At 60.6% G+C, this 57,671-nt stretch carries 51 protein-coding genes and 1 pseudogene (2 of these 52 only partly in view); 32 read left to right on the forward strand and 20 right to left on the reverse strand.

Annotation, left to right across the window (positions count from 1 at the left end; genetic code table 11):
* From ytfQ to WI754_RS15385, 6 genes are all read left to right on the forward strand, one after another.
* Positions 1-898, forward strand: the 3' portion of a protein-coding gene (gene ytfQ, locus WI754_RS15360; RefSeq protein ID WP_349434333.1) for a galactofuranose ABC transporter, galactofuranose-binding protein YtfQ. 65 nt of this gene lie to the left of the window's left edge; only the last 898 of its 963 coding nucleotides appear in the window; its start codon lies off the left edge, out of view; its stop codon occupies positions 896-898.
* A 211-nt stretch (positions 899-1,109) separates the two neighbouring features.
* Positions 1,110-2,633, forward strand: a complete 1,524-nt coding sequence (ytfR, locus tag WI754_RS15365; RefSeq protein WP_349434334.1) for a galactofuranose ABC transporter, ATP-binding protein YtfR — start codon at positions 1,110-1,112, stop codon at positions 2,631-2,633.
* Complete coding sequence (locus WI754_RS15370; protein WP_349434335.1) at positions 2,630-3,628, forward strand: ABC transporter permease; 999 nt, start codon at positions 2,630-2,632, stop codon at positions 3,626-3,628. The genes ytfR and WI754_RS15370 overlap by 4 nt, the downstream gene beginning before the upstream one ends.
* Entirely contained in the window at positions 3,625-4,593 is a 969-nt protein-coding gene (gene yjfF / locus WI754_RS15375; protein WP_349434336.1) for a galactofuranose ABC transporter, permease protein YjfF, read from the forward strand. The genes WI754_RS15370 and yjfF overlap by 4 nt, the downstream gene beginning before the upstream one ends.
* 12 nt (positions 4,594-4,605) lie before the next feature.
* The gene (locus WI754_RS15380; RefSeq protein ID WP_349434337.1) at positions 4,606-5,370 is read left to right on the forward strand and encodes a FadR/GntR family transcriptional regulator; all 765 of its coding nucleotides are present in this window, start codon (positions 4,606-4,608) and stop codon (positions 5,368-5,370) included.
* 181 nt (positions 5,371-5,551) lie between these two features.
* Positions 5,552-6,826 carry a hemolysin family protein gene (locus WI754_RS15385; protein WP_349434338.1) on the forward strand — a complete coding sequence of 425 codons (1,275 nt, stop codon included), beginning with the start codon at positions 5,552-5,554 and terminating at the stop codon, positions 6,824-6,826.
* Positions 6,827-6,982: 156 nt separating this feature from the next.
* Here WI754_RS15385 and WI754_RS15390 read toward each other — a convergent pair whose 3' ends face one another.
* The 6 genes from WI754_RS15390 to WI754_RS15415 form a co-directional block, all read right to left on the reverse strand.
* On the reverse strand, positions 6,983-7,129 hold the full coding sequence (locus WI754_RS15390) for a hypothetical protein (RefSeq protein WP_349434340.1): 147 nt from the start codon (positions 7,127-7,129) through the stop codon (positions 6,983-6,985).
* Positions 7,130-7,221: 92 nt separating this feature from the next.
* Entirely contained in the window at positions 7,222-8,445 is a 1,224-nt protein-coding gene (gene glp / locus WI754_RS15395; RefSeq protein WP_349434341.1) for a gephyrin-like molybdotransferase Glp, read from the reverse strand.
* Positions 8,445-8,933: a cyclic pyranopterin monophosphate synthase MoaC gene (gene moaC, locus WI754_RS15400; RefSeq protein WP_349434343.1), complete on the reverse strand. Its 489-nt coding sequence runs from the start codon at positions 8,931-8,933 to the stop codon at positions 8,445-8,447. The genes glp and moaC overlap by 1 nt, the downstream gene beginning before the upstream one ends.
* Complete coding sequence (trpC, locus tag WI754_RS15405; protein ID WP_349434345.1) at positions 8,933-9,748, reverse strand: indole-3-glycerol phosphate synthase TrpC; 816 nt, start codon at positions 9,746-9,748, stop codon at positions 8,933-8,935. Before trpC ends, moaC begins: the two co-directional genes overlap by 1 nt.
* 11 nt (positions 9,749-9,759) lie before the next feature.
* Entirely contained in the window at positions 9,760-10,773 is a 1,014-nt protein-coding gene (gene trpD / locus WI754_RS15410) for an anthranilate phosphoribosyltransferase (RefSeq protein ID WP_349434346.1), read from the reverse strand.
* Positions 10,774-10,791: 18 nt separating this feature from the next.
* Positions 10,792-12,687: a SurA N-terminal domain-containing protein gene (locus WI754_RS15415; RefSeq protein ID WP_349434347.1), complete on the reverse strand. Its 1,896-nt coding sequence runs from the start codon at positions 12,685-12,687 to the stop codon at positions 10,792-10,794.
* Positions 12,688-13,055: 368 nt separating this feature from the next.
* Here WI754_RS15415 and WI754_RS15420 point away from each other — a divergent pair, with 368 nt between their 5' ends.
* Entirely contained in the window at positions 13,056-14,702 is a 1,647-nt protein-coding gene (locus tag WI754_RS15420) for a Na/Pi cotransporter family protein (protein ID WP_349434348.1), read from the forward strand.
* 3 nt (positions 14,703-14,705) lie between these two features.
* Here WI754_RS15420 and WI754_RS15425 read toward each other — a convergent pair whose 3' ends face one another.
* Positions 14,706-16,454, reverse strand: coding sequence for a hypothetical protein (locus WI754_RS15425; RefSeq protein WP_349434349.1), 1,749 nt, complete (start codon positions 16,452-16,454; stop codon positions 14,706-14,708).
* Between the two features lie 190 nt (positions 16,455-16,644).
* On the opposite strand from WI754_RS15425, the gene glmU reads away from it, so the two are divergent.
* The 4 genes from glmU to WI754_RS15445 all read left to right on the forward strand — a co-directional run bounded on the left by glmU (position 16,645) and on the right by WI754_RS15445 (position 21,220).
* A complete protein-coding gene (gene glmU, locus WI754_RS15430; protein ID WP_349434351.1) occupies positions 16,645-18,000 on the forward strand; it encodes a bifunctional UDP-N-acetylglucosamine diphosphorylase/glucosamine-1-phosphate N-acetyltransferase GlmU in 1,356 nt (451 codons plus the stop codon).
* Positions 18,001-18,163: 163 nt separating this feature from the next.
* Positions 18,164-19,990, forward strand: a complete 1,827-nt coding sequence (gene glmS / locus WI754_RS15435; RefSeq protein WP_349434353.1) for a glutamine--fructose-6-phosphate transaminase (isomerizing) — start codon at positions 18,164-18,166, stop codon at positions 19,988-19,990.
* On the forward strand, positions 19,987-20,493 hold the full coding sequence (locus WI754_RS15440; protein WP_349434354.1) for an N-acetyltransferase: 507 nt from the start codon (positions 19,987-19,989) through the stop codon (positions 20,491-20,493). The genes glmS and WI754_RS15440 overlap by 4 nt, the downstream gene beginning before the upstream one ends.
* 10 nt (positions 20,494-20,503) lie before the next feature.
* Positions 20,504-21,220 carry a DUF502 domain-containing protein gene (locus tag WI754_RS15445; RefSeq protein ID WP_349434355.1) on the forward strand — a complete coding sequence of 239 codons (717 nt, stop codon included), beginning with the start codon at positions 20,504-20,506 and terminating at the stop codon, positions 21,218-21,220.
* Here the strand turns inward: WI754_RS15445 and recG are convergent.
* Positions 21,207-23,309 (reverse strand): ATP-dependent DNA helicase RecG, encoded by a 2,103-nt coding sequence (gene recG / locus WI754_RS15450; protein ID WP_349434356.1) that lies wholly within the window; start codon positions 23,307-23,309, stop codon positions 21,207-21,209. The two genes, WI754_RS15445 and recG, sit on opposite strands and share 14 nt — an antisense overlap.
* A gap of 117 nt (positions 23,310-23,426) precedes the next feature.
* On the opposite strand from recG, the gene WI754_RS15455 reads away from it, so the two are divergent.
* Together WI754_RS15455 and mfd are read left to right on the forward strand one after the other, a co-directional pair.
* Complete coding sequence (locus WI754_RS15455) at positions 23,427-23,744, forward strand: succinate dehydrogenase assembly factor 2 (protein WP_349434357.1); 318 nt, start codon at positions 23,427-23,429, stop codon at positions 23,742-23,744.
* Positions 23,741-27,250, forward strand: a complete 3,510-nt coding sequence (mfd, locus tag WI754_RS15460; RefSeq protein ID WP_349434358.1) for a transcription-repair coupling factor — start codon at positions 23,741-23,743, stop codon at positions 27,248-27,250. The genes WI754_RS15455 and mfd overlap by 4 nt, the downstream gene beginning before the upstream one ends.
* Before the next feature lie 64 nt (positions 27,251-27,314).
* Here the strand turns inward: mfd and WI754_RS15465 are convergent, their stop codons facing one another.
* Complete coding sequence (locus tag WI754_RS15465) at positions 27,315-27,980, reverse strand: DsbA family oxidoreductase (RefSeq protein WP_349434359.1); 666 nt, start codon at positions 27,978-27,980, stop codon at positions 27,315-27,317.
* A 102-nt stretch (positions 27,981-28,082) separates the two neighbouring features.
* Positions 28,083-29,897, reverse strand: a complete 1,815-nt coding sequence (locus WI754_RS15470) for an extracellular solute-binding protein (protein ID WP_349434360.1) — start codon at positions 29,895-29,897, stop codon at positions 28,083-28,085.
* Between the two features lie 284 nt (positions 29,898-30,181).
* Here WI754_RS15470 and WI754_RS15475 point away from each other — a divergent pair, with 284 nt between their 5' ends.
* Positions 30,182-30,814: an invasion associated locus B family protein gene (locus WI754_RS15475; protein ID WP_113003845.1), complete on the forward strand. Its 633-nt coding sequence runs from the start codon at positions 30,182-30,184 to the stop codon at positions 30,812-30,814.
* Positions 30,815-30,897: 83 nt separating this feature from the next.
* On the opposite strand, the gene hspQ is transcribed toward WI754_RS15475, so the two are convergent.
* Positions 30,898-31,227 carry a heat shock protein HspQ gene (hspQ, locus tag WI754_RS15480; protein ID WP_349437828.1) on the reverse strand — a complete coding sequence of 110 codons (330 nt, stop codon included), beginning with the start codon at positions 31,225-31,227 and terminating at the stop codon, positions 30,898-30,900.
* Positions 31,228-31,414: 187 nt separating this feature from the next.
* Here hspQ and WI754_RS15485 point away from each other — a divergent pair, with 187 nt between their 5' ends.
* Together WI754_RS15485 and WI754_RS15490 are read left to right on the forward strand one after the other, a co-directional pair.
* Positions 31,415-32,455 (forward strand): hypothetical protein, encoded by a 1,041-nt coding sequence (locus WI754_RS15485; RefSeq protein WP_349434361.1) that lies wholly within the window; start codon positions 31,415-31,417, stop codon positions 32,453-32,455.
* Positions 32,456-32,504: 49 nt separating this feature from the next.
* A complete protein-coding gene (locus tag WI754_RS15490) occupies positions 32,505-33,539 on the forward strand; it encodes a TAXI family TRAP transporter solute-binding subunit (protein WP_349434363.1) in 1,035 nt (344 codons plus the stop codon).
* 89 nt (positions 33,540-33,628) lie between these two features.
* Here WI754_RS15490 and glnA read toward each other — a convergent pair whose 3' ends face one another.
* Positions 33,629-35,038, reverse strand: coding sequence for a type I glutamate--ammonia ligase (gene glnA, locus WI754_RS15495; protein ID WP_349434365.1), 1,410 nt, complete (start codon positions 35,036-35,038; stop codon positions 33,629-33,631).
* Positions 35,039-35,099: 61 nt separating this feature from the next.
* Complete coding sequence (locus WI754_RS15500) at positions 35,100-35,438, reverse strand: P-II family nitrogen regulator (protein ID WP_018324798.1); 339 nt, start codon at positions 35,436-35,438, stop codon at positions 35,100-35,102.
* A gap of 337 nt (positions 35,439-35,775) precedes the next feature.
* On the opposite strand from WI754_RS15500, the gene WI754_RS15505 reads away from it, so the two are divergent.
* Positions 35,776-37,254 (forward strand): NAD(P)H-hydrate dehydratase, encoded by a 1,479-nt coding sequence (locus WI754_RS15505; protein WP_349434366.1) that lies wholly within the window; start codon positions 35,776-35,778, stop codon positions 37,252-37,254.
* Here WI754_RS15505 and WI754_RS15510 read toward each other — a convergent pair whose 3' ends face one another.
* Together WI754_RS15510 and uvrA are read right to left on the reverse strand one after the other, a co-directional pair.
* Positions 37,255-38,058: a DUF72 domain-containing protein gene (locus WI754_RS15510; RefSeq protein ID WP_349434367.1), complete on the reverse strand. Its 804-nt coding sequence runs from the start codon at positions 38,056-38,058 to the stop codon at positions 37,255-37,257.
* A gap of 24 nt (positions 38,059-38,082) precedes the next feature.
* Complete coding sequence (gene uvrA / locus WI754_RS15515; RefSeq protein ID WP_349434369.1) at positions 38,083-41,004, reverse strand: excinuclease ABC subunit UvrA; 2,922 nt, start codon at positions 41,002-41,004, stop codon at positions 38,083-38,085.
* A 267-nt stretch (positions 41,005-41,271) separates the two neighbouring features.
* Here uvrA and WI754_RS15520 point away from each other — a divergent pair, with 267 nt between their 5' ends.
* Positions 41,272-41,805, forward strand: coding sequence for a single-stranded DNA-binding protein (locus WI754_RS15520; protein ID WP_349434370.1), 534 nt, complete (start codon positions 41,272-41,274; stop codon positions 41,803-41,805).
* 76 nt (positions 41,806-41,881) lie between these two features.
* Here the strand turns inward: WI754_RS15520 and WI754_RS15525 are convergent, their stop codons facing one another.
* A complete protein-coding gene (locus WI754_RS15525; protein WP_349434371.1) occupies positions 41,882-42,508 on the reverse strand; it encodes a MarC family protein in 627 nt (208 codons plus the stop codon).
* A gap of 233 nt (positions 42,509-42,741) precedes the next feature.
* Between WI754_RS15525 and gyrA the strand changes: the two genes are divergently transcribed.
* From gyrA to tgt, 12 genes are all read left to right on the forward strand, one after another.
* Entirely contained in the window at positions 42,742-45,522 is a 2,781-nt protein-coding gene (gene gyrA, locus WI754_RS15530; RefSeq protein ID WP_349434373.1) for a DNA gyrase subunit A, read from the forward strand.
* 150 nt (positions 45,523-45,672) lie between these two features.
* Positions 45,673-46,332 (forward strand): FAD-binding protein, encoded by a 660-nt coding sequence (locus WI754_RS15535; RefSeq protein WP_349434375.1) that lies wholly within the window; start codon positions 45,673-45,675, stop codon positions 46,330-46,332.
* Positions 46,266-47,165 carry a hypothetical protein gene (locus tag WI754_RS15540; RefSeq protein ID WP_349434376.1) on the forward strand — a complete coding sequence of 300 codons (900 nt, stop codon included), beginning with the start codon at positions 46,266-46,268 and terminating at the stop codon, positions 47,163-47,165. Before WI754_RS15535 ends, WI754_RS15540 begins: the two co-directional genes overlap by 67 nt.
* An 11-nt stretch (positions 47,166-47,176) precedes the next feature.
* Positions 47,177-47,587, forward strand: a complete 411-nt coding sequence (locus tag WI754_RS15545) for a hypothetical protein (RefSeq protein ID WP_349434378.1) — start codon at positions 47,177-47,179, stop codon at positions 47,585-47,587.
* Complete coding sequence (locus WI754_RS15550) at positions 47,587-48,663, forward strand: hypothetical protein (protein ID WP_349434380.1); 1,077 nt, start codon at positions 47,587-47,589, stop codon at positions 48,661-48,663. Before WI754_RS15545 ends, WI754_RS15550 begins: the two co-directional genes overlap by 1 nt.
* A gap of 55 nt (positions 48,664-48,718) precedes the next feature.
* Entirely contained in the window at positions 48,719-49,117 is a 399-nt protein-coding gene (locus tag WI754_RS15555) for a hypothetical protein (protein WP_349434382.1), read from the forward strand.
* A gap of 45 nt (positions 49,118-49,162) precedes the next feature.
* A complete protein-coding gene (locus WI754_RS15560; RefSeq protein WP_349434383.1) occupies positions 49,163-49,360 on the forward strand; it encodes a hypothetical protein in 198 nt (65 codons plus the stop codon).
* Between the two features lie 199 nt (positions 49,361-49,559).
* The gene (gene coaD / locus WI754_RS15565; RefSeq protein WP_349434384.1) at positions 49,560-50,054 is read left to right on the forward strand and encodes a pantetheine-phosphate adenylyltransferase; all 495 of its coding nucleotides are present in this window, start codon (positions 49,560-49,562) and stop codon (positions 50,052-50,054) included.
* Positions 50,055-50,083: 29 nt separating this feature from the next.
* Positions 50,084-50,653 carry a peptidylprolyl isomerase gene (locus tag WI754_RS15570; protein ID WP_349434385.1) on the forward strand — a complete coding sequence of 190 codons (570 nt, stop codon included), beginning with the start codon at positions 50,084-50,086 and terminating at the stop codon, positions 50,651-50,653.
* A gap of 26 nt (positions 50,654-50,679) precedes the next feature.
* Positions 50,680-51,189: a peptidylprolyl isomerase gene (locus tag WI754_RS15575; RefSeq protein WP_349434386.1), complete on the forward strand. Its 510-nt coding sequence runs from the start codon at positions 50,680-50,682 to the stop codon at positions 51,187-51,189.
* Positions 51,190-51,268: 79 nt separating this feature from the next.
* Positions 51,269-52,354 carry a tRNA preQ1(34) S-adenosylmethionine ribosyltransferase-isomerase QueA gene (queA, locus tag WI754_RS15580; protein ID WP_349434388.1) on the forward strand — a complete coding sequence of 362 codons (1,086 nt, stop codon included), beginning with the start codon at positions 51,269-51,271 and terminating at the stop codon, positions 52,352-52,354.
* Positions 52,351-53,490, forward strand: a complete 1,140-nt coding sequence (gene tgt, locus WI754_RS15585) for a tRNA guanosine(34) transglycosylase Tgt (RefSeq protein WP_349434389.1) — start codon at positions 52,351-52,353, stop codon at positions 53,488-53,490. The genes queA and tgt overlap by 4 nt, the downstream gene beginning before the upstream one ends.
* An 11-nt stretch (positions 53,491-53,501) precedes the next feature.
* On the opposite strand, the gene WI754_RS15590 is transcribed toward tgt, so the two are convergent.
* Positions 53,502-53,924 carry a DUF4864 domain-containing protein gene (locus tag WI754_RS15590; RefSeq protein WP_349434390.1) on the reverse strand — a complete coding sequence of 141 codons (423 nt, stop codon included), beginning with the start codon at positions 53,922-53,924 and terminating at the stop codon, positions 53,502-53,504.
* A gap of 188 nt (positions 53,925-54,112) precedes the next feature.
* Positions 54,113-55,408, reverse strand: coding sequence for an FAD-binding oxidoreductase (locus tag WI754_RS15595; protein WP_349434392.1), 1,296 nt, complete (start codon positions 55,406-55,408; stop codon positions 54,113-54,115).
* Between the two features lie 569 nt (positions 55,409-55,977).
* On the opposite strand from WI754_RS15595, the gene WI754_RS15600 reads away from it, so the two are divergent.
* Both WI754_RS15600 and WI754_RS15605 read left to right on the forward strand, forming a co-directional pair.
* Positions 55,978-56,274 (forward strand): type II toxin-antitoxin system RelE/ParE family toxin, encoded by a 297-nt coding sequence (locus WI754_RS15600; protein WP_037134103.1) that lies wholly within the window; start codon positions 55,978-55,980, stop codon positions 56,272-56,274.
* Between the two features lie 8 nt (positions 56,275-56,282).
* Positions 56,283-56,591, forward strand: a complete 309-nt coding sequence (locus tag WI754_RS15605) for a HigA family addiction module antitoxin (RefSeq protein WP_037134101.1) — start codon at positions 56,283-56,285, stop codon at positions 56,589-56,591.
* Positions 56,592-56,958: 367 nt separating this feature from the next.
* Here WI754_RS15605 and WI754_RS15610 read toward each other — a convergent pair whose 3' ends face one another.
* Together WI754_RS15610 and WI754_RS15615 are read right to left on the reverse strand one after the other, a co-directional pair.
* On the reverse strand, positions 56,959-57,204 hold the full coding sequence (locus WI754_RS15610) for a hypothetical protein (protein ID WP_349434393.1): 246 nt from the start codon (positions 57,202-57,204) through the stop codon (positions 56,959-56,961).
* A gap of 67 nt (positions 57,205-57,271) precedes the next feature.
* Positions 57,272-57,671, reverse strand: a pseudogene (locus tag WI754_RS15615) (IS30 family transposase) (it continues 606 nt past the right edge of the window).

Consider the following 57,671-nt stretch of genomic DNA (forward strand, 5'->3'; position numbering starts at 1 on the left):
TGCTGCCGATCTGACGATCGGTTTTTCGCAGATCGGCTCGGAATCCGGCTGGCGTGCCGCTGAAACCACGCTGACGAAACAGCAGGCAGAAAAGCGGGGCATCGACCTGAAATTCGCCGACGCACAGCAGAAGCAGGAAAACCAGATCAAGGCACTGCGTTCCTTCATCGCACAGGGCGTCAATGCCATCCTGATCGCCCCGGTTGTGGCGACCGGTTGGGATGAAGTGTTGACGGAAGCCAAGGACGCGGAAATTCCGGTGATCCTGCTCGACCGCACGGTCGATTCATCCGATGATCTTTACCTGACGGCAGTCACGTCCGATCTCGTTCACGAAGGCAATGTCGCCGGCAAGTGGCTGGTCGATACCGTCGCGGGAAAGCCGTGCAATGTCGTCGAGCTTCAGGGCACGACCGGTTCATCCCCGGCGATCGACCGCAAGAAGGGCTTCGAGGAAGCACTGAAGGGCCACGATAATCTGAAGATCGTTCGCAGCCAGACCGGTGACTTCACCCGCACCAAGGGCAAGGAAGTCATGGAAAGCTTCCTGAAGGCGGAAGACGGCGGCAAGAACATCTGCGCGCTCTACGCTCACAATGACGACATGGCCGTCGGCGCGATCCAGGCGATCAAGGAAGCCGGCCTGAAGCCGGGCACGGACATCCTCGTCGTTTCGATCGACGCCGTTCCGGATATCTTCCAGGCCATGGCCGCGGGCGAAGCGAATGCCACCGTCGAACTGACCCCGAACATGGCGGGCCCGGCACTCGACGCGCTCGACGCCTTCCTGAAGGATGGTACCAAGCCGGCGAAGTGGATCCAGACGGAATCGAAGCTCTACACCCAGGCCGACGATCCCCAGAAGGTCTACGAGGAGAAGAAGGGCCTCGGCTATTAATTAGCCGCCGGCCGTCGCAAGACCGTGATGCTTCCTGTCTCACCGACAGGAAGCATTGGCCGAAAAGCGGTGCTGGTCAAATCGTCGTCAATGCCGTCAAATCTCGGCAGATGGGCGCTTGGCATTGGATGTCCACGACACTGGGCGGTGGCGCCATTTGCTGCAATCCGTAAGTTACGGGTAACCTACGTTTTTTAGGACGCTGGTTTTTATGCATAACAATAGCAACGATATTCTCACCGCCGTCGGGATCGTGAAAACCTTTCCGGGTGCCGTCGCGCTCGACAAAGTCGATTTCTCGCTCCGTCGCGGTGAAGTACACGCGCTTCTCGGCGAGAACGGCGCAGGCAAATCCACACTGATCAAATGCATGACCGGCGCCTACCGCCGCGATGCCGGGACGTTGACACTCGACGGCACAGAGATCGATCCGCACGACACGCTCGACGCACAGAAGCTCGGCATTGGCACCGTCTACCAGGAAGTCAATCTGCTCGGAAATCTGAGCGTCGCCGAAAATCTCTTTCTCGGTCGCCAACCGCGCCGCTTCGGTCTCGTCAACACGGGCGAAATGAAGAATCGCGCCAAGGCGCTGCTTGCACAGTATGGCATAGACATCAACGTCTCCGCAGCGCTTGAAAGCTATTCGGTCGCGATCCAGCAGGTCGTGGCGATCGCACGGGCTGTCGATCTTTCTGGCAAGGTGTTGATCCTCGACGAGCCGACCGCCAGTCTCGACGCGCAGGAGGTGGAGTTGCTCTTTCGCATCGTCCGCGGCCTGAAGGCGAGGGGCCTCGGCATCGTCTTCATCACCCATTTCCTCGAACAGGTTTACGATCTCTCGGACCGCATAACCGTGTTGCGCAATGGCCAGCTGGTCGGCACACGCGAGACCGCGTCTTTGCCGCGTCGGGAGCTTGTGACGATGATGCTGGGCCATGAGCTTCAGTCCGCGGAAAAGGCGGTAGCGGCAGCCGAAACATCGAGCGGGCCGGTTCAGTTTCGTTTTTCCAGCTATGGCAAGGCAGGCACAATCAAGCCTTTCAATCTCGAGGTTCGCAAAGGCGAGGTCGTTGGTATTGCCGGTCTGCTCGGCTCGGGGCGCACCGAAACCGCGGAGTTGCTGTTCGGCGTTCACAAAGCCGACTGTGGTACGGCGGAAATCGGCGGCAAGCCGGTCAATCTCACGTCGCCGCGGGCCGCGATCGCCCAGCGTTTTGGCTTCTGCCCCGAGGATCGCAAAGTAGATGGCATTATCGGCGAACTATCCGTGCGCGAAAACATCGCCCTGGCTTTGCAGGCGCGGCGCGGCTGGGCGCGTCCACTGTCTGCAGCTGAACAGAACGCCCTTGCAGACCGCTACATCAAGGCGCTCGATATCCGCACCAGCGACCGCGAGAAGCCGATCAGGCTTCTGTCCGGCGGCAACCAGCAGAAGGCCATCCTGGCGCGCTGGCTGGCGACGAACCCGGAATTTCTCATTCTCGACGAACCGACGCGCGGCATCGATGTCGGCGCCCATGCCGAGATCATTCGGCTGATTGGCGAACTCTGCGGCCAAGGCATGTCGCTGATCGTCATTTCGTCGGAGCTCGAGGAGCTCGTGGCTTACAGCTCGCGCGTCATCGTGCTCAGGGACCGCGCCCATGTGGCGGAACTGACCGGCAGCGAGATCACCACGGAACATATCGTCAATGCCATCGCCGCCGCGCCCGGCGCGGGAGAACATATATGATTGAAAGTGCAACACGTCTCAGCCAGCGGCTGCTCCCTCAACTCATAGCGTTGACGGTTATCCTTGTGCTGATCTGGCTCGTCTTTCCGGGTTTCTTTTCGATGGAGATCCAGAACGGCCGGCTCTACGGCAGCCTGATCGACATTCTCAATCGCGGCGCGCCCGTCGCCCTTCTTGCGGTCGGCATGACGGTTGTCATCGCCACCAAGGGTATCGACCTGTCGGTCGGCGCCGTCATGGCCATCTGCGGCGCCGTTGCCGCCGCCTCCAGCGTGCGGGGGGATCCGCTGATCGTCACGCTGTTGCTGGCGATTGGCACAGGCCTCATTTGCGGCGTCTGGAATGGCTTTCTTGTGTCCATCCTCAATATCCAGCCCATCATCGCCACGCTGGTCCTGATGGTCGCAGGACGCGGCATCGCGCAACTGGTGACCGAGGGCGCAATCCTGACCTTCAATGATCCCGGTCTGATCTTCATCGGGAGCGGCGCTTTCGCGGGCCTGCCAATGCCTGTTGTCATATGGCTGGTATTCGGCATCGCGGTTGCGCTTCTGGTGCGGCGAACAGCGCTCGGCATGCTGATCGAGGCCGTTGGGATCAACCGCCGCGCCAGCACGCTTTCGGGCATTCAGACGCCGCTGCTGCTGATGGCGGCCTATATGCTTTCCGGCCTTTGCGCAGCCATCGCCGGCCTGATCGTCACCGCCGACATCAAGGGCGCGGACGCCAACAATGCCGGCTTGTGGCTGGAACTGGATGCCATCCTTGCGGTCGTCGTCGGGGGCACCTCGCTGCTCGGCGGCCGTTTCAGCATCATCGCTTCCCTGGCAGGCGCGATGATCATTCAGGCTGTGAACACCGGTATCCTTCTGTCCGGCTTCCCGCCGGAATTCAACCTGATCATCAAGGCCGCCATCATCGTCATCATCCTCGTCATCCAGTCGCCGCGCGTGCAGGCCGGAGTGACCTTTCTCAGCCGAAAATCCATCCGATGAACCAGAAATACCTTCCGCTGATTGCGACCATCATCATCTTCATCGTTTCCTATGCCGCCTGCGCGGTGCAGTATCCGAACATCCTGTCCACGCGCGTGATCGGCAATCTTCTGACCGACAACGCCTTTCTTGGCATCGCCGCCGTCGGCATGACCTTCGTTATCCTGTCTGGCGGCATCGACCTGTCGATCGGCTCGGTCATTGCCTTCACCGGCATTTTCCTCGCCGTCATGCTGGAGAGCACCAGCATCCACCCACTCGCAGCCTTCGTTCTGGTCCTTGTCATCACCACGATGTTTGGCGCGATCATGGGCGCGATCATCCACTATCTGGAAATGCCGGCCTTCATCGTCACGCTCGCCGGCATGTTTCTGGCGCGCGGCATGGCCTTCGTGCTGTCGATCGATTCCATCCCGATCAAGCATCCGTTCTACGGCACGATGAAGAGCTTCTACTACAAACTGCCGGGCGGCGGCCGGATTACGTTGATCGGCGGATTGATGCTTCTGGTCTTTGCGATCGGCATACTGCTTGCCCAGCGGACGCGCTTCGGCACCAACGTTTACGCGCTCGGCGGTGGCGCGCAAACCTCGGCGCTGATGGGCGTTCCGGTCGGGCGCACGACGATTCTGATCTATGGCCTGTCCGGCTTTCTCGCCGGGCTTTCGGGAATCGTTTATTCCCTATACACATCAGCAGGTTATTCGCTCGCAACCGTTGGTGTCGAGTTGGACGCGATTGCTGCGGTGGTAATCGGTGGAACGCTTCTGACAGGGGGCGCCGGGTTTGTTGGAGGAACACTCGTCGGCGTTTTGATCCAGGGACTGATCCAGACCTACATCACCTTCGATGGCTCGCTGTCGAGTTGGTGGACGAAAATTCTGATCGGTGCTTTGCTGTTTGCATTCATTCTGATGCAAAAGGGGATACTGTTATTGTCGCGCCAGAACAAAAGGTATTCCTGAGGAGGGAGACACTTGCGTAAGGGGCTGCTCGAAACCGTCATTACCGGTGCCAACACGCGCACAAGCCACGCGCAGGTGGTGGACGAACTGGGCAAAGCCATTGTCTCGGGAGAGTTTCCCGTTGGCTCCATCCTGCCGGGAGATCCGGAGCTCGCGATGCGGTTCAAGGTTTCCCGCACTGTTTTGCGCGAAGCGATGAAGACCTTGGCAGCAAAGGGCCTGATTGTCCCGCGCGCCCGAATCGGCACACGGGTCACCGCCAAGAACCAGTGGAACCTGTTCGACAGCGATGTGCTGACCTGGCATTTCCACGGCGGCGTCGACGAAGATTTCCTCTATCACCTCAGCGAAATCCGGTTGGCGTTCGAGCCGCATGCGGCAGCCCTTGCGGCGGTCAACGCAACGGAAGCGGAGATCAGCGGCATGATGCGGCTGGCTGTGGCCATGGGTGACCCCGAGCACACGGCCGAGACGCTGGCGATGGCCGATCTGCGCTTTCATCTCGCCGTGGTCGAGGCTTCCGGCAACCCGTTCATGCGCACCGTCGGTAGTCTGATCGAGGCCGCACTCGTCGGCATCTTCAAGTTGAGTTCGCCCGCATCTGGCCGGGATCAGATCGATGATGTTGCGCGCACTCATATCCGCATCGTCGAGCAGATAAGCCGGCGCGACGAGGCCGGCGCCCGCGCCGCCATGGAGAATGTCATCCGCGTCGGGCGGGACCGCGTTCGCGTGGCACTACGGGAACTTGCTGAAGCGAAACCTCTCAGCCGATAAGACTGGCGTCCGGCGGCAAAACCCAGAGGTGTTCGTTCCGGCATTTGGAGCCCTTCGGCAAAAGAACGGCAATTCCACCGTTGCCGCCTTGCTGCCATTGCATCTTCCGCCTATTTGATAGGGCTACAGCTTGCGGCCGCATATCCGGCGCGCAGATCTCCATCAACGGTGTCCGAGGGTTATGTTCGAACTGATTGTCATTTTCGTGCTCTTATTGATCAATGCGTTTTTCGCGCTTTCGGAAATGGCAATTGTATCTGCAAGCCGGCCTCTGCTGCGGCAGATGGCAAAACAGGGCAACAGCCGCGCCGAACTGGCGCTGCGGCTTGCCGAAGATCCCGGCAAATTCCTCTCGACCGTCCAGGTCGGCATCACGCTGGTCGGCACGCTGGCCGGTACCTATGGCGGTGCCACCATCGCCGAAAAAATTGCGCCGGCGCTCAACGCCGTCAGCTGGATCAATCCCTATGGCAGCACGGTCGCGGTCGCAGTCGTCGTGACGCTCATCACCTACATGTCGGTGGTGATCGGGGAACTTATCCCGAAGCAACTGGCCCTGAGGAACTCGGAAGGCGTGGCGATGTTCGTCGCCGGACCGATGTTGTTCCTCTCTCGCCTGGCGGCACCCGTCGTCTATCTGTTCGAGACCTCGGCAGCGCTTTTCATAAGGATGTTCGGCGTATCGATCGACAGCGATCACGTGACGGAAGAAGAGGTGCAGGCGATAATGGCCGAGGGCGTCGAAAGCGGTGCGATCGAGAAATCGGAACATGAGATGCTTAGGCGGATCATTCGGCTCGGCGACCGCAACGTCAAATCGATCATGACGCATCGCACCGAAGTGAGCTTTATCGAAGTCACCGATTCTCTCGAAACGATCCGCGCCAAGATCGAACAATCCTCGCATTCTCGCTATCCGGTCATCGACGCCAATGATGAAGTGTTGGGCGCGGTCCTCGTCAAGGAGGTGCTGAACGCGCCGGGCAGGGGCTTCAATATTCGCAACTTCATCAAGGATATTCACACCTTGCCGGAAACGGCCTCCTGCTTGAAAGCGCTCGAGGCCTTCAAGTCGTCGCATATCAACATGGCGATGATCGTCGACGAATATGGCAGTATCGAAGGGATCATCACCACGGCTGATATTCTTGAGGCGATCGTCGGCGTGCTGCCGTCCAACTACGACGACATCGAGCATGCGTTGATTCGGCTTCGCGACGACGGTTCCTATCTGGTTGATGGACGCACTCCGATCGATGAAATCCATCTGACGATTGGCATCGATGAAATCGATTCGGACGGAAACTACGAAACGATCTCCGGTTTCCTCGTACAGCAGTTGCGCAAGAACCCGGAAGAGGGCGATGTCACGGAAGCCTTCGGATACCGTTTCGAGGTCATCGACATGGACGGGCGCCGCATCGACAAGATCCTGGTCTCGCGCGCCGCGCATTGAAGTGTCCTTGAAAAGCAAAAAGGCCGGGACTAACCCGACCTTTCCTCAATTCGCTTGCGTATGACCTGCTAGTCCATCCGTAGTCAGATCAACTGGACGAATTATTCGACTGCTTTGGTTAATAAAAGATTGCCGTGTCGATCTCGTGACGGATTTTTAGTTTTCCTGGATCGAAACGCCACCTTTGCCGATCTTCAATTCGATGCCGGCCGGCTGGGTTTCCTTATCATAAACATAAATCCCGAGGACCACGGCGAGGACGGCGAGACCCCCGATGATCATGTAGAGCGCATTGCGACTCACGGCGGTTCCTTCCCTGCGCGACCGTCATTTACTTGACAGTAGATAGGCGCACGCGGGCGTTCGGGAAGGGCGGAAAGTCGAGGAAGAAGCCGTTAGCGAGCCGGTTGCCGCAGGATCATGACATCGCAGATGGTGCCGGCTTCCGCTTCCGGCGCAAAAGGCGCCCGGATGATCAGGCAATCGGACTGGGCAAAGACCTGCATCATCGAGGAATCCTGACGCGAGAACGTCTCTGCCTGAAGTGTTCCGTCGCTGTCGCGCGACAGCCGCGCGCGAACATAGTCCTGGCGCTTGTCGTTGGCGGCAAGCGCGGTCACGGTCCTTGCCTTGCCGCCGCGGTCGCGCGCGGGCAGGGAGCCGAGATGGCGCAGCAGCGGTTCGAGGAACAAAAGGGCACAGACAAGACTCGACACCGGGTTTCCGGGCAGCCCGAGCACGGTCATGCCATCGAGGGTTCCGACCATCAGTGGCTTACCGGGGCGCATGGCGATCTGCCAGAAATCGAGCGTCATACCGCTTGCGACCAGCGTCGATTGGACGAGATCGTGATCTCCGACCGAAGCCCCCCCCAAAGTCACCAGCACATCGGCGCGCTTGGCGCGTGCTTCGGCGACGGCCGCCGCGATGGCGGCCCTGTCGTCGCGAACAATCCCGAGATCGATGACCTCGGCACCGTTGTCGCGCGCGATCGCTGCTACGCCGTATGTGTTCGACGCAATGATCTTGTCGGGGCCTGGAATGCTTCCGGGCGGCAGGAGTTCGTCGCCGGTTGCAAGGATCGCCACCTTTGGGCGAGCGAAAACCGGAAGCTCCGGATGGTTCATGCCCGCGGCGACGGTCAGCCGCCCCGCATCCAGCAGTTCGCCCTTCCGCAGCACGACGTCATCGGCACGAAAATCCTGACCCTTCGGGCGGATATGGCGGCCCTTTGCGGGAGCGAAGATGGTGCGGATGCGCTTGTCCGCGGTAATTTCAGCATCTTCCTGGATCAGCACAGTATCGGCGCCGGACGGAACGGGAGCGCCGGTGAAGATACGCACGACCTCGCCGGGGCCGATATGGCCTGTAAAGCCACGCCCGGCCGCCGATTGGCCGATGACGGTCAGCTCAGCGCCAATGGTTGCGAAGTCCTCTTGACGCCCGGCATAACCATCCATGGCAGAATTGTCGAAGGCCGGATGCGTCAGCCGTGCGGCGACATCCTCGGCCAGCACGCGCCCCGCGGCAGCGTGCAGCCCGATCATTTCAGAACGCCGTATCGGCGCTGCTCCACGGAGCAACCTGCCCAGGGCATCCGAAACAGGCAGCAAAGCCATCAGCCCTCCTTGCGGACAAAATCGCCCGAGCGCCCGCCGGACTTGCGAACAAGCCGGATGCCACCGATCTCCATCTCGCGATCGGCTGCCTTGGCCATGTCGTAGATCGTCAGACAGGCGACGCTTGCGGCAGTCAGCGCTTCCATTTCGACCCCGGTGCGGCCAGTGAGCTTGGCCATCGCCTCGATCCGCAGGCCGGGCAGGGCCTCGTCCGGCGTAATCTCCACAGAGACCTTGGAGAGCATGAGCGGATGGCAAAGCGGAATGAGATTGGCCGTCTGCTTGGCCGCCATGATGCCGGCAAGACGTGCGGTGGCGATCACGTCGCCCTTTTTGGCGTTACCCTTGAGAATGAGGTCGAGCGTTTCCGGCCGCATCCGGACATGCCCCTCGGCAACGGCGATGCGAACGGTCTCCTCCTTGTCGCCGACATCAACCATATCGGCCTCGCCGCCAGCACCGATATGGGTAAGGGAGGGCTTGGACATCACTCGGCGGCCAGGATGCCGGCGGAACCGGTGAGAAGCGCTCGCGTCGCCGTGGTCACATCGTCCTTGCGCATCAGGCTCTCGCCGACGAGGAAGGTGGAAATGCCGCTTTTTGCCAACCGGACGCAGTCCTCATGCGTGAAGATGCCGCTTTCGCCGACCAGCAGCCGATCGGCGGGAACCAGCGGCGCCAACTTCTCGGACAAGGCGATATCGACCTCGAAAGTCTTAAGGTTGCGATTGTTGATACCGACGAGCGGCGAGGCGAGCTTTAGCGCGCGCTCGAGTTCTTCCTCGTCATGGACCTCGACAAGCACGTCCATGCCCAGCGAAAACGCCTCGTCCTCCAGCCTTTGTGCATCGTTGTCGTTGAGCGATGCCATGATGAGCAGGATGCAGTCGGCACCCCACGCGCGGGCTTCATGAACCTGAAAGGTGTCGAACATGAAGTCCTTGCGCAGCGCTGGAAGCGAACAGGCGTTTCGCGCAGCCGTCAGGAACGCCGGCGCGCCTTGGAAGCTCGGACCGTCGGTCAGCACCGAAAGGCAGGCAGCGCCGCCAGCTTCATAGGCCTTCGCAAGAGCCGGCGGGTCGAAATCAGCACGAATGAGGCCCTTGGAGGGGCTTGCCTTCTTGATCTCGGCGATGAGTCCGAAGCCGCCTTGGGCTCGCTTCGCATCGAGAGCCTTGAAGAAACTGCGCGGCGCTTCCTGATCCGCGGCCAACGCCTTCAGGTCGGCAAGGCTAACGCTGGCCTTGGCTGCGGCGATTTCTTCGCGCTTGTAGATCTCGATCTTCTGCAGGATGTCGGCCATCGAGTTTCTCCTTACGCCGCGTTCGAGACGCGGATAAGCCGTTCCAGCGTTGCATTCGCAGCGCCGCTTGTCAGCGACTGACGGGCGAGATCCATGCCTTCGCTCAGGCTGGTCGCGCGTCCGGCAATCACCAGCGATGCGGCCGCATTGGCAAGCGAGATGTCACGGTAAGGCGTTGCATCGCCTTCGAGGACGCCCTTGAGCGCCACGGCATTATGTGCGCCGTCGCCGCCCTTGAGATCGGCAAGCAAAACCGTCTCGAGCCCGAAATCATCGGGCGTCAATTCGAAGGTGCGGATAGCGCCGTTCTCCAGCGCCGCGACCTGCGTCACGCCGGTTGTGGTGATTTCGTCCAGGCCCTCGCCATGCACGACCCAGACGCTTTTCGAACCGAGATCGCGCAGCACTTCGGCGACCGGAACAAGCCATTGCGGCGCAAAGACGCCGACAAGCTGCCGCGTAACGCCGGCCGGGTTCGACAGAGGCCCAAGCAGATTGAAGATCGTCCGCGTGCCGAGTTCGACGCGAGTCGGGCCGACATGGCGCATGGCCGAATGATGCTGTTGGGCGAACATGAAGCCGAGACCGGCTTCCGAGATGCAGCGCGAAATAGCCTCGGGGCCGATATCGAGCTTGACGCCGAGGCAGGACAGCGCGTCCGCCGTGCCGGACTTGGAACTCAGAGCGCGGTTGCCGTGCTTCGCCACTGGCACACCTGCGCCGGCAACGATCAGGGCCGCCAGCGTCGAGATATTGTAGGTCCCGGCACCGTCACCGCCGGTTCCAACGATATCGATCGCGTCTGCCGGTGCCTCTACGGTCAACATGCGTGCCCGCATGGCGCCAACCGCGCCGACGATCTCGTCCACCGTCTCGCCGCGCACGCGCAGCGCCATCAGGAAGCCGCCGATCTGCGAAGGCGTTGCTTCGCCCGACATGATGATCTCGAACGCGGCGCGCGCATCCTCGCGGTTCAGCGCCTCTCCCGCTGCGGCCTTGGCGACAAAAGGCTTCAAATCCGGCATGCAGGTATGTCCTTTGCTTTACCGCTGCTGCGACAGGGCGAGGTCTGCGAGCTGCTGATTGATCGTCACACCGTAGCCCTTCTGAAGCTCGCTGACCATCTGATCGAGAATATCGTCGCCGCTGGCCTGGGCGATGGCATTGATCTGCCGGTCGTCATTGTCGAGCGCGTCGCCGGGATTGCTGTCGTCCACTTCCGTGACCTTCAGCAGGATCTGACCCTCGCCACCGACGCCGGGAGCGTTGGCAGCCAGACCGTTTGCGCCACCGAAGGCGGCAGTGACTGCTGCCGGGCTGAGAGCCGCGTCTTCCGTGGAACGACGCAGTCCCGATTTGGTTTCGACGGCAATACCGAGCTCGGCGGCAATCGCTGCCAGCGTCTCGCCCTTCTCGACCCGGCCTTTCAGCTCGGCAGCCTTTGCCGCAAGCGCGTTGCGCTGCTGTTCCGCCGTCCAGTCGGCGACGACCTTTTCGCGAGCTTCATCGAGCGTCCGGTCGCGCGCCGGCGTGACCTCTTGGACGTCGAACCAGACATAACCGTCGCGGCCGAGATTGACCGGCAGGGTTTCCGCGCCGACCTCGGCCTTGAAGGCCTCTTCGAGCAAGGACTTCGCCTCGGGAATGCCGGCGATTTCCTCGCCTTCGGCATCGTTGCCGCGCGCGTCGACGGCGTTGAGGACGACCAGCTTGAGATTGGTCTGGTCGGCCGCTTCTTTCATCGACGCGCCGGAAACGCGAGCATCCTCGAACTTGTCATGGATCGCCATGATCTCGTTGCCGGCATTGGCAAGCGCCAACTCGTTGCGCAGCTCCTCCTTGACTTCGTCGAAGCTGCGAACGGTTTCCGGCTTGATGTTGGTGACGCGCAGGATAACCGGGCCGAAGGCGCCTTCGACGACGGGCGTGGTCTGGCCATCGGCCGTGACGGCGAACGCGGCATCGGCAAGCTTGGCGTCGGGCATGCGGTCGCGGCTAAAGTCGCCGAGCAGGACATCGCTGGCCGTCTTGCCAGCGGCCGTGACGAGTTCGTCAAAGCTTGTACCCAAAGCAAGCTTGCCTGCCGCAGCGTCAGCTTCCGTCCGTGACGGGAAGGAGAGCTGCTCGACGGTGCGCGTCGCCGGCGTCCGGAAGCTGTCCTTGCGCTTGTCGTATTCGGCGCGGATTTCCTCTTCGATCACAGAAGCAGGATCGGCGATGTCGGAGGGTTCCAGCTTCACATAGCTGATCTTGCGGAATTCCGGGGCGCGGTATTCTGCCTTGTGGCTTTCGTACCAGGGCTTCAACACGTCATCGGACGGGGCCTTGACCGGATCGATGTTGGCATTCGACAGCAGCAGGTAGTCGATCGTGCGTGTCTGGTTGCGGTATTGGCGCAGCGCGTCGCCCAGCACCTTCGGCGGGGTGTAGCCGTCCGACAGCGCTTCGACGATCTGCGAGCGGACGGCAACCTGGCTGCGATTGTTGATGTAGTCCTGTTCGCGCAGTCCGGCGTTACGCAGGACGCTCGAGAACGTCAGGCGGTCGAACTGGCCGTTGACGCCGCGAAATGCCGGGTCTTCGCTGATCAGCGTTGCCAGCCGGTCCTGTGACAAGCCGAGGTTCATATCATTGGAGAGCTGGTCGAGGGTCGCGCCCGCCACGAGCTGGGAATAGACCTGCGCTTCGACGCCGAAGGCCTTGGCCTGCTCGCGGCTCAGGCGGGTGCCGAACTGGCGGGAAAGCTGGGCGACCTGACGTTCGTAGGCGAGACGGAAATCGCTCGGCGACACTTTGACGTCGCCGACCGTCACCACCGCGTCGGAAGAGCCCGTAACGAGCGAAGTGGATACACCCCAGACACCGAAAGACACAACAAGAAGGGCCATAAGCCCTTTGACGACCCAGGTCTGGGCGCCTCTTCTCAGGAATTCAAGCATGGGACTGCATACCTCGTCGCAATTCAGGCCGCCGGACGGCAACCGGTTCCGTTCCTTAGAGCAATCCGATGCGGAATTGAAGGGTCGAAACACGCAAAAAATCGGGGAAACCGGGCGCCGGGCTGAGCGAATTGGAAGGAAGCCGGGGGGCTGCTCTGCGACGTCGCATCCATCGTCTCCCAGCCGATAGGCCGTCTGCCGTTGCGAGGCCTTTTCATGTCGGAATCATTAGCCGGCAATTGAAAAATATCTGTCACAATCCGCCATTGAACGCGTGATCACCTGCCTGAAACTGCTAATGTTCATCCACCAGTGTATGTCGACTCGCCTTGTCGCGACGCAGCTTGGTAGGAAGCCGGAGTGCCCGTATGGAATCTACCATTGTCATGATCAATCTGTTCGGTGCGGTGGCGCTGCTGCTCTTTGGCCTGTCCCAGGTCAAGGAGGGAGCGACACGCGCCTTCGGCATCAGACTGAGGACGGGGCTGGCGCAGGGCACAAACGGGCAGGCGCGTTCGTTTTTCGCAGGTTTCGCCGCGACGATTGTGCTGCAGAGCTCGACCGCGACAGCGCTGATGATTGCCTCTTTCGTGGAAAAAGGTCTGGTGCGGGCACGGATGGCACAAATCGTTCTGCTCGGCGCCAATGTCGGAACGGCGGTAACGGCCTGGATCGTCGCAACCGGCGTCGACTGGCTGTCCCCCTTGCTTATTCTGGCGGGCCTCATGCTTTACCGGGCCGGGCGGTCTAGCGCCAAGCAGGGAGCCGGCACGGCCCTTGTCGGTATCGGCCTGATGCTCCTGTCCCTGCATCTGCTTGGGTTGGCGACGGAGCCGATGCGGCAATCGCCGGCTCTCGCGGCGTTCCTTACCCTGCTCGACAGCGCCTGGCCGGTGGCTCTCATTTTCGCCGCTGTTCTCGCTTTCGTCTCGTCCTCCAGCCTCGCTGTGGTCGTCCTTATCCTCTCGCTCTCGGCTGCGGGCATTCTGTCGTCGGGTTTGACGATCGCGCTTGTGCTTGGCGCCAATCTCGGCGGCGCGATCCCACCCTTCGTCGCGACCCTGTCCGCCTCGGCATCGGCCCGTCGTGTGACGGGCGGCAATCTCGCCGTTCGCGCCATCGGCTGCCTCATAGCGTTGCCGCTGGCCGCGCCGGTGGCGGACTTCTTGCAGACGCTCTCTTTGTCTCCGGCAAAACTGCCGGTCGATATCCACCTGTTGTTCAACGTTGCGCTTGCCATTCTCGCCTGGCCATTCTCCTCGCTTTTGTCGGGCGTCATGCTTCGCCTCATTCCGGACGAGCCCAAAGCGGAGACGGGACCGCTCTACCTTGACGACGGCGCACTCACCACGCCGGTTATCGCGCTCTCCGGGGCGACCAGGGAGGTGTTGCGCGTCGGCGACCTGATCGAGACCATGTTGATCGCGACCATGAACGCCTTTGACCGCAATGACCTCGAAGAGCTCAGGGACGTTGGTAAGCTTGAGAAGCAGGTGGATATGCTGCAGCAGGAGGTCAAGCTCTACCTGTCCCGGCTTGGACGCGGCGGTTTGAATGATGAACACGGCCGACGGTCGATCGTGATCATCGACTATGCGATCAACCTTGAGCATATGGGCGATATCATCGAAAAAAGCCTGACCGAGCAGGTCAAGAAGAAGATCGACAACGGGCTGAAATTTTCAGATGAGGGCTATCAGGAGCTGGTGACGCTCTTCAATCTGACGATCGACAATCTGCGTATTGCCCAGACCATCTTCGTCACGCGGGATGCCGATCTCGCTCGCCATCTCATGGAGGTGAAGGTCGAAGTTCGCCACATGGAGAAACGGTCGTCGGAGCGTCATCTGGAGCGTCTGCGCGACGGCCGCGCGGATAGCCTGCAGACGAGTTCACTGCATCTCGATATCCTGCGCGACCTCAAGCGCATCAACGCGCATATCGTTTCCGTCGCCCATCCCATTCTCGACGAGGGCGGGCTTCTGATCGAGAGCCGGCTGCGGCTGCCGCGATAAAGGTCAAGGTCCAGCGGCGAGCCCGTTGCGCACGAAGGCGTCGAAACACGGTGTCAAAGTGATGCGGCGGTGACCAGCGGCAAGGGCCGGTTCGTAGAGTTTCAGCAGCTTCAGCCGCGCCATGGTCGGCGGGCAGGTCGGGTATAGGGCGAGATCGGCCGCGCTGACGGCTTCCCGCACGCGCTGATCCGGCGGCGGTACCGCGCGATAGGGGTCGGCGCCGATGGCGATGTATTTCGGGGCGTGGCGATCCATCAGCCAGGGAAAAGGATTGGTAAAATCGATCGTCATGATCGTCTCGAACCGGACCTTGTTGGCGGCCTCGTAGTCGCCGATCGCCGAAATGGCGCCATCGACCGTCTGAAGCCAGAGCGTCTGGAAATCCATGTCGCTGTGGAGCAGGAACGAGGGAAATTCGCCGGTGGAGGCCAGTGCTTCGTAGGTTGCACGATAGTCAACATAGTGCGTTCGCAGGCGTTCCGCCCGCAGGTTGAAGATGTCGCGAACACCGACGGCGCCCATGCCTTTCAGACTCCGATTTACAAGCGGCGCGGTGTTGACTGCGCCAATCCAGGCGCGCGCCGCTTTTTGGGCAACGGTGACCACCGGCGGCAGTGCGGCGCTGAAGGCGGCGACCGCGATCATTGCAAACGCGGCGGAGGAGCCTTTGCGCCGGTAGCTTTCCAGCAGAGTCGCGAGCAACAGCGGCCAGAGGAAAATGAAGGCCTGGCTGCCGGTATTTTGGCTTTCGAAGAGAAGGCCCGCGATGACGAAACTCGCCAGCCAGAAGAATGATTGGTCGGCGACAGCCCCGAGCGACGCAAACGCGGGCTTCGCTGCAAAATTCCGCATCTTCTCAAGGAACGTGGCAAACTCATTGAGCAGCAGAACGAAAGCAAGGATACAGCAGCTGAGGATCACCCCGAAATTGATCGACGCAGCCTGCAGCAGACGTGGCAACAGGCTGGCGTCGTTGATCAGGATCAGAGACAGGATGTCCGCGGCATAGGCGGAAACGATACCGGTGGCGAGTTCAAGAAGGCCGATCGTCGCGAAAAATACCGCTGCGGCCGCAAGTGCCGCGCGCAACGGGAAACGCCCGGCCAGAAATGCCATCAGGCAAAGGACAGTGCCCGCGGCGACGCCGGTCACCTTGGTGAAGAGGAGGGCGAGCATCGCAAGCGCGGTGACCGCTGCCAGTATTCGCCACCCGCGCACGAAGACCAAAGCCGCGGCAAGGACATAGAGCAGCTGACAAATCTGTCGATTATAGATCCCGAAGCCGTCCGAACCGGGGTAGGGATAGAATTCCCCCGTATTGAAGGGCAGCAGCGAAAAGAACAGGAAGGGGAGAAGCAAGGGGTAGCCGATGGCAGGCGATCGCTTCTGCACGTCCCAGACAACCAGAGCCATCAGCGGCGCAGTCACCGTCATCATCGACCAGCTGGACAAGAGAAGCGCATGGCCGTTGGGAAACAGGTAAAGCCATCCCGCAAAGAGATAGTAGCCGAGCCCGCCGACCGGGGCAAAGAAATCGACGGACGGAATCTGGCCGTCAAAGATGCGGTTTGCCGCGTCGAGATAGATATAGTGGTCCCAGTACATCGGGCCGATCGGCATGACCAGGGTTCCGATTACTGCCAGAGGCAGGCACGCAACGGCCAGTGCCAGGACGATCAGTGGCCGGCGGGCGATGATCGCGCCAAGTCTCGGTCGTCTGCCGGACGACACTGTGTCGGTGGAAGCCTGCATCGTCCGTATCATTCCCGGCTATTGGAGCTGTCAAACACGATCAGCTCCCGCTTATGACATGATCGCGTTTTATCCGGGTTAACGGTGGCCGCCGGCCCGGATTATGTTCCTTGCAATATCTTCCTGCTATGTAACGGGCAGAATCGTGCCGGCTGTGAAGCGGGAAGCCATGAAAGCGGGAGAATTTGGGATGACACGAACATGCCTGGCGGTGATTTTGGCAGCAGGCGAAAGCACCCGGATGAAATCGTCCATGTCCAAGGTGCTGCACCCGGTCGGCGGCCGGGCGATGATTGCGCATGTGGTCGAATCGCTTGTCAATGCAGGCATTTCGTCGGTCGCGCTGGTGGTTGGGCGGGACGCGGATTCGGTCACGTCGGCGGCGAAACGTGGCGACATCGAGATTTCGGCCTTCCTGCAAACCGAACGCCTTGGAACCGGGCACGCCGTTCTGGCGGCCAAGGAGGCGATCGCCAAGGGATATGACGACATTCTGGTCGTCTTCGGCGACACGCCGCTGATCACGGCCGCACCGCTGATGGCTGCCCGAAAGGCGCTGGCTGAGGGCAACGATGTCGTCGTCATCGGCTTCCAAACGGCCGACCCGACCGGATATGGCAGGTTGATCGTCGAAAACTGCGAGCTCCAGGCCATTCGTGAGCAGAAAGACGCGTCCGAAGAGGAAAAGCGCATCACTTATTGCAATGGCGGTCTGATGGCGATCAATGGCGAGAAGGCGTTGGACCTGCTCGGCAAGATCGGCAATGCCAACGTCAAGGGCGAATACTACCTCACCGACATCGTCGAGATCGTTCGCGCCGGCGGGGGCAAGGCCATTGCCGTGGAGGCGCCCGAAGCGGAACTGATGGGCTGCAACAACCGCGCCGAACTGGCATTGATCGAGGCGGTCTGGCAGAAGCGCCGCCGTCACGAATTGATGGTCTCAGGCGTTTCGATGATCGCTCCTGAAACTGTTTTCCTCGCCTTCGACACGCAGATCAGCCAGGACGTGATGATCGAACCGAACGTCGTCTTCGGCCCTGGCGTCACCGTCGAGAGCGGTGCCGTCATTCATGCTTTCTCCCATCTGGAAGGCGCCCATGTCAGCGCCGGCGCAACGGTTGGCCCCTATGCACGGCTACGTCCCGGCGCCAATCTTGGGCGCGATGCCAAGGTCGGCAATTTCTGCGAGGTGAAGAAGGCGGAGATCGGCGCCGGCGCCAAGGTCAACCACCTGACCTATATTGGCGACGCTTTCGTCGGCGAAAAGACCAACATCGGTGCGGGAACGATCACCTGCAACTATGATGGCGTCAACAAGCATATCACTCGTATTGGGGCGAACGCCTTTATCGGTTCGAATTCCTCTCTCGTTGCGCCGGTGTCGGTCGGCGACGGTGCGCTGGTTGCATCCGGCAGTGTGGTGACGGAGGATGTCCCGGCTGATGCGGTTGCTTTCGGACGCGCGCGTCAGGAGATCAAGCCGGGCCGGGCGAAAATCCTGCGCGAGCGGTATCAGGCCGAGAAGGCGGCCAGAAAGAAATGACAGGTCGCCGCGCCGCGGTTAAAACCTGAAATCGAAAGTGAGTTTCGCGCCGATTGCGCATTTCGCTAAATTCGATACCAAAGCGACATCTGAAAACGGACTTTGGCCGGCGCATATCTGGTAAGGCGCCCGTCTCACGAAAAAATTGCGGAGAAGAACAGATATGTGCGGCATCGTCGGTATCGTTGGAAATCAGCCTGTCTCCGAGCGCCTCGTCGATGCCCTGAAGCGGCTCGAATATCGCGGTTATGATTCCGCCGGGGTCGCGACGATCCATGACGGCGTTCTTGCCCGGCGCCGCGCCGAGGGCAAGCTGGTCAATCTCGAAACCAAGCTGCGTGCCGAACCGCTGGCCGGCAAGACCGGCATTGCGCACACGCGCTGGGCGACACACGGCGCGCCGACCGAAAATAACGCCCATCCGCATTTCACCGACGGCGTTGCTGTCGTCCACAACGGCATCATCGAGAATTTCTCGGAGTTGAAGGACGAGCTTGCCCATGGCGGCGCGACGTTCAGCACGCAGACCGACACCGAAGTCGTGGCGCAACTGCTCGCCAAGCTGATCCGCGACGGAATGAGCCAGAAGGATGCGATGCAGACCATGCTGCGCCGGGTCACCGGCGCCTATGCGCTTGCCGTCATCTTCCAGGATGCGCCGGACACGATCATGGCCGCCCGCAGCGGTCCACCGTTGGCTGTCGGTTTCGGCAAGGGGGAAATGTTCCTTGGCTCAGACGCGATTGCTCTCTCACCCTTCACCAATGAAATCACCTATCTTATCGACGGCGACTGGGCGGTCCTGACTGCCGATGGTGTCGAGATCCTCGACCATGACGGCAAGCAGGTCGCGCGCCCGCGTCAGGTCTCGGTTGCCGCGGCCTACATGGTCGACAAGGGCAACCACCGCCATTTCATGGAAAAGGAAATCTATGAGCAGCCGGAGGTGATTTCGCACGCGCTCGGCCAATACATCGACTTCATCGAGAACAAGGTGAACCCGATGACCTCGGCCATCGATTTCGCCAAGGTTCCAAGCCTTGCCATTTCCGCCTGCGGCACTGCCTATCTCGCCGGCCTTGTCGGCAAATACTGGTTCGAGCGCTACGCTCGCCTGCCGGTCGAAATCGATGTCGCCTCGGAGTTTCGCTACCGCGAAATTCCGCTGTCGCCGCAGTCCGCCGCTCTGTTCATCTCGCAGTCGGGCGAGACCGCCGACACGCTGGCGTCGTTGCGATACTGCAAGGAACATGGCCTGAAGATCGGCGCCGTCGTCAACGTCAAGGAATCGACGATTGCGCGGGAGTCCGATGCGGTCTTCCCGATCATGGCGGGTCCGGAAATCGGCGTTGCCTCGACCAAGGCCTTCACCTGCCAGCTCTCCGTGCTGGCGGCACTCGCCATCGGTGCTGGCCGGGCACGCGGAACCGTGTCGGAAGCCGAGGAAAAGGCTCTCGTCCGCAGCCTTGCCGAAATGCCGCGGATCATGGGCAAGGTCCTGAACAGCATTCAGCCGACGATGGAGAGCCTGTCGCGCGAGCTGTCGAAATGCAAGGACGTGCTCTATCTCGGCCGCGGCACAAGCTATCCGCTGGCCATGGAAGGCGCGCTGAAGCTCAAGGAAATCTCCTATATCCACGCCGAGGGCTACCCCGCCGGCGAATTGAAGCATGGCCCGATCGCCCTGATCGATGAAAACATGCCGGTCATCGTCATTGCGCCGCATGACCGGTTCTTCGAAAAGACAGTGTCGAACATGCAGGAGGTCGCGGCGCGCGGCGGCCGCATCATCTTCATCACCGACGAGAAAGGCGCTGCAGCCTCCAAGCTGGAGACGATGAGCACGATCATTCTCCCGAATGTCGATGAGATCATCGCTCCGATGATCTTCTCGCTGCCGATCCAGCTGCTCGCCTATCACACCGCCGTCTTCATGGGCACCGACGTCGATCAACCGCGCAACCTCGCCAAATCGGTCACCGTGGAATGATGCTGCGGCCCGAAAAACCGGGTGATGTAGGAGCGATCCATTCCCTGACGCGGGAAGCCTTCAAGGATCGTCCATACAGCGACGGCACGGAGCATTTTATCGTCGATCGCCTGCGCAACGCCGGCGTGCTCAGCCTTTCGCTCGTTGCCGAGGTTCAGGGGGAGGTGGTCGGCCATGTCGCCTTCTCGCCTGTAGAATTTTCGGACGGTTCGGCGGGATGGTTTGGGCTTGGTCCTGTGTCGGTTTTGCCGTCTCATCAGGGGCAGGGCATCGGCGGCGCCTTGATCCGCGGAGGGCTGGAATTGTTGAGGGAACGGGCCGCGGCGGGATGCGTCGTTGTGGGTAATCCCGAGCTTTATCGCAAGTTCGGATTTCAGAACGATCCCCGGATCACATTCGCTGATTGTGCGCCGCAATATTTTTTGACGCAGCCCTTGTCCTCGACTCCGGCCTCCGGCATGGTGACATATAATGCGGCATTTTACGGCGGCGTAGACGGATAGACGGAGCGGTATGACAGACAAACAGGCACGCGGATTTTTCGCGACGCGGTTGAGGAATTATTTCCTGACCGGGGTGATCATCTGTGCGCCGCTCGCCATTACCGTCTGGATCACATGGTCCTTCATCCTCTGGGCCGACAGCTGGGTGAAGCCCTATCTGCCGTTCGATTACAATCCGGACAATTTCCTGCCCTATCCGGTTCCCGGTTTCGGACTGCTGACGGCCTTGCTGCTGATCACGCTGGTCGGTTTCTTCACTGCCAACCTGATCGGTCGCAGCATCGTCGGCTTCGGCGAGTCGCTTCTGGTGCGGACACCGCTGGTGCGCTCGATCTACAAGGGCTTGAAGCAGATCTTCCAGACGGTCTTGCAGGATCAGTCGAACTCCTTCAAGAAGGCGGGCCTGATCGAATATCCGAGCCCCGGCCTTTGGTCTCTGGTCTTCATCGCGACGGATGCCAAGGGCGAAATCGCCGTCAAGTTCAAGGAGCGCGGTCTCGATATGGTCACCGTGTTCCTGCCGCCGACGCCGGTTCCGACGGCTGGATTCCTCATTTTCGTACCGCGTGAAAAGATCGTGCCCCTCGACATGAGCCCCGAAGATGCCGCCAAGCTGTTGCTTTCCGGAGGTCTGGTGGCGCCTGACTATCTGCCGAAGGCATTGCAGGTGCCGGGGGAGATGGTGCCAGCGGCGACCAAACGCGGCAAGTTCTTTAGCCGGCTCTGAGAAAGCGGATCGCCTCGTCGCGCCGATAGAGATAGAGCAGTGTCCGCAAGGCTGCGCCGCGTTCCGATGTCAGGTCCGGGTCGCGCTCAATGACATAGGCGGCATCCTTGCGGGCGATCTCGAGCAGATCGCCATGCGCCTCGAGGCTGGCAATACGAAAACCAGGCGTGCCGGATTGACGCGTGCCGAGCAATTCGCCTTCGCCCCGTAGTTTCAAATCTTCCTCAGCAATCAGAAAGCCGTCTTCGGTTTCCCGAAGGATCGACAGCCGCGCCCGGCCGTTTTCGCTCAAGGGTCCCTTGTAGAGAAGAATGCAGGTCGAGGCTTCGTCACCACGCCCGACGCGACCGCGCAACTGGTGCAGCTGCGCCAGCCCGAATCGCTCAGCATGCTCGATCACCATGATCGTCGCATCGGGCACATCGACCCCGACCTCGACGACGGTCGTTGCCACTAGAAGCCGGATTTCGCCGTTTTTGAAGGCGAGCATGACTGCGTCCTTGTCTGCGCCGTTCATGCGGCCGTGAACAAGGCCGACCTGGGAACCGAAATGGCTTTTCAATGTCTGAAACCGTTCGTCGACCGACATCAGGTCGGAGGCGTCCGACTCTTCCACCAGCGGGCAGATCCAATAGGCCTTCTTGCCCTCGGTGAGCGCCGTATGCAGCCGTGAGACAATTTCTCCTGTTCGCTCGGTCGACACGGTCACCGTCCGGATCGGCTTGCGGCCAGCCGGCTTCTCCGTGAGCTTGGAAACATCCATGTCGCCGAAGGCAGCGAGAACCAGCGTGCGCGGGATCGGCGTCGCGGTCATGACCAGCATATGCGGCGAAATCCCCTTGGCGGTCAGGCGCAGCCGCTGGTGGACACCGAAACGGTGCTGCTCGTCGACCACCGCGAGCAGCAGGTTTTTGTAAACGACCGTATCCTGGAACAATGCGTGCGTGCCGATGACGATCTGCGTTTCGCCGGAGGCGATGCGCTCCAGAATGGCGTCGCGCTCGCGGCCCTTGGTGCGGCCGGTCAGGACATCGATGGTAACGCCGGCCGGCGCGGCCATTTTCGAGAGCGAGGCGAAATGCTGCCGGGCAAGGATTTCCGTCGGCGCCATCAGCACGGCCTGGCCACCGGCCTCGACGGCCGCCAACATCGACATCAGCGCCACCGCCGTCTTTCCCGAGCCGACGTCGCCCTGCAGAAGACGCAGCATCCGCTCCGTTCCGGCCATGTCCTTCAAAACCTCGCCGATCGCAGTCGCCTGGCTGGCAGTCAGCGAAAAGGGCAGGGCGTCGCGCACCGGCTTGCTGAGTTTCCCGGTTGCATGCACCGGCGTGCCCGCGACCTTGCGCAATCTTTGGCGGACGAGCGACAGGGATAGCTGCCCGGCGAGAAACTCGTCATAGGCAAGCCGGCGGCGGGCGGGCGCTTGCGGGTCGATATCGGTTTCGTCGCGCGGTTCGTGAAGGGCAAGGAAACAGTCGCGGGCTGAGGCAAAGCTTTGCTTCTCCAGGAGAGCGTCATCGATCCACTCTGGAAAATCGGGGATACGGGGCAGGGCCGCTTCGATCGACTTGCGCAGGATACGGGCCGAAAGGCCTGCCGTCAGAGGGTAGATCGGCTCGACCAGCGGCAGGTTTTCCGCTTCCGCCGCCCGCACCATGTAATCTGGATGCACCATCGAGGGGCGGCCGTTGAACCAGTCCATCTTGCCGCTGACGGTTACGGTCTCGTCGACCGGCAGCGCCTTCTCCAGCCAGTTTCCCTTGACCCGGAAGAAGGTCAGAGCCAGTTCCCCGGTCTCGTCGTGCAGGAAGACGCGGTAGGGCTGGTTGGTTCTGGGGGGCGGCGGCTGGTGCCGGTCGACCCGGCCGGTGATCGTGACGATGGCGCCCTGCGGCGCCCGCGCGATACCCGGCTGATGTCGCCGGTCGATGAGCGAATGCGGCGCATGAAAGACGATGTCGATCACCCGGCAGTCATCGATGCTTTCGCGTCCCAGCAGCCGCGCATAAAGCTCGCCCGCTTTCGGGCCGATGCCGGGAAGCGAATTCAGGGGGGCGAACAGGGGGTCGAGAAGGGCCGGGCGCATGCGGGCCAGACTGAAACGAGGATTAGGTCTTTGGCAAGGCTGACAATCGTCTTTTCAGCGTTTATAGAGCCACTGCAACGCGCGCTCCCAACGACGCGGCGGCAGGAAGGACTTTCGATGACGGGCATCACACGCACGAGCGCCGATCTTGATCCGCGCCGCAGACGCATTCTTTTTCGTGCCTGGCATCGCGGCATCAGGGAAATGGACCTGGTGTTCGGGCAGTTCGCCGACAATGAACTCGCTGGTCTTGCGGACACGGACCTCGACGAACTCGAAACCATCATGGCCGAAGAGGACAACGATCTGGTCAAGTGGATCATCGGCGAAAGGCCGGTGCCGCAGCACTACCGAACCCCGTTGTTTGAACGCATTGCTTCCTACCGTCCGGATTTCGACAAGCTCCTTGCCGACCGGAATAAAGACGATCGATGATTGCCGGATTTGACCCCAATAGAGTTGCACGCGCGACCCGCGAATTGACCATCGGCCCGGTGCCCGCCGGCGTCGAGCCGCTGATCCTTGCCGACCTCGCGCGCGCCAATGGCCCCGTCGCCTACATTCTGTCAGATGGCCAGCGGATTGCCGACGTCGAGCAGATGCTCGGCTTTGCCGCACCGGACATTCCTGTGCTGACATTGCCCGGATGGGACTGCCTGCCCTATGACCGCGTCTCGCCCAGCGCCGATACCTCAGCCCGGCGCCTTGCGACGCTGAGCGGCCTGATCGCGCATGCAAAGAAGCCGCATCCGGCCATCGTGCTCGTCACCGTCAATGCGGCACTTCAGAAGATGGCGCCGCAGGAGGTCATCGAAAGCCTTGCCTTTTCGGCCCGTCCGGGCAACACCATTCGAATGGACGATGTCGCCGCGCGGCTTGGATGCAATGGCTTCGAGCGCGTTGCCACCGTTCGCGAAGTCGGCGAATATGCGGTGCGCGGCGGCATCCTCGATGTCTTCGTTCCCGGCAGCGCCGAACCGGTGCGCCTCGATTTTTTCGGCGACACGCTCGAATCGATCCGTTCTTTCGATCCCGCAAGCCAGCGCACCACCGGCCAGGCCCGCTCGCTCGATCTCAACCCGATGAGCGAAGTGTCGCTGACGCCCGAGACGATCAGCCATTTTCGAACCCAGTACCTGTCGATGTTCGGCGCGGCGACGCGGGATGATGCGCTCTATCAAGCGGTTTCCGAGGGCAGGCGCTATGCCGGCATGGAGCATTGGCTGCCTCTGTTCTACGACCGGCTCGATTCTGTATTCGATTATCTCGCCGGTTTCCGCATCGTCACTGACCATGTCGCGCGCGAAGCGGCGGCTGAGCGCTCCAAGCTGGTGCAGGACTATTACGAGGCGCGCCAGTCTTCTGCCACGCCGGGCAAGACCCAGATATCGCAGGGAACGCCCTACAAGCCTGTGCCTCCGGAACTGCTCTATCACAGCGCGGAAGCCTTCAACGCCGCGCTGGTCTCGTGCAACGCTGTGCGCCTTTCTCCGTTCAGCGAGCATGAGGGCGAAGCACGGCAGGTCATGACCGTCGATGCGCGGCTCGGCGTGCGCTGGGCAAAGAACGCGGCGGAAGGGACGAGTGATGCTGAGCGGGTCAACGTCTTCGATCAGGCGGTGAAATACATTTCCGACCGCCGCGCCAAGGGCGCCAAGGTCCTCATTTCGGCCTGGTCGGAAGGATCGCTCGATCGCCTGCTGCAGGTACTGGCCGAGCACGGGCTTGCAAACATCAAACCCGTCAAGGCGCTTTCGGAATTGAACGCGCTGAAAGCGGGGGAGGCGGCCTCCGGCGTTCTCAGCCTCGAGAGCGGGTTCGAGACCGGCGATCTCGTCATCATCGGCGAGCAGGATATTCTCGGCGACCGCATGGTGCGCCGCTCGAAGCGCCGCAAGCGCGGCGCGGATTTCATTGCTGAGGTCGCCGGTCTCGACGAAGGCAGCATCGTTGTCCACGCCGAGCACGGTATCGGCCGTTTCGTCGGCCTGCGGACGATCGAGGCGGCAGGCGCGCCACATGCCTGTCTGGAACTGGTCTACGCGGACGAGGCAAAGCTGTTCCTGCCGGTGGAGAACATCGACCTTCTGTCGCGCTACGGCTCGGAAGGCAGCGACGCGGTACTCGACAAGCTCGGCGGGGTCGCCTGGCAGGCGCGCAAGGCGAAGCTGAAGAAACGTCTGCTCGATATGGCCGGCGGCCTCATCCGCATCGCCGCCGAGCGGCTGACGCGGCATGCGCCGGTGCTCGCCACGCCGGACGGGCTGTACGACGAATTTGCAGCTCGCTTTCCCTATGACGAGACGGAAGACCAGCTGAATTCGATCGAGGCCGTGCGCGAGGATCTTGGAGCCGGCCGACCCATGGACCGGCTCGTCTGCGGCGACGTCGGTTTCGGTAAGACGGAAGTGGCTTTGCGCGCCGCCTTCGTTGCCGCGATGAACGGCGTTCAGGTGGCGGTGGTCGTGCCAACGACGTTGCTTGCCCGCCAGCACTTCAAGTCCTTCGTGGAGCGTTTCCGGGGCCTGCCCGTGCGCATCGCCCAGGCATCGCGCCTCGTCGGCTCTAAGGAACTGGCACTGACCAAGAAGGAAGTGGCCGAGGGCAAGACCGATATCGTCGTCGGCACCCACGCGCTGTTGGGCGCCTCGATCAACTTTGCCAATCTCGGCCTGCTGATCATCGACGAGGAACAGCATTTCGGCGTCAAGCACAAGGAGCGGCTGAAGGAGCTGAAATCCGATGTGCACGTGCTGACGCTGTCGGCAACGCCGATCCCGCGCACACTGCAGCTTGCCTTGACCGGCGTACGCGAGCTGTCGCTGATCACCACGCCGCCGGTCGACCGCATGGCGGTCCGCACCTTTATCTCGCCCTTCGATGCGCTGGTCATCCGCGAAACGCTGATGCGCGAGCATTATCGCGGCGGCCAGAGCTTTTACGTCTGCCCGCGTCTCACCGACCTCTCGGAAATCCATGATTTTCTGAAGTCAGACGTGCCGGAGCTGAAAGTCGCCATCGCCCATGGCCAGATGCCGGCGACGGAGCTCGAGGACATCATGAACGCCTTCTACGAGGGGCGTTACGATGTGCTGCTTTCGACCACGATCGTCGAATCCGGTCTCGACGTGCCGACGGCCAACACGCTGATCGTGCATCGCGCCGACATGTTCGGCCTGGCGCAGCTCTATCAGTTGAGAGGCCGCGTCGGCCGCTCCAAGGTGCGCGCTTTTGCCCTGTTTACGCTGCCCGTCAATCGGACGCTGACGGGCACGGCCGAGCGGCGCCTCAAGGTGTTGCAGTCGCTCGATACGCTGGGTGCCGGCTTCCAGTTGGCAAGCCACGACCTCGACATTCGCGGCGCCGGCAACCTGCTCGGTGACGAGCAGTCCGGCCATATCAAGGAGGTCGGCTTCGAACTCTATCAGCAGATGCTGGAGGAAGCTGTCGCCGAGCTGAAGGGTGACGAGGAGATCGCCGACACGGGCTGGTCGCCACAGATCTCGGTCGGAACGCCGGTGATGATCCCGGACGATTATGTGCCGGACCTGCATCTGCGTCTCGGTCTCTACCGTCGCCTTGGCGAAATCACCGAGCTTTCGGAGATCGACGCCTTCGGCGCGGAGCTGATCGACCGCTTCGGGCCGCTGCCGCTCGAGGTCCAGCACCTTCTGAAAATCGTCTACATCAAGTCGCTCTGCCGCACGGCCAACGTCGAAAAACTCGATGCGGGGCCGAAGGGCGTCGTCGTGCAGTTCCGAAACCGCGAGTTCCCCAATCCGGGCGCACTCGTCGGCTATATCGCCAAGCAGGGCATCATGGCGAAGATCCGCCCGGACCACAGCATCTTCTTCCAGCGTGATTTCCCGACGCCGGAAAAACGGCTGGCGGGTGCCGCCGTTGTCATGACGCAGCTTGCGGGTCTGGCAAAGGGCACCTGAGCACCAAACGGAAAAGCCGCGCAAGGTTTCGCGCGGCTCTCAAACGTGCTGAAACGTCTCTCGATCAGTTCATCTGAGACGCGTTCTTCATTTTTGCGATGTCCCGCAGCGCATCGGTCAGGACATCGACGGACTGGGCGCCCATCACCGCATATTTGCCGTCGATGATGAAGCAGGGCACGCCGGTAACGCCCATGCCGCGCGCCATCTCGATTTCCTCGCTCACGGCATCCCTGTCGGCATTCGATGCGAGCAGGGTAGCGATGACGTTGCGGTCGAGGCCGGCCTCGGCGGCGATGTCGAGCAGCACGGCATGGTCGCCGACATTGCGGCCCTGTTCGAAATTTGCCTTGAACAGCAGCGAAGTGACTTTGCTCTGCATCTCGGAGCCCTCCGTCAGCGCCCAGCGGATCAGCCGGTGTGCATCGAGCGTGTTCGGGCTGATTTTCACCGCGTCGAACTTAAACGCGATGCCGTCCTGCTCACCAAGCCCGGTCAGCATCTGATGCGCCCGATCGACGGCCGCCTGGCCGCCGAGCTTGGCAGCGAGATGCGCCTTGTGATCGACGCCTTCGGGCGGCAGGTCGGGATTGAGCTGATAGGGACGCCAGTTCACCGTGACACGAATGTCGTCGGCCACATTGGCGATCGCCTGATCGAGCCGCGCCTTGCCGAGATAGCACCAGGGGCAGACGACGTCCGAGACAACGTCGATATTTACGAGATCCATGGTGCCAGTTCCTTTGTATTGAAGCGGTTGTGACCCGCGACATAGGCGCGGCCGTTTCCGGTTTCAATGCGTTACCAAAAGTATACCGGCCTCAAATCCGCATCACTGCACAGTTTCATCCCACCAGGCCGGCAGTTGATAGCCATAGAGCGGCACGACGCTCGGGCGGCCGATATGCTTTTGGCGCGCGACCCATTGCGCGCCTATATGATACAGCGGCACGAGATAGAAGCTGGATACCAGCAGGCGGTCGTGTGCCCGTACGGCTGCGGTGAAGTCCTCCACGGTCACGGCCCGGAGTATATTGCTGATGAGCGCATCGACATCCTTATCTGCGACGCCGGCGAAATTCGAACTACCCTGCTGGTCGCGCGACTGTGCTCCCCAGTAGGAAACCTGCTCGATACCCGGCGACAGCGACGAGGGAAAGGATTTGACGATCACGTCGTAATCGAACGATTGGCTGCGCTGCTGATACTGCGAATCGTCGACGGTGCGCACCGACGCGGTAATGCCGAGGGCTGCGAGGAACCGCTGGTAGGCAAGCGCCAGTTTTTCTTGTCCCTCGTTCTGGGTCATGATCTCGAACGAGAGCGGCTCGCCCTTCTCGTTGAGCATCTTGCCGTCCTTGATACCGTAGCCGGCTTCACGCAGCAGCGTCACGGCTTCGCGCAGCACGTTGCGGTCGCGACCGGATGCATCGGTCACAGGCAGGCGGTAGGTGCCGTCGAGAACGGACGGATTGATCCGATTGCGGATGTCGCCCAGAAGCCCGAGTTCGCGATCATCGGCCGCGACACCGAGATAGGACAGGGTTGAATTCTGCCAAAAGCTCTGCGTGCGGGTATAGGCATTGTCAAACAGGTTCTTGTTGACCCATTCGAAATCGAAGACGAGGGCCAGCCCCTGGCGCAGCTTCATATTCTCGAACATCGGCCGGCGGGTGTTGAAGACAAAGCCGAGCATGCCGGACGGCGTCTTTGGCGTGAACGTATCCTTGATCACATTGCCCGACTGAACCGCCGGGAAATTGTAGCTTCGCGCCCATTTTGTCGGACTGCCTTCCGGATAGATATCGACTTCGCCCTTCTTGAAGGCCTCGAACAGCGAATTGTCCTGGAGAAAATACTCGACGGAAATTTCGTCGTAGTTGTCGACGCCGACCTTACTGGGCAGATCCTTTGCCCAGTAGTCGGGATTGCGCTTGTAGACGATCCGCTCGCCAGGCTTGACCTCCGCCACGCGGTAGGGTCCCGAGCCGAGCGGGAATTTGAGCGAAGTCTGATCGAATGTCGCCACATCCGTCGCATGCTTCGGCAGGATCGGCGTCATGGCGATCAGTAACGGAAACTCGCGGTCGGCCTGATCGTTGAAGGTGAAGCGAACGCTGCGGTCGCCGACTTTTTCCATCTTCTCGACCTTCGCCAGCCGGGTGCTGAAGGGCACGCGGCCCTTGTCGCGAAACAGCTCGAAGGTGAAAATGACGTCCTCGGGCGTGACCGGCTGCCCATCCGCCCATTTGGCCTTGGGGTTCAGGTTGAACTGGATGAAGCTGCGGTCGTCGTCCCATTCGACGGATTCGGCCAGCAGGCCGTAAAGCGAGAAGGCTTCGTCACGGGAGCGCTGCATCAGCGAATCATAGACGAGGTTGCCGTATTCCGGGTCGAGCATGCCGCGTGCGGTGGTGCGCATACTTTTCAGGATGAAGGGATTAAGATTGTCGAACGTGCCGACGACGCCGTAGGCCACACGGCCACCCTTCTTCACGTCCGGTTTGACATAGGGAAAACTCTTGAAGTCGGCGGGCAGGGCGGGCTGCCCGTGCATGGCGATGCCATGGACCGGTTCGGCCCTTGCCGCGACGCCTGTGCCGAGCGCGGCAAGCAGCGAAATCAATCCTAAGAACAATGCGCGCAAGCCCGCCTCCTGCTGTCGTATACTGTGTGAATCACGGCAAACTAGCACGTTGACTGGCATTTCCAACCGGCAGATACTGCAAAAATCCCGGTGCAGGCCAATAGACGATCGCAAAAAAATCAAGGAAAGACTGGATATCCGCGCCCGCTCACTGTAACAGGTGTTCCCGGAGACGAGGGTCATGCAATTGCCTTATTTGCCCAACAGGAGAGCGGGCGGCTGACCATAGATGACCAGCGGCGCGAGACCGCTCAGACACCGGAATTCAGGAGACGGATATCGTTATGATCTTCAAGTCGAACTTCACCAAAAAGGCCGCACTTTCGGCGTTCGCCGGCGCTGTCGCCGTTGCCGCGATGCCTGCCGCGTCGTTTGCGCAGGAACAGGCCGCCGGCCGTCCGCCACAGGGCTGGTTCAAGGTGTGCACCAAGCAGGAAGACAATGATGTCTGCATCGTGCAGAACCTCTTGTCGGCCAGCAATGGACAGTTGATCACCGCCGTCGGCCTTATCAGCGTTCGCGGCAAGGTAGAACGCAAGGTGATGCAGGTTTCGGTTCCCTCCGCGCGCCTCATCCCGCCGGGCATCCAGATGCAGATCGATGGCGGCAAGGGCGTCAAGCTCGACTACGCAATCTGCATGCCGGACAAGTGCATCGCAGAAGTACCGCTCAGCGATGGTGTGCTCGCGAACCTGAAGAAGGGCGGCGAAGTGGTGTTCACCTCGGTCAACTTCCAGCGTGCGCCGAACCCGATCAAAATTTCGCTCAATGGCTTCACCGGCGTGTTCGACGGCGAGCCGATCGAGCAGTCGAAGCTCCAGGAGCGCCAGCGCCTGCTGCAGGAAGAAATGCAGAAGAAGGCAGAGGACGCCCGCAAGAAGCTGGAAGAAGCCCAGAAGGCCGCCAAGCAGAACTGATCGCAACGCGATACTTAAAAAAAGGCCCGGACTTTCGTCCGGGCTTTTTTGTTTCAGGCCTAAGCCAGGGAGGATGGCCGCCGTCAGTGTTGAACGACAGCTTTCGGCTTGTACTGGCCGACACCCTCTTGGTCGAAGAAGGCGTTCACCTGCGAATGGCGCATGGGCCTTCCGCTGTCGTCCGAAACGAGGTTCTGTTCGGAAACATAGGCCACATATTCCGTTTCATCATTCTCTGCGAGCAGATGGTAAAACGGCTGGTCCTTGCTCGGGCGGACTTCAGCGGGAATTGCATTCCACCATTCCTCGGTGTTGGCGTATTCCGGGTCAACGTCGAAGATAACGCCGCGGAACGGAAACACACGGTGGCGAACAACCTGTCCAATCTGAAATTTTGCGTCTCTTTGTTTCATCATGATAGGTTCCTTTCCCGCAATATGTGGTGGTTTTTCAACAAACATCAATAGCTAAGGTCAGGGAGGCCGTTGCCGCGCGGTGCTCGGCGAGAAGGGGCGCCAAACCTGCGGGCTGCTGTTGCTTGCCTCTCCCGGAAATTCGTCGTACCTCACTTGAAGGGGAGTTTTCCGTGGCGGATATGGCATGAGCAATCAATGGGGCAGAAACAACCAGGTGACGCGAAGCAGCGGCTCGTCGGGTATGGCACTGCCGGTCATTCTTTTCGCGGCGCTGATTGCCGTTTGCGCCTATTTCTGGTTCGCCCGCCAGGCCATGCAGACGGAAATTGCCGCCCTGAAGGCGCAGGCAGTTGCCTTGACTGACGACTTGAATCGGGTGACGGTCGAAAAAGACAAGGTTGCGAACGACTTGGCCGAATTCCGCAAGAACTCCGGCAACTGGGCTGGGGAGTTGGAACAGGAATATGCCGACCTGAAGCTCAACGAGGTGCCGAAACTCAACCGGCTGCTCGACAAGCGCGACGCCGATATTTCCACGCTTGAAAAACTGCTGTCGACGGAAAAGGCGGCCGCGAAGTCCGCCGCCGACGATTTCACCGCGACAATCGCGAAAATCAATACCGAGTTGACCGCCGCGAAATCAGATGCCGCCGGGGCCAAAAAGCAGGCCGAAGGTCTTGCCGCCGAGAAGCTGGCGTTGAACAAGCAGATAACCAGCCTGCGCTCGGCCGTGGAACGGGCCATGGCCGACGCAGCCGCTGCGCGCAAGGTGCTGGAGCAAAAGCAGACGGAAGCGCAGGAGACACCTGCCTTCAAATCGGCACTCGAAGCGCGTGATGCCCAGATTGAGACATTGGAGCAAAGCCTCGGCGAGGAGCGCAGAAAAGTGGCGGCGCTGGAAAAGCGACTTGCCGATCAAGCCGCCTCCGCGGCTGTTGCCAAGGATTCGACCGCAAAACCCACTGACACGCCCTTGGCCACCGATTTGCCGAGTACGGCTGAGGCCAAACCTGCAGACGCGTTAACGCCGCGTGACAGCCTGCTGGTCGAGAACGTCATCGGTGCGACCCGCGGCCTTGGCTTTCTGGATGAGGAAAAGACGCAGCGCCTGAAGGACAAGCTCGTCGCCGGCGCCTGCGTGACGGATGCCCTGGAGAGCGTCTTCGACAAGGTGCCGCTTATCCTGATGCGCAATCTTATGCGTGATTTCAAAAGCGATTGCTGAAACGTGCCTCCGCCTGCGCAAAGCAAGCGGTCTCTGGGGGAGAAAAATAATGCTTCGACTGGCCTCTGTTGCTGCCGCGATTGTCGCGGCCTTTTCATTCGGTCCGGCATCGGCGGCCGAGTTTGAAAAGAACATGATGACAGGCGGCCCGCAGGGCACCTATATCCAGATCGGCCGCGATGTCGCAGCACTCGGCAAGAGTTGTGGGCTGACGCTGAACGTCCAGCAATCCGCCGGTTCGCTCGAAAACTTCGTCGGTGTCAGAAACCGCAAGAATACCCAGTTCGGCATCGTGCAGAGCGATGTGCTCGAATATTTGAAGACCTTCGAGGCAAACGATCGGGAGGTCCAGCAGGCAGTACGCGGCGTGCGCATCATGTTCCCGCTCTACAACGAGGAAATCCACGTTCTCGCCCGCACCGATATCAAGGATGTGAAGGACTTGGATGGCAAGAAGGTCGCCGTCGGCGTCAAGGATAGTGGCACTTTTCTCACCTCCTCGCTTGTTCTCGATATTCTGCAGGTGAAGACCGGCGAACGCGTACCGCTCAATCCAGATGCGGCCCTGCCGAAACTGCTGGCCGGCGAGATCGACGCCTTCTTCTATGTGGCGGGTGCTCCCGCGGCGCTGTTCAGGAACAATCCGATCGACGGCGCCAAGTTCCATCTCCTGCCGATCACAGAGGCGCCGCTGCTCGCAACCTACACGGCTTCACGCATCGATGCCGCGACCTATGCCTTCCAGCAGGAACCGGTCGATCTGATCGCCGTCAAGGCTGTGATGATGACCTATGACTACGACATCAAACGCAATGCCTATCAGCGCGAAAGCTGCCAGGCGGTGTCGGAATTCTCAAGCCTCATTCTCAACAATCTCGACAAACTGCGGAAGACCGGGCATCCGAAATGGAAAGATGTCGATCTGACGGCGCTGCCGCCTGGTTGGCAGGTCGGCGTCTGTGTCAAGGCTGGCATGGCGCTCGACTACAAGCCTGCATGCAAGACGCCGGAGGCTGTGGCCGCACAGCCGGATGGAAACGAAGAGTACCTCAACCTGCTGAAGCAGCGCCTGAAACAGAAATAGCGGCCCGAACCCGCACAAACGGAAAGGCCGGTCTCGCGAGAGACCGGCCTTTCTCTGAAGCGGACCGCTTTCGCGGACAAAATCGGTTTTTATGCCGAGTAGTACATGTCGAATTCGACCGGATGCGGGGTCATTTCGAAACGCATGACTTCGATCATCTTCAGTTCGATATAGGCATCGATCTGGTCGTCGTCGAAGACACCGCCGGCGGTCAGGAACTTGCGGTCCTTGTCGAGGTTTTCGAGCGCTTCGCGCAGCGAACCGCAGACGGTCGGGATCTTCTTCAGTTCTTTCGGCGGCAGGTCGTAGAGATCCTTGTCCATGGCCTTGCCGGGGTGGATCTTGTTCTTGATGCCGTCGAGGCCGGCCATCAGCATGGCGGCAAAGCCGAGATAGGGGTTTGCCAGCGGGTCGGGGAAGCGAACTTCGACACGCTTCGACTTCGGACCGGTACCGAATGGGATACGGCACGAGGCAGAGCGGTTGCGGGCGGAGTAGGCCAGCAGAACCGGCGCTTCATAACCCGGCACCAGACGCTTGTAGGAGTTCGTCGTCGGGTTGGTGAAGGCGTTGATCGCCTTGGCATGCTTGATGATGCCGCCGATGTAAAAGAGGCAGGTTTCCGACAGGCCGGCATATTCGTCGCCGGCGAAGGTCGGCTTGCCGTCCTTCCAGATCGACTGGTGCACGTGCATGCCCGAGCCGTTGTCGCCGAAGATCGGCTTCGGCATGAAGGTTGCCGTCTTGCCATAAGCATTGGCGACCTGGTGCACGACGTACTTGTAGATCTGGATCTTGTCGGCGTTGCGCACCAGGGTGTCGAACTTCACGCCGAGTTCGTGCTGGGCAGCGGCCACTTCGTGGTGCTGCTTTTCGACGGTGACGCCCATTTCGGTCAGCACCGTCAGCATTTCGGAGCGCATATCCTGGCAGCTGTCGACCGGCGGAACCGGGAAATAACCGCCCTTGACGCGCGGACGGTGGCCGAGGTTGCCGGTCTCGTAGTCGGTGTCGTCGTTGGACGGCAGTTCGGACGAGTCGAGCTTGAAGCCTGTGTTGTACGGGTCAGCCTTGTACTTCACGTCGTCAAAGACAAAGAACTCCGGCTCGGGGCCGACGAAGACGGTGTCGCCGATGCCGGAAGCCTTGAGGTAGGCTTCGGCCTTCTTGGCAATGCCGCGTGGGTCGCGGTTATAGGCTTCGCCGGAGACCGGATCGAGAATGTCGCAGACGATGACCATCGTTGACTGTGCGAAGAAGGGGTCCATGTGCACGGTTGCCGGATCGGGCATCAGCACCATGTCGGACTCGTTGATGGCCTTCCAGCCGCCGATCGACGAACCGTCGAACATCACGCCATCGGCGAACATGTCCTCATCAACACAGGATACGTCCATCGTTACGTGCTGCAGCTTGCCCTTGGGGTCGGTGAAGCGCAAATCCACGAACTTGACGTCGTTATCCTTGATTTGCTTAAGGATATCATTTGCAGTCGTCATTTTTTGAAAGTCCCTCTCTTGAGATGACGAGGTAGTAGCCCGGACCGAACGGCCAGGCGGATCAGATGGCGTCGATGCCTGTCTCACCGGTGCGGATTCGAATGACCTCTTCGATATTGGAGACGAAAATCTTTCCATCACCAATACGCCCGGTCTGGGCGGCGTTTCGAATGGCCTCGATCACGGCTTCGGCGTTCTCGTCTGCCAGCACGACTTCGACTTTCACCTTCGGGAGAAAATCAACAACGTATTCTGCCCCACGGTAAAGTTCCGTGTGGCCCTTCTGGCGTCCAAAGCCCTTCGCTTCCGTGACGGTGATACCCTGCAGGCCAACCTCCTGAAGGGCTTCCTTCACTTCGTCAAGCTTGAAAGGCTTTATGATCGCTTCGATCTTTTTCATGAGAAAATGTCTCTCCGCTTCTCCCGTTATAGCAGGCTTATGCCCGCTTGCCCTCAATATGCATTTTACATGCCAGATATGGCAAATGCGATGCCGTTTTGGACGAAAACTCCTCCAACAGAGACGATCATAGCTGTTTCTTCAGAATAAACAGCGCCTTTTGCCTATTTTTTATGAATTTTTGTATGTCGCTGGTCATCGCGGGCGCGTTGCTTGTTTGAGGGCCGTATTAAGCGGCATAGATAAGCGCTAAATATGTGCAAATGCATAAAAAATAAACATTTGCTGTTCGTGTTTTAGCCTTGCAGGCGCTTCGCCAGCAGGGCATTTTGAGGCCATGCCAGCTTTTAGAAACGACGCCATCGTTACGCCCGCCGAAATGACCGCGATCGATGCCGATGCGGCTCGCTCGGGGATCAACAGTTTCAGCCTGATGACATCCGCCGGAACGGCCGTTTCGGCGGCGGCCTTGCGGCTTTATCCCGGTGCCTTGCGGTTTGTCGTCCTGTGCGGTCCCGGCAACAATGGCGGGGATGGCTATATCGCCGCCGCCGCCTTGCGCGGCAGCGGCGCGGATGTCGAAGTCCATGCCTTGGGCAATCCGGCGGCCTTGAAAGGCGATGCAGCGCGTGCCTACGCGGGCTGCGGCGTTGCGGTGAAACCGCTTGCGGACTATGGCCCGATTGCCGGAGACGTCGTCATCGACGCTTTGTTCGGAGCGGGTCTTTCACGCGCTGTTCCGCCGGAGGCGGCAAGCGTGATGCGGGCGGTAGAGAGCCAGGATCTTCCGGTCATCGCCGTCGATCTGCCCTCCGGTGTCGACGGCCGCAGCGGACAGGTGCTGGGAGCAAGTTTTCACGCCCGTCACACGGTCACGTTCGTGGCCCGGAAGCCGGGACATCTGCTGACACCGGGGCGGATGCTTTGCGGCACGCTGGAGGTGTTCGACATCGGCATCCCCGAGCGCATCCTGCGTGCTCGTGCAGGCACGCTTTGCGAAAACAGCCCGCATCTCTGGCGGGAGCACGCCTTTGCCCTGGACCCGGCCGCGCATAAATTCAAACGCGGGCACCTTGCGGTTTTTTCGGGCGGCCCGCTTTCGACAGGCGCCGCGCGGCTATCGGCGGTCGCCGGACTGAGGGCGGGGGCCGGATTGGTGACGATCGCCTCGCCCGCCGCGGCCCTGCAAGCCAATGCGTCTCATCTGACGGCGGTGATGTTGAAACAGATCGAGGATGAAGACGACCTCTCGCACTGGCTGGCCGACAAACGCATCAGCGCCTTCGTGCTTGGCCCGGGATTTGGCGATCTGGAGAGGGCGCGGCGGTACGCCCTGATGCTCGCGGGGCGAAAACTGGTGCTCGATGCCGATGGCATCACGGCTTTCAAGGACGACCCCGCGTCGCTCTTCAAGGCCTACGCAAAGGGTGAAACGCGCCTGGTCATGACACCGCATGAGGGCGAGTTCGCCCGGCTGTTTCCGGATATCGAGGCCGATAAAGCCCTTTCCAAGGTAGACCGCGCCATTGCCGCCGCCAAACGCAGTCGTGGCGTCGTCGTCTACAAGGGCGCAGATACGGTGATCGCCGCGCCCGACGGCCGCGCTGCAATCAACACCAATGCGCCGCCGTGGCTGGCGACGGCAGGATCGGGAGATACGCTTGCCGGTATTGTCGGCGCGCATCTGGTGCAGGGCATGCCAGCCTTCGAGGCGGCCGCCGCCGGTGTCTGGCGTCATGGACGAGCCGGCGCCAAAGCAGGCGAGGGGCTGACGGCGGAAGACCTCGCAGCGGCAATCGAACCGCTTTCGGTCTGATCAGTCCACCCGCTTCTGCAGTGCCCGCGCGCCATTCGGCGCATTGACCTTGCCTTCGGTGATGAAGAAGGCAAAGACATCGCGGGGTTTCTTTTCAGGCTTGTGCGAGGGAGCGCCGAACTCCAGCTCGTCAACCACGCCGCCTGAAGCCCAGTTCTTTAGCCGATCGGCCCAGAGATCGAGCCGCTTTTCATCGTAGCAAGTCTCGACATCATCGCTACCGGTTTGCAGGCGCGCATAGACGAAATCCGAAGTGACATCGGCGATCATCGGGTATTCGGCGTGATCGGCGCAGACCACCGCGACATTGTATCTTGCCAGCAGCGCGATGAATTCCGGCGTCCGGAACGAGGGATGGCGCACTTCAACGACGTGCCGCAGCGTCAAGCCATCCTGCTTCTCCGGCAGCAGTGCCAGAAAGGCACCGAAATCATCGGCATCGAATTTCTTGGTCGGCATGAATTGCCACAGGATCGGGCCGAGACGCGGCCCCAACTCCGTCAGCCCCTGGCCAAGAAATCGGCTGATCGATTCACCCGCCTCGCCCAGCACCTTCTTGTTGGTGGCAAAGCGGCTGGCTTTCAGGGAAAAGACAAAATCCTCCGGCACTTCGGCCGCCCATTTGGCAAAGGTTTCCGGCTTCTGCGAGCTGTAATAGGTGCCGTTGACCTCGATGACCTTCAGCTGCCGGCTGGCATATTCCAGCTGCCGCTTCTTCGACAGCGTTTCCGGATAGAACGTCCCCTCCCAAGGATCGAAGGTCCAGCCGCCGATGCCGCAGCGGATCGTGCCTGATTTGGTCATGCTGTCTCCCCCTCGCGTTACCTTTTACTCCGCCGCTTCCGCCTTACGGATCGGGCGTCTTTCCAACAGCTCCTTCAAGAAGGCCCCGGTATGCGACCGCTTTTCCTTGACGATGTCCTCTGGCGTTCCTGCTGCAATGACCTCGCCGCCGCCGTCGCCACCTTCGGGGCCGAAATCGATCACCCAGTCGGCGGTCTTGATGACCTCGAGATTGTGCTCGATGACGACGACCGAATTGCCCTGATTGACGAGTTCATGCAGAACTTCAAGAAGTTTGGCTACATCATGGAAATGCAATCCAGTTGTTGGTTCATCCAGAATATAGAGCGTGCGCCCGGTCGAACGCTTCGACAGCTCCTTGGCAAGCTTGACGCGCTGCGCCTCGCCGCCCGAGAGCGTGTTGGCCTGCTGACCGACCTTGATGTAGCCGAGGCCGACCTGGTTGAGCGTGATCAGCTTGTCGCGCACGGCCGGAACGGCGGCGAAGAACTCGACTCCTTCTTCGACCGTCATGTCGAGCACATCGGCGATCGATTTGCCCTTGAAATGCACATCGAGCGTCTCGCGATTGTAGCGTTTGCCGTGGCAGACATCGCAGGTGACATAGACATCCGGCAGGAAGTGCATCTCGATCTTGATGACGCCGTCGCCCTGGCAGGCCTCGCAGCGGCCACCCTTGACATTGAAGGAGAAACGACCAGGCTGGTAGCCGCGCGCTTTTGCCTCCGGCAGGCCGGCAAACCAGTCGCGAATCGGGGTGAAGGCGCCGGTGTAGGTCGCCGGATTGGAGCGCGGCGTGCGGCCGATCGGCGACTGGTCGATGTCGATCACCTTGTCGATGTGTTCGAAACCGTCGATCCGGTCGTGTTCCGCCGGATTTTCGCGCGCGCCCATGATGCGGCGTGCGGCCGCCTTGTAGAGCGTCTCGATCAGGAAAGTTGACTTGCCGCCGCCCGATACGCCGGTGACCGCGGTGAAGATGCCGAGCGGGATCGAGGCCGTGACGTTCTTCAGATTGTTGGCGCGGGCGCCGACAACCGTGATTTCCTTTTTCTTCTTCAGTTTGCGCCGTTCGGACGGCACGGCGACCGAAAGTTCGCCGGAAAGATATCTTCCGGTCAGCGAGTTCGGATTGGCGATGATGTCGGACGGCGCGCCTTGCGCGACCACCTCGCCGCCATGGATGCCGGCGGCGGGTCCGATATCCACGACATAGTCGGAAGTCAGGATCGCATCCTCGTCGTGCTCGACGACGATCACCGTATTGCCGATGTCGCGCAGATGCCGAAGCGTCTCGAGCAGCCGGGCATTGTCGCGCTGATGCAGGCCGATCGACGGCTCGTCGAGCACGTAGAGCACGCCGGTCAGGCCCGAACCGATCTGCGAGGCCAGCCGGATACGCTGGCTTTCGCCGCCCGACAGCGTCCCAGAATTGCGCGAGAGGCTGAGATATTCCAGGCCCACATCGTTGAGGAAGCGCAGCCGCTCGCGGATTTCTTTCAGGATGCGAACGGCGATCTCGTTCTGCTTGGCATTCATATGGCCCGGCAGTGTCTCGAACCAGTCGCGCGCAACGCGGATCGACATATCGGTCACTTCGCCGATATGCAGCTTGTCGATCTTGACCGCTAACGCTTCCGGTTTCAGGCGGAAACCGTCGCAGGCAGGGCAGGGCGCCGCCGACATGTAGCGCTCGATTTCCTCGCGTGCCCAGGCACTGTCGGTCTCCTTCCAGCGCCGCTCCAGGTTGGGTACGATGCCTTCGAAGGTCTTGGTGGTGTTGTAGGACCGCGCACCGTCCTCGTAATGGAAACTGATCTTTTCGTCGGTGCCCTGCAGGATCGCATGCCTGGCTTCGTCGGACAGATCGCTCCATTTGTTTGACAGCTTGAAGCCAAACGCCTTGCCGAGGGCTTCGAGCGTCTGATTGTAGTAGGGCGACGAGGACTTGGCCCAGGGCGCGATGGCACCGTTCTTCAATGTCCGGTCGGGTTCCGGAACGATCAGCGCCTCATCGATCTTCTGCTGGCTGCCAAGACCGTCGCAGGTCGGGCAGGCACCGAACGGATTGTTGAACGAAAACAGCCGCGGCTCGATCTCCGAAATTGTGAAACCGGACACGGGGCATGCGAATTTTTCGGAGAACAGAACGCGCTCGTGCGTCTCGTTCAGCGACTTGTTGGCAGAGCCCCCCGCGGCCGTCTCTTCCGGCGGCAGCGGCTTGTCGGCGAATTCGGCGATGGCCAGGCCGTCGGCGAGCGTCAGGCAGGTTTCGAGACTGTCGGCCAGACGCGCCGTCAGGTCGGGGCGCACGACGACGCGGTCGACGACGACGTCGATGTCGTGCTTGTACTTCTTGTCGAGCGTCGGCGCCTCGGCGATCTCGTAGAACTGCCCGTCGATCTTGACGCGCTGAAAGCCCTTCTTCATCAGCTCGGCAAGCTCTTTCTTATACTCGCCCTTGCGGCCGCGCACGATCGGAGCCAGGATATAGAGCCGTGTTCCCTCACCGAAATCGATGACACGATCGACCATCTGGCTGACCGTCTGGCTTTCGATCGGCAGGCCGGTGGCTGGAGAATAGGGCACGCCGACGCGGGCAAACAGCAGGCGCATATAGTCGTAGATTTCGGTGACCGTGCCGACCGTCGAGCGCGGATTGCGCGAGGTCGTTTTCTGCTCGATCGAGATCGCCGGTGACAGCCCGTCGATCTGGTCGACATCCGGCTTCTGCATCATCTCGAGGAACTGACGGGCATAGGCCGAGAGACTCTCGACATAGCGGCGCTGGCCTTCCGCATAGATCGTGTCGAAAGCGAGCGACGATTTTCCGGAACCGGACAGGCCGGTCATGACGATCAGCTTGTTGCGCGGCAGGTCAAGGTCAATGCCCTTCAGATTGTGCTCGCGCGCGCCGCGGATGGAAATGGTCTTGAGTTCGCTCATCGTGTCCAGCTTTGTAAGTCCATTGAAAGCTCCTATTTAAGTACGGCATAGCGCATGTCGAGGCGCAATGCGAAAAACAGGCTGGCTTTCCCGAGTCGGTTGACAGGATATTACGAGTTTACTAGAACAAATAAAGAACAAACTTCAAAATCTGTTGTGGATGACGGGATGCAAAGGGGCGTATGGTGAGCTGTCAGCCGCTAAAGTGCGCGCTCTAAATTTTGGTGGCCGGGCAGCGATGCCGGGCGGGATAACAGGAAAAGCAAGATGGCGGGTAGTGTCAACAAGGTGATTTTGATCGGAAACCTCGGGGCCGACCCGGAAATCCGGCGCACGCAGGACGGCCGGCCGATCGCCAACCTGAACATCGCGACGTCGGAAACCTGGCGCGACCGCAATTCCGGCGAGCGCAAGGAAAAGACCGAGTGGCACCGCGTGGTGATCTTCAACGAGGGCCTCTGCAAGGTTGCCGAGCAATATCTGAAGAAGGGCGCCAAGGTTTATATCGAAGGCGCGCTGCAGACCCGCAAATGGCAGGACAAGGACGGCCAGGATCGCTATTCGACGGAAGTGGTGCTGCAGGGCTTCAACTCGACGCTGACGATGCTCGACGGCCGCGACGGCGGTGGCGCTGGTGCCGGCGCCGGTCGTGGCGGCTCGGACTACGGTGGCGGCAATCTCGGCGGAAGCTCCGGCAATTACGGCGACGACTACGATCGTCCGGCGTCTGCGCCTTCGGGCCGCTCCAGCGGGGGCGGCGGAAACTTTTCACGCGACATGGACGACGACATTCCGTTCTGATTCTGCCAATTGCGGCACAACAAAAGAAGGCCCGGGAAACCGGGCCTTCTTGCGTCAGGGGTGAGGCGTGACTGCCTCACGCGAAAGCCGACTTCACGCCATCGACGACGAACTGGACGGCGAGAGCCGCCAGAATGACGCCGAGCAGTCGTGTCAGGATGGCGCGGCCGGTGACGCCGAGAAACCTGTCGATGCGCTCGGCAATGACGAGTGCGGCAAAGAGAAGGGCCAGACAGAAGGCGATAACGAGAATGAGCTGAGCCCTGTCGATGGTGGCGGAGAGGGATCCCGACAAAAGGATCGTCGCCGAGATCGCGCCGGGACCGGCAATCAGGGGCAATGCCAGCGGAAACACTGCGATATTGTGAATGTGGTCGCGGGTGATGGCCGCTTCGCCGGTTTTTTCCTTCCGCTCATTTCTTTTCTCGAAGATCATCTCGAAGGCGATCCAGAAGAGCAACAGGCCGCCGGCGATCCGGAACGCGCCGATCGAAATGCCCAACAGCGAAAGGATGCCGTTGCCGAACAGGGCAAAGGCCGAGAGAATGAAGAAGGCGATCAGCGTGCCGCGGCGCGCCACAAGGAACCGTTGTTGGCGGCTCATGCCCGTGGTCAGGCTGAGGAAGATCGGCGCGAGGCCGGGTGGATCGATGGTGACCAGAATGGTGGTCAGCGCATTGATCAGAAGGTCGAAGTGTGACATCCGATGTCCCCGTCGCGGCCTTGTTTATGATCGCCGTCTCATGGATTGTTAGGCGACCGGATCGACGAAGGAAAGAGCCGTTTCGGACCGTTCCTTCGCTTTTGCCTTGCAAATGCCATCCATAGCGCCGAAGAGCCTAAAAGGCTGTTCAAAACCCGGCCCCGAAATTGGCGCTCGCCAATGCATTCGGCTATAAAAATCTGTCTGATTCTGAACAAAGATCGTGATCGAAATTGACTGAACAAACCACACCCGGCGGCGGCAAGAATCCACCAGGCATCGAGCCTATTTCCATCATGGAGGAAATGCAGCGGTCGTATCTCGATTACGCCATGAGCGTCATCGTCAGCCGCGCTCTTCCCGATGTCCGCGACGGTCTGAAGCCGGTTCACCGCCGCATCCTCTGGGGGATGAGCGAACTCGGCATCGACTGGAACAAGAAATACGTCAAATGCGCCCGCGTCACCGGTGACGTGATGGGTAAATACCACCCGCACGGCAACATGGCGATTTACGACGCCCTGGCGCGCATGGCGCAGCCTTGGTCGTTGCGTCTGCCGCTGATCGACGGTCAGGGCAATTTCGGCTCCATCGACGGCGATCCACCGGCGGCCGAACGCTACACGGAATGCCGGCTGCAGAAGGCAGCGCATGCGCTGCTCGACGACCTCGACAAGGAAACGGTCGATTTCCGCGACAACTATGACGGTACGCTGAACGAACCCTCGGTCGTTCCGGCCAAGTTCCCGAATCTGCTGGTCAATGGCGCAGGCGGCATCGCGGTCGGCATGGCGACGAACATCCCGCCGCACAACCTGATGGAAGTCATCAACGGCTGCATCGCGCTGATCGACGATCCGGCGCTCGAACTGCCGCAATTGATGGAGATCATTCCCGGACCGGACTTCCCGACCGGCGCCTTCATCCTTGGCCGCTCCGGCATCCGCTCGGCCTATGAGACGGGCCGCGGCTCGGTCATCATGCGCGGCCGCGCCACCATCGAACCGATGCGCGGCGATCGCGAACAGATCATCATCACCGAAGTTCCCTATCAGGTGAACAAGGCGACGATGATCGAGAAGATGGCAGAACTGGTCAAGGACAAGCGCATCGAGGGCATTTCCGACCTGCGCGACGAATCCGACCGCCAGGGCTACCGCGTCGTCGTCGAACTCAAGCGCGACGCCAATGCGGAGGTCATCCTCAACCAGCTTTATCGCTACACGCCGCTGCAGACCTCCTTCGGCTGCAACATGGTGGCGCTGAACGGCGGCAAGCCGGAGCAGATGACGCTGCTCGACATGCTGCGCGCCTTCGTGGCCTTCCGCGAGGAAGTCATCAGCCGGCGCACGAAGTACCTGCTGCGCAAGGCGCGTGAGCGCGCGCACGTTCTGGTCGGTCTCGCCATTGCGGTTGCCAATATCGACGAGATCATCAAGCTGATCCGCGAGGCGCCGGATCCGCAGACCGCCCGCGAGCAATTGATGACGCGCCGCTGGCCTGCCTCCGATGTCGAGAGCCTGATCCGGCTGATCGACGATCCGCGCCACCGGATCAATGAGGACCTCACCTACAACCTGTCGGAAGAGCAGGCGAGGGCGATCCTTGAACTTCGTCTCGCCCGCCTGACGGCGCTTGGACGTGACGAAATCGGCGACGAACTCAACAAGATCGGCACCGAGATCAGCGATTATCTGGACATCCTCTCCTCGCGCGTCCGCATCATGACGATCGTGAAGGACGAGCTTATAGCCGTGCGCGACGAATTCGGCACGCCGCGCCGCACCGAGATCGTCGAAGGCGGTCCGGACATGGACGATGAGGATCTGATCGCCCAGGAAGACATGGTCATCACCGTGTCCCACCTCGGCTATATCAAGCGGGTGCCGCTGACGACCTACCGGGCGCAGCGTCGCGGCGGCAAGGGCCGCTCCGGCATGGCGACGCGCGACGAGGATTTCGTGACGAGGCTTTTCGTCGCCAACACGCACACGCCGATCCTGTTCTTCTCCTCGCGTGGCATCGTCTACAAGGAGAAGGTCTGGCGTCTGCCGATCGGAACGCCGCAGTCGCGCGGCAAGGCACTGATCAACATGCTGCCACTCGAAGCCGGCGAACGCATCACCACGATCATGCCGCTGCCTGAGGACGAGAGCACTTGGGAAAACCTCGACGTGATGTTCTCGACCACCCGCGGCACGGTTCGCCGCAACAAGCTGTCGGATTTCGTCCAGGTCAACCGCAACGGCAAGATCGCCATGAAGCTCGAGGAGGAGGGTGATGAAATCCTCTCCGTCGAGACCTGTACCGATCAGGACGACGTCCTTCTAACGACGGCTCTCGGCCAGTGCATCCGGTTCCCAGTCGATGATGTGCGCGTCTTCGCGGGCCGAAACTCGATCGGCGTCCGCGGCATCTCGCTCGGTGAAAACGACAGGATCATCTCGATGACCATCGTCGGCCATGTCGGTGCCGAGCCTTGGGAACGCGCTGCCTACCTGAAGCGCGCCGCGGCAGAACGGCGCGCGGCAACCGGCGAAGACGAGGAAATCGCTCTGGTCGGCGAAGAGGTGACTGAGGAAGGTCAACTTGACGAGGCCCGTTACGAGGAACTGAAGGCGCGCGAACAGTTCGTGCTGACGGTCTCGGTCAAGGGATTCGGCAAGCGGTCGTCCACCTACGATTTCCGCACCTCCGGCCGCGGTGGCAAGGGCATCCGCGCGACGGACACGTCGAAGACGGGCGAAATCGGCGAACTCGTCGCAGCCTTCCCGGTCGAAGACAACGATCAGATCATGTTGGTGTCGGATGGCGGCCAGCTGATCCGCGTGCCTGTCAACGGCATCCGCCTTGCCAGCCGCGCGACCAAGGGTGTGACGATCTTCTCGACAGCCAAGGACGAGAAGGTCGTCTCGGTCGAGCGGATCAGCGAGCCGGAATCCGATGAGGAAGACGAGATTGCGGCCGGGTCGGACGTGCCGGAAGGCGAGCCGCCCGCTGCAACGGAAGAGTAACGGTTCCTCCATGTCAAGATGAAAACCGGGCGATCCTGTCGCCCGGTTTTTCTTTGCCATTGAATTTGTTCGTCCGCGAATTAATCCTGTCGTTGCACCGTTACAGACGTGATTCCCAGATGGGCAATCGGGGCAAGGGGCAGGGAATTCATGGGGCATTTGACACGGCGCGCGCTGTTGGCAGGGGTATCCGCAGGCATCGGGCTTTATGCCGGCCGCACGCTTCTTGCTCCGACAAGCGCCGCAGGTCCGGTTTTTCCGGCGGAAGCGCAGGCCGACAGCGGAGCCATTCTCCTCAATGACGCCAGTGAATTGTCCCCGACCCCGGTTGCAAAACACGTGGTTGTCACTGCCGACCCCAGGGGGGAGGTCGTCGAAAACATCCGGGCGCTGATGGCCGAGGCGCAAGCTGCCGGCCGGCCGTTCATTGCCAGCGCCGCCCGCCATTCGATGGGTGGCCAGAGCCTGGCGCCGGGCGGCTCGGTGCTCACCCTGGACCAGCAATGGCTGGAAGCCGACCCGGCATCAAGGACCTACCGGGTTGCCGCCGGCACGCGCTGGTCAACCGTCATCGCTAGGCTCGACGCGATCGGCTTTTCGCCTGCCGTAATGCAGTCGAACAATGATTTCGGCGTTGCCAGCACCTACTGCGTCAACGCGCATGGCTGGCCGGTGCGCTTCAGCGGCTGCGGCAGTACTGTGGGTTCGCTGAAGATGCTGCTGGCGGACGGAACGCATGTCACATGCTCTCGACACGAGAACGTCGAACTCTCAGGCATGCCATGGGCGGCTACGGCCTTTTCGGTGTGATCACCGAGCTTGAACTCGACATGGTACCGAACACCCGTCTCGAGCCTCGTTTCGAGCGCGCTTCCGGCACCGAACTCGGCAAGCGGTTTGTGGAGATGCTGAACAACGATGCATCGATCCAGATGGCTTACGGTCGGCTGGATGTCTCGCTCGACCGGTTCTTCGAGGACGGCCTGCTGATTTCCTATCGGCCGGCTGCCGACCAGTCCGATCTTCCCGCCGCAACCGGTTCAGGCTTCATCAGCCGCGTCTCCCGCGAAATCTTCCGTCGGCAGGTTGGAGCGGACGGAATGAAACATATGCGCTGGTGGACCGAGACTTCGCTCGGCCCAGCGATCGCCGGGTCATCGACGCGCAACAGCCTGATGAACGAGCCGGTCGTCACCCTTGACGATCTCGATCCGCTGCGCACCGATATCCTCCACGAATATTTCGTGGCGCCGTCACGGTTTGCCGAATTTGTCGCGCTGTGCCGCGACGTGATTCCAGCCTCCTTCCAGCAATTGCTCAATGTCACGCTGCGCTTCGTCGATACCGATCGCGACAGCGTGCTTGCCTATGCAACGGAGCCGCGCATCGCGGCCGTGATGCTGTTTTCCCAGGAAAAGACCGTGCGCGGCGAGGCGGACATGGCGCGCATGACGCGGGAACTGATCGAGCGAGTGCTTGCCATCGGCGGCACCTATTATCTGCCTTACCGCCCACATGCCTCGATCGATCAGCTGGTTCGCGCCTATCCGCGCGCCGCTTCCTTCGCCGCCAGCAAGCGCGCGTTCGACAAGGGCCTTCTTTTCCGCAATCATTTGTGGGACGCCTATCTCGCCAGAATATGAAAGGATCCTTCGTGGGGAAACTGCGCATCATCGCCGCCGTCTATGCCATCGTGCTTCTCGGCGCTGCGTCGCTGAACTACATCCCCGGATTGACCGACGATCAGGGCAGGGCCTTCGGCATCTTTGCTCTCGACATCTATGACGATAGCCTGCATGTCGCATCCGCCGCCTGGGCTGCAATCGCAGCTTGGCTTTCAAGCCGGGCGGCGCGCAGCTTTCTTTTCTATTTCGGCGTTCTCTACTTTGGTGATGGCTTGCTCGGCCTGATCACCGGCTCCGGTTATCTCGATCTCGGTATCGTCAATTACGGCATTCAAGATCTGCCGCTCGGCTTCAAGATCCTCGCCAACCTGCCGCATCTGGCGCTCGGCGGGTTCGCGGTGTACTCCGCCCTTGTCTTCGGCAAAAAGGCAACGGCCTGATGCGCGTGGTTTGGAAGCTCCTCAAATGGAGCCTCGCGGCGATCCTCCTGTTGATCCTGCTGCTTCTGAGCCCTGTCGCCTATATCGAGACTTTCTGTCATGGCGAAAGGACGGAAGACCCCTACACCCCCTTGATCAAGGATGCGGCCTTGCACAGGCGCGAAGCCAACACCTTCCTGACTTATCCGGAATGGCACATCGTTTATGCCTATGACGGGTTGGCGCAAACGCTGAAGACCAGCGATGAATATGCATTCGACTACGTCTCAAGCATCAAGGGCTTCTGGACGTCAGCCTGTGCTCTGACGAAGATTGCCGATGCGCATGGTGGCGCCGATTCCGCGACGCGCATGACGATCCACACGATCGGCGTCAGTTTCACGCTCGAAATGCTGCTCAAGGCAGCCTACGAGGAAACGATCGGCCGCCTGACGGCGATGCTGCGCGGTGAGAAGAAGACACCCCAGGATCAGGTCGCTGCCGGAATGGCAGTCGATTATGCCGCCTTCCTCCGTCAAACCCCCTGGTACAAATATCCGTTCGACAATCAGATAATAAAACTCGATGAGGCACCGGTGACCGATCCGGTACGTGGCCGGGAGCGCCGGTTTGCACTCGGGACCGAGTGGTGGGCAAAGACGCTCTACGCCGGAATGATTGCCAATGCCGTCGCCGGAACCACCGGCGCAGCACAACTTGAAATCCGCAGCGTCGTCAGTGGTTTGGCCCCAAGTGAGCTGGCGACTATCCCCTGGGTGAAAGTGATTGGTGAAAACGGCGGCGATGTCGAAATAGAAACGCCGCGCTACGACCTGTTCACCAAGATCTTGGTCGAGATTGCGCAGAAAGGTGGTACGATCCGCGAGGTTGCCGGTAACGATGACATCATGGTTTCCGTCACGGAAAAATCTGACCTGGCGATGCCCAGCCTGCCGGGTACCGTCATCGCACGCGTCCGGCGGGACGGTTTTGACGGCAGCCGGTTGCTGGTTGCCGTCAAGGTGAATGAACTGGCGACCTTGCTGCACAACGTCCCCTTGGCCGATCCGGGCGTGGAACACGTCTTTGACTACTAGAGCTGCCAGGCTCGTTGCGACGGCGATTGCCATCGTCCTTCTATGGTATGTTGCGATGGCGGTAGTGTTTCGTGTGACCGAACAGGCGCCTGGCGCGTTGGTGCTGTTTCCCGATCGCCACCTTGCCGCCGGGCAGCTGCCGGCGGGCATCACCATCCTGAAATGGAACAGCTATTTTGCCGTACTTGCCAGCGATCAGCCGGGTTATGTCGGCAGGCTTTACGCGGCAGGTGTTCCTCTCGTGTTTCCAGCGAGAAGCGGCGGCTGTCTCAGCTACCGCCGATTGGATAACCCTGCTCAGGGCAAAGAAAAACCGGACTGGCAGGGGAACCGTCCGGTTTTCAATTCAGCGGCACTGGAGGTGGCTGCTGTCGTCGGGGAACTTTCAATGCGTCAGACGCCGAATCCGCCGGCGTTCTGGCTGTTGCCCTTCATGGCGACCCGGTCGCGATGAAGGTCGAGAATAGTTCGTGCGAAATCGACCAGGAACACAATACTGATGATTGCCGATATGAGCATCATTGTGGTTGCCATGGCGAAACTTCCTTATTTTACCAGACGATCGCGCAAGAAATCTGCGCGGTCGATGCGCGCTTCGTTTCTGATTGCGTTTGCCGTTGCAAAAAGCATGGTGAAAAACATAATCATCGAAAGAAGTAGAATAAGTGCCATAGCCGTGATCCTTTCAGCTGAGTAACGGCCGCATCTCCAAAAAGTTCCGCTCATGTTTTCTTCAAATACACAGTTCTCTTTGAAGCGGCCTTGAACGTTACATTCATCTAGCGTTCATGCGGCCGGGCCGCTGTTTCCGGGGGAACACGCAACCGTGCCGAAGGGGCTCCCTTGCGATTGCCCGCGGTCCGTGACAAAAGGCTCTCGAAACGGAAACAGGCGCGATGACCACTGCTTTTTATCCCGGCTCCTTCGATCCCATGACCAACGGACATCTCGATGTGCTGGTCCAGTCGCTGAACGTGGCGCCGAAGGTGATCGTCGCGATCGGTATCCATCCCGGCAAGGCGCCGCTGTTTTCTTTCGAGGAACGGGCGGAACTCATCCGTCAATCGTTGAGCGAGTTTCTTCCCGAGAGAGCCGGCGATATCTCGATCGTCTCTTTTGACAATCTGGTGGTCGACGCCGCGCGACAGCACGGCGCCTCGCTTCTGGTCCGTGGCCTGCGCGACGGCACCGACCTCGACTATGAAATGCAGATGGCGGGCATGAACCGGCAGATGGCGCCCGACATCCAGACCCTGTTTCTACCGGCCGGAACGGCATCGCGGCCCATTACCGCCACATTGGTCCGCCAGATCGCGGCGATGGGCGGCGATGTCAGCGCCTTCGTGCCCCAGGCCGTTCACCGGGCGCTGAGCGCCAAGCGCAAGTCCTGACGCGTTTCATTATTTTCACGGGAGCTATCATGAAAATCCTCCACCTCGCTTTCGCAGGCGCTGTCGCACTTGCATCGTTGACCGGCAATGCCTTTGCCCAGGCCAAGGAATACATCACCATCCAGCTCAAGGACGGTCCGGTCGTGATCGAGCTTCTGCCCGATGTCGCGCCGAAGCACGTTGCCCGCATCAAGGAACTGACCGAGGCCGGCGAATACAACAATGTCGCCTTCCACCGCGTGATCCCGGGCTTCATGGCCCAGACCGGCGACGTCCAGTACGGCAATATGGAAAAGGACTTCAAGGCGGATATGGCCGGCATGGGCGGTTCCTCCAAGCCGGATATCGAAGCCGAGTTTTCAAAGGTTCCCTTTGAACGCGGCACGGTCGGCATGGCCCGCAGCCAGGATCCGAACTCCGCCAACTCGCAGTTCTTCATTATGTTCGCTCCCGGCTCCTTCCTGAACGGCCAATACACTGTAGTCGGCCAGGTCATCGAGGGCATGGAGAATGTCGACAAGATCAAGATGGGTGACGAGGCCAATAATGGTTCCGTCACCGATCCCGACCGTATGATCAGCGTCAAGGTCGGCAAGTAAACTGAGTTCCAACAAGGAGAAATGCCATGACCGAGATCAAGGATCCGGAAAACACCATCATCATGGAAACCACCAAGGGGCAGGTCGTCATCCAGCTTCTGCCGGACCTGGCGCCGGGCCACGTCGCCCGCATCAAGGAACTGTGTGCGGAAGGTGCCTATGACGGCGTCGTGTTCCACCGCGTCATCGACGACTTCATGGCGCAGACCGGCGACGTGCAGTTCGGCAAGAAGGGCGGCGAGCAGTTCAACCCGGCCCGCGCCGGCATGGGCGGTTCTTCCAAGCCGGACCTGAAGGCTGAGTTTTCCAACATGAGCCACGTGCGCGGCACATGCTCCATGGCGCGCAGCCAGATGCCGAACTCGGCCAACTCGCAGTTCTTCATCTGCTTCGCCGATAGCCCCTGGCTCAACAAGCAGTATTCCGTCTGGGGCCAGGTTATCTCCGGCATGGACAACGTCGACAAGATCAAGCGCGGCGAGCCGGTCAAGGATCCTGACAGCATTGTTTCGATGAAACTTGCCGCCAACGCCTGATCTAGGCTAATGCAACAACCCGTCCCGGATCGCCCGCACAGGGCGCCGGGGCGGGTTTGCCGTTTAAAGAAGACTGTTGATGCGCGTCGACCTGTTCGATTTCGATCTCCCCGAGGAAAACATTGCGCTGAGGCCTGCGAGCCCGCGCGACAGCGCGCGTATGCTCGTCGTGCGACCGCAACAGGAAGAGCCGCTTTCGGACCGCGGCGTTTTGGACCTGCCGTCCTACCTGCGCCCCGGCGACGCGCTGGTTTTCAACGATACGAAGGTCATCCCGGCGCAGCTCGAAGGCCTGCGCCGGCGTGGCGAGGACATCGTAACCGAGGTGTCGCTCACCTTGCACATGCGCGCAGGACCCGATCGCTGGAAAGCCTTTGCCCGGCCCGCCAAGCGCTTGAAGCCTGGTGACCGCATAGAATTCGGCCACGGCTCCAACGCCTGCCTGATGGGCTCGCTGGATGCGACCGTCGAGGCCAAAGGCGAGGCGGGCGAGGTGACCCTGCGTTTCGACCTGTCCGGACCGGCGCTCGATGAAGCGATCCTGGCTGTCGGTCATATCCCGCTACCCCCCTATATCGCCTCCAAGCGGCCGGAGGACGAGAAGGACCGCACCGATTATCAGACCGTCTATGCGCGCGAGCAGGGCGCGGTCGCCGCCCCAACAGCAGGGCTGCATTTCACCGACCGGCTTTTCGCGGCATTGGATACGATGGGCATCGAACGCCACTTCGTCACGCTTCATGTCGGCGCTGGTACGTTTTTGCCGATGAAGGTCGACGACACCGAAGACCACGTCATGCACGAAGAGATCGGTCATGTGGGCGCGGATGTGGCGGAGCGGCTCAATGCGGTCAAGGCGAGGGGCGGGCGCATCGTCTGCGTCGGAACGACCTCTCTGAGGTTGATCGAAAGTGCGGCCCGTGAAAATGGCGAGATCGCGCCCTGGTCGGGCCCGACCGGCATCTTCATCACGCCCGGCTACCGGTTCCGTGCCGTCGATGTGCTGATGACCAATTTTCACTTGCCGAAGTCGACGCTGTTCATGCTCGTTTCGGCCTTCAGCGGCCTTGAGACGATGCGACGCGCCTATGCCCACGCGATCGACCACGGCTACCGCTTCTATTCTTACGGCGATTCCAGCCTGCTTTTCCGGGATGATTCATGACCGAGACATTTCAGTTCAATCTTCTCGCCACCGATGGCAAGGCCCGCCGCGGTACGGTGTCGATGCCGCGGGGCGAGATCCGTACGCCCGCCTTCATGCCGGTCGGCACGGTGGGTACCGTCAAGGCGATGTATCTCGACCAGGTGCGCGATCTTGGCGCCGACATCATCCTTGGCAACACCTACCATCTGATGTTGCGGCCGGGGGCGGAGCGCGTCGCGAGGCTCGGCGGCCTGCACAAGCTGATCCGCTGGCCCTATCCGATCCTCACCGACTCTGGCGGTTTCCAGGTTATGTCGCTCTCCGGCCTGCGCAAGCTCGACGAGATGGGGGTGACCTTCAAGAGCCATGTCGACGGCTCGCTGCACCATATGTCGCCGGAGCGCTCGATCGAGATCCAGGGACTGCTCGGCAGCGACATCCAGATGCAACTCGATGAATGCGTTCGTCTGCCGGCAGAGCCGAAGGAGATCGAACGGGCGATGGAGATGTCGTTCCGCTGGGCAGAGCGCTGCAAGGTCGCCTTTGGCGATCAGCCCGGCAAGGCGATGTTCGGCATCGTCCAGGGCGGTGACATTCCGGCACTGCGCGAGCGATCAGCGGAGGCGCTGTCGGGGCTTGGCCTCAAGGGCTATGCCATCGGCGGCCTTGCTGTCGGCGAGCCGCAGGCGGTGATGCTCGACATGATAGACACGACCTGCCCATATCTGCCGGCCGAGAAGCCGCGTTACCTAATGGGCGTCGGAACGCCGGACGACATTCTGAAATCGGTTGCGCGGGGCATCGACATGTTCGACTGCGTCATGCCGACCCGTTCCGGTCGTCACGGCCTGGCCTTCACCCGCCACGGCCGCATCAACATGCGCAACGCCCGCCATGCCGAAGATATGCGGCCACTGGATGACCAGTCTTCCTGCCCGGCGTCGCACGACTATTCGCGCGCCTACCTGCATCACCTTGTCCGTTCGAACGAGTCCCTTGGCGGCATGCTTTTGACCTGGAACAACCTGTCCTACTACCAGGACCTGATGGCCGGAATCCGTCAGGCGATCGAGGAGGGGCGCTATGCCGATTTCATGGCCGAGACGCAGGAAGCCTGGGCTCGGGGCGAGGCCGAAGCCAAGCAGGCCGCTTGAGCACGGATTGATTAGATTTCGGGGCCGGGGGCCTGCTGCAGCATCTGGACACCGTTGATCTTGTAGGTGCCGTCCGGCTGCTTGACGAGGAAGTACAGCGCCGTCCAGTCCTTGCCGTCCGGTCCTGAGATCAACACTTCCTGCACCACGGTATCGCCTTCGACCTTGCTGCGTCCGAAGGCGAAATTGCCCGGTCGGTAGACGGGGGCATAACCGCGCTTCACCATGTCGAAGAAGATGGTCTTGTCGGGGAACTTTCCCTTGATCTGCGGCGAGGCGAAGGAATAGGCCGTCTCCGCATCATCGTTGAGGAAGGCCTCAATCTGGTTCTGGATGATCGATTGGGCCGTATCGACCGGTTCCGCCGCGCGAGCCAGGGGCATCGAGATCATCAGGATTACAATACAGGCGCAGGCTTTCAGTAACCGGATCATTGACCTGTCTCCTTGCTGACCACAAACATGCTACGCTGATTGGCCCGCGGTGGTTTCTCGTTCAATTTTCAATTTTCGTGATGTCATCAGATTAAGATAAATAAATTCAAATGATTGTGAACAGTATTTAATATTCTTGATTAGACATCAACTGTCCGTGATCCCCCGTCAAGACGTCTAAAAGACGGCTAAAGGCCCAGCCGGTCTTTCAGCCGCCCCCACAGCATCGCCGCGTGAACGCCGACCGGCCAGAAGGCGTGAAAGCGCATCGGCTGGATACGGCTCACTGGAAGATTGATCGGTGCTTGCGGGCCGATCGCGAGACGGTCGGCCATTTGCTTGCCCATCGCCGTGGCTAAGGCGACGCCCCGGCCATTGCAGCCGAGGTAGAGCAACACGTCTTCGCTCGGTTCGTGCAGATGTGGCAGATGATCCGGCGTGATCGCCAACTGGCCGTTCCAGGCATGCGTCCAGCGGGCCGCAGCAAGCTCGGGCCATAGGCGTTCCGCGTAAAGCTTGAGATAGTCAAGCGCGGCAGTCTTGCGCTCCAGCGCACGTTGAGGTCCACGCCCGCCGATCAGCAGCCGGTTCTGAGCGTCGAGGCGATAATAGACGGTGATATGGCCGCTTTCATAGAGCACAGGACGTCGCGGCAGGATGCGCGCCGCAAGATGGTCGGGCAGGGGCTCGGTCGCCATAATGGAGCTATAGACCGGGACCAGAGATTTCTTCAGGTCAGGCCACAACTCATCGGTATAGGCATTTGTAACTAAAAGCAATTTCTCGGCTGAAACTGTGGCGTTTTTGGTTCGCAGCAGCCATTTTCCGGATTGTCGGCGGGCCGAACGGACACGACTGCCGCCGTGGATAATTGCCCCGGCGGTCTGCGCCGCCGCCGCTAGGCCGCGGGCATAGTTCAGCGGATGCAGGTCCCCGCCACGCGGATCAAACAAGGCTGCCGGATACCGGCCTGTCCCTGTTGCCGCATGTGTTTCCGCAGCGTCGAGAAACCGCACTGGCATGCGGTGAGCGGCGCATTGAGCGGCGGTCTCGCGGACGGACTCCAGGGTCGTGGCATTCGTTGCAGCACGCAAGGTGCCGTTCTGCCGTGCGTCGCAATCGATGCCAAGACGGCGAATGAGGTCGAAGGTGAAATCCGGCGCGCCCCAGGTCATGGCAATCATGCGGCGGCCGAGATCCGCTCCAAACCGGGCAAACAGTTCATCGGGATTGAACTTGAGCCCGGGATTGATCTGTCCGCCATTGCGCCCGGAGGCACCCCAGCCGGGTTCATGGGCCTCGAGCACACAGACATCGACGCCCATTTCCGCGAGATGCAGGGCGGCGGACAGTCCAGCCAGGCCTGCGCCGACAATAGCGACAGATACGCTGCAATCGGTACCGAGCGGCGGCGCCAGCGGAGCCGGATGCGCAGTCTCGGCATAGAGATTGGACGACAGCAGGCGGTTGGATACGGCGGACATGCTTTGCCTTCATCGGATCAAAACAACATTTTGCACGCCGCTTTTCGCCTGAGAAGAAAAAAAGCCGCGGGGATCGTCGCTGTCCGCCAGTCAGGTGTTAGCGATCAAGAACCGCCCGCGGCGAACAAAGGGGACAATGTGTATGTTTCCAAGGCGAAGCCTTTGTTTTTATAAGCATGTCGCACTTCAAATTGGAATGTACCCCGGCTACATATCCTGTGGCGGCAAGGTTGGAATGTCCGCCGTTGCGCAAAGTTAAAATGTCACTCTGGGCGCGTCTTCAGCCAGTTAGAAATGCCACATGTCTACTTGCGCTGAGGCAAGCCCCCGACCGGACCGGCTGGGCCGGGTTGCAAGGGAAGGGAGGGGGCGGGTGAGCCCCACACTTCGGCCTAAGCTTTAGGGATGTCAGATCAGTCGTTCGTTCCCCTGCATCAGGCGAGAGAGAGCAATTGCGAAGTTCAGATCACTGACCTTCGTTAAGAATTCCGGCAAAGCGTACACGATTATTCCCCACGCTTGCGGGATGAGCCATAGAGTGGTACATTCACTCGAAATTGGAGACATGAATGATCGTCGGTTTTCGGGACGAATGGTTGCGGACCTTCTTTGTGGAGGATGTCCACTCCCGGAACATTCCAGCCGACCTCGAAAGCCGGTTGTTCCGCAAACTCCAGATGATCGACGACGCGACGACCGATCAGGACTTGCGTGTGCCGCCCAGCAACCATTTCGAGAAACTGCGCGGTAATCTCGATGGTTTGCATTCAATCCGCGTCAACAAGCAATGGCGGGTGGTCTTTCGATGGGATGGCAGTCGTGGCGAGGCGTCCGAGGTCTATCTTGACGACCATAGCTATCGATGAGGTGACAGATGCTGATGACCAAGCGTAAGCCGGCGACGGTCGGCGAAATCCTGACGGAAGAATTCATGCAGCCGCTTGACCTGACGCAGGCGGCCTTGGCCGAGGCAATGGGCGTCCAGCGCAAGCATGTGAACGAATTGTGCAACGACCGCCGCAACGTGACGGCGGCAACCGCGCTGATCCTGGCGCGTGTGTTTGGTAACAGCCCGGACTTCTGGCTCAACGTGCAGCGGCGCAGCGACTTATGGGATGCCATGCACAGCCCCAAGGAACTGGCGCGGATCGAGCGCGCGAAGCCGCTGGCGACAGCGGCATAGCCCGAAAGCGCCTCTAGGCTGAGTGCTTGAGCGAGTCCGCCATGGCAGCGCAAAACTCCGCGGCATCGAGGCGAGAGAGCGCCTTTTGCCGTCGGGCAATGACTGCGGGATCGTTCATGATGTCGCGCTTGGATATAGAATGTACCCTCCTACATATCTGTGGCGGCAAGGTTGGAATGTCCGCCGTTGCGCAAAGTAGAAATGTCCCTTCAGGCTGCCGCTCGGCACGACGACCAGCCCCGATCTGACCGGCTGGTCCGGGTTGCAAGGGCAGATCGGGGCGGGTGATGTGGAACTTTTTCGGCTTTAGCTTTGAGAGCGGCACCCTGTCACGGTTTTCTTACCGTTGACAGAGCCTCTTATGCGTTCATAGATGACGGCCACGAATCCCGATGAGGGCGAATACGGTGATGAAGAGGACCACGTCGAGCAGGCCCAAAGTGATCAGCAATCTTGCGTGGGTTTTTCTCTGAGAGAAGAAAAACGACATATAGTTCGGATCGCGTTGCATCAAAGGAAAGTCTTTAATGACGAGATGTCCAACAATCCCGATGAAGCCTCCCGCACCTACAAGAAAACAAAAACCGATGATGTTGATCAGCACCACGTCCACGCAAAATCTCCACTGCAGAAAACCCGTGTGAGTTCATGGCGAACCGCGACTTGCGGGCTTTGAGAGGCTAACCGGTGCGCCGGATTTGCGCGAGGAGTTTCTGGCGGAAGACTTCCGCTGGTGTTTTGTAGCCGAGGCATTTGCGTGGCGTTGCGTTCAGGTGATTGCAGATATCGGTGAGATCGCGGTCGCTGAGCGACAGCGGGTTGACCTCTCTCGAAAGCCATTTCCTGGCCCGTCCGTTGGTGTTTTCGACGGTGCCTTTCTGCCGATTGCGGATCGCAGAACCATGTCCGCGTTCCGATGCTGGCCTGCAGGTAGGGCCAGTCGGTGAATTCGGTGCCTCTGTCGAAGGTGATCGAGCGACGGGCGAGGTGGGGCAGGGATTGCAGTACCTGGATCAGGCCGTCCATCACCGGCCTCGATTGCCGGTCGTTGTTGCGCAGCAAGACAGCGAACCGGCTGAC

The sequence above is a fragment of the Pararhizobium sp. A13 genome, from assembly GCF_040126305.1.
Classification (GTDB): Bacteria; Pseudomonadota; Alphaproteobacteria; order Rhizobiales; family Rhizobiaceae; genus Pararhizobium.

Bases quoted from the DNA above. Each gene is read 5' to 3' on its own strand.
- yjfF (WP_349434336.1), top strand. From the start codon at position 3,625: ATGAACCAGAAATACCTTCCGCTGATTGCGACCATCATCATCTTCATC.
- WI754_RS15415 (WP_349434347.1), bottom strand. From the start codon at position 12,687: ATGCTTGAATTCCTGAGAAGAGGCGCCCAGACCTGGGTCGTCAAAGGG.
- hspQ (WP_349437828.1), bottom strand. From the start codon at position 31,227: ATGAAACAAAGAGACGCAAAATTTCAGATTGGACAGGTTGTTCGCCAC.
- WI754_RS15575 (WP_349434386.1), top strand. From the start codon at position 50,680: ATGACCGAGATCAAGGATCCGGAAAACACCATCATCATGGAAACCACC.
- moaC (WP_349434343.1), bottom strand. From the start codon at position 8,933: ATGTCCAAGCCCTCCCTTACCCATATCGGTGCTGGCGGCGAGGCCGAT.
- WI754_RS15490 (WP_349434363.1), top strand. From the start codon at position 32,505: ATGCTTCGACTGGCCTCTGTTGCTGCCGCGATTGTCGCGGCCTTTTCA.
- WI754_RS15425 (WP_349434349.1), bottom strand. From the start codon at position 16,454: ATGCAGGCTTCCACCGACACAGTGTCGTCCGGCAGACGACCGAGACTT.
- glp (WP_349434341.1), bottom strand. From the start codon at position 8,445: ATGGCTTTGCTGCCTGTTTCGGATGCCCTGGGCAGGTTGCTCCGTGGA.
- WI754_RS15595 (WP_349434392.1), bottom strand. From the start codon at position 55,408: ATGTCCGCCGTATCCAACCGCCTGCTGTCGTCCAATCTCTATGCCGAG.
- WI754_RS15600 (WP_037134103.1), top strand. From the start codon at position 55,978: ATGATCGTCGGTTTTCGGGACGAATGGTTGCGGACCTTCTTTGTGGAG.
- WI754_RS15485 (WP_349434361.1), top strand. From the start codon at position 31,415: ATGAGCAATCAATGGGGCAGAAACAACCAGGTGACGCGAAGCAGCGGC.
- glnA (WP_349434365.1), bottom strand. From the start codon at position 35,038: ATGACGACTGCAAATGATATCCTTAAGCAAATCAAGGATAACGACGTC.
- trpD (WP_349434346.1), bottom strand. From the start codon at position 10,773: ATGCCGGATTTGAAGCCTTTTGTCGCCAAGGCCGCAGCGGGAGAGGCG.
- WI754_RS15555 (WP_349434382.1), top strand. From the start codon at position 48,719: ATGGCGGTAGTGTTTCGTGTGACCGAACAGGCGCCTGGCGCGTTGGTG.
- mfd (WP_349434358.1), top strand. From the start codon at position 23,741: ATGATTGCCGGATTTGACCCCAATAGAGTTGCACGCGCGACCCGCGAA.
- queA (WP_349434388.1), top strand. From the start codon at position 51,269: ATGCGCGTCGACCTGTTCGATTTCGATCTCCCCGAGGAAAACATTGCG.
- glmS (WP_349434353.1), top strand. From the start codon at position 18,164: ATGTGCGGCATCGTCGGTATCGTTGGAAATCAGCCTGTCTCCGAGCGC.
- uvrA (WP_349434369.1), bottom strand. From the start codon at position 41,004: ATGAGCGAACTCAAGACCATTTCCATCCGCGGCGCGCGCGAGCACAAT.
- WI754_RS15500 (WP_018324798.1), bottom strand. From the start codon at position 35,438: ATGAAAAAGATCGAAGCGATCATAAAGCCTTTCAAGCTTGACGAAGTG.
- WI754_RS15420 (WP_349434348.1), top strand. From the start codon at position 13,056: ATGGAATCTACCATTGTCATGATCAATCTGTTCGGTGCGGTGGCGCTG.
- WI754_RS15465 (WP_349434359.1), bottom strand. From the start codon at position 27,980: ATGGATCTCGTAAATATCGACGTTGTCTCGGACGTCGTCTGCCCCTGG.
- WI754_RS15370 (WP_349434335.1), top strand. From the start codon at position 2,630: ATGATTGAAAGTGCAACACGTCTCAGCCAGCGGCTGCTCCCTCAACTC.
- WI754_RS15540 (WP_349434376.1), top strand. From the start codon at position 46,266: ATGCTCTCGACACGAGAACGTCGAACTCTCAGGCATGCCATGGGCGGC.
- WI754_RS15520 (WP_349434370.1), top strand. From the start codon at position 41,272: ATGGCGGGTAGTGTCAACAAGGTGATTTTGATCGGAAACCTCGGGGCC.
- trpC (WP_349434345.1), bottom strand. From the start codon at position 9,748: ATGGCCGACATCCTGCAGAAGATCGAGATCTACAAGCGCGAAGAAATC.
- WI754_RS15535 (WP_349434375.1), top strand. From the start codon at position 45,673: ATGGGGCATTTGACACGGCGCGCGCTGTTGGCAGGGGTATCCGCAGGC.
- WI754_RS15455 (WP_349434357.1), top strand. From the start codon at position 23,427: ATGACGGGCATCACACGCACGAGCGCCGATCTTGATCCGCGCCGCAGA.
- recG (WP_349434356.1), bottom strand. From the start codon at position 23,309: ATGCGCCCGGCCCTTCTCGACCCCCTGTTCGCCCCCCTGAATTCGCTT.
- glmU (WP_349434351.1), top strand. From the start codon at position 16,645: ATGACACGAACATGCCTGGCGGTGATTTTGGCAGCAGGCGAAAGCACC.
- coaD (WP_349434384.1), top strand. From the start codon at position 49,560: ATGACCACTGCTTTTTATCCCGGCTCCTTCGATCCCATGACCAACGGA.
- WI754_RS15525 (WP_349434371.1), bottom strand. From the start codon at position 42,508: ATGTCACACTTCGACCTTCTGATCAATGCGCTGACCACCATTCTGGTC.
- WI754_RS15590 (WP_349434390.1), bottom strand. From the start codon at position 53,924: ATGATCCGGTTACTGAAAGCCTGCGCCTGTATTGTAATCCTGATGATC.
- WI754_RS15445 (WP_349434355.1), top strand. From the start codon at position 20,504: ATGACAGACAAACAGGCACGCGGATTTTTCGCGACGCGGTTGAGGAAT.
- ytfR (WP_349434334.1), top strand. From the start codon at position 1,110: ATGCATAACAATAGCAACGATATTCTCACCGCCGTCGGGATCGTGAAA.
- WI754_RS15570 (WP_349434385.1), top strand. From the start codon at position 50,084: ATGAAAATCCTCCACCTCGCTTTCGCAGGCGCTGTCGCACTTGCATCG.
- WI754_RS15505 (WP_349434366.1), top strand. From the start codon at position 35,776: ATGCCAGCTTTTAGAAACGACGCCATCGTTACGCCCGCCGAAATGACC.
- WI754_RS15560 (WP_349434383.1), top strand. From the start codon at position 49,163: ATGATTGCCGATATGAGCATCATTGTGGTTGCCATGGCGAAACTTCCT.
- WI754_RS15510 (WP_349434367.1), bottom strand. From the start codon at position 38,058: ATGACCAAATCAGGCACGATCCGCTGCGGCATCGGCGGCTGGACCTTC.
- tgt (WP_349434389.1), top strand. From the start codon at position 52,351: ATGACCGAGACATTTCAGTTCAATCTTCTCGCCACCGATGGCAAGGCC.
- WI754_RS15440 (WP_349434354.1), top strand. From the start codon at position 19,987: ATGATGCTGCGGCCCGAAAAACCGGGTGATGTAGGAGCGATCCATTCC.
- WI754_RS15385 (WP_349434338.1), top strand. From the start codon at position 5,552: ATGTTCGAACTGATTGTCATTTTCGTGCTCTTATTGATCAATGCGTTT.
- WI754_RS15605 (WP_037134101.1), top strand. From the start codon at position 56,283: ATGCTGATGACCAAGCGTAAGCCGGCGACGGTCGGCGAAATCCTGACG.
- WI754_RS15475 (WP_113003845.1), top strand. From the start codon at position 30,182: ATGATCTTCAAGTCGAACTTCACCAAAAAGGCCGCACTTTCGGCGTTC.
- WI754_RS15550 (WP_349434380.1), top strand. From the start codon at position 47,587: ATGCGCGTGGTTTGGAAGCTCCTCAAATGGAGCCTCGCGGCGATCCTC.